Consider the following 57553-nt stretch of genomic DNA (forward strand, 5'->3'; position numbering starts at 1 on the left):
CGGGACGGGAATGGCGCAGATCGTCGACCCCGATCATGTCGCCAAGCTCGGCGCGATCCCGCCGCCGCCCTATCCGCTGCCCGATGACAGCGGTCCGCGCGCGCGCGAGACGTACCAGAACGTGCGCGTGCTGGGCGACGTCTCGACCGAGCGGTTCAACCATCTGATGGCGGCGATCAACCAATGGGTCGCGCCGCCCGCACAGGGCTGTAATTACTGCCACAATCCCGAGAACATGGCCTCGGACGAAAAGTACACCAAGGTCGTCGCGCGGCGGATGTTGCAGATGACGCGTAACATCAACGGCAAATGGTCGAGCCACGTCCAGAAGACCGGCGTCACCTGCTACACCTGCCACCGCGGCAATGCGGTGCCGACGTACAAATGGGCGATCGCCGAGGGCGTCGCGGATCCTGACACGATCGTCCGCAACAAGCACGGCCAGAACACCCCCAATGTCAGCGTCGGTTATGCCTCGCTGCCGTACGATCCGTTCCAGACCTATCTGTCGGGCAAGGCGCAGATCCGCGTCGCGGCGAGCAGCGAATATCCTTCCCCGAACCATGTCGTGTCGATCAAGGATGCCGAAAAGACCTACGGGCTGATGATGCACATGAGCACCGCGCTCGGGGTCAATTGCACCTATTGCCACAACAGCCAGTCGTTCCGCTCGTGGAGCCTCAGCCGCCCGCAGCGCGCGACCGCCTATTACGGCATCCGCATGGTCCGTGATTCGAACGAGGGGTATATCACGCCCTTGACCGCGGTCTTCCCGGCGTATCGCAAGGGGCCGCATGGCGATCCGTACAAGGTCAATTGCCAGACCTGCCACCAGGGCCAGTCCAAGCCGCTCGGGGGCTATTCGATGCTCGCGCTCAACCCGACGCTCAAGGGGCCGCCGGTGCCGACCGCGGCACCGGAGGGCGACGCGGCGGGGGCGGCGGTTCCGGCAGTGCTCGCCAACCCGCAGGCGATGACGAAGCGGCAGTGACCGATTGAGGCTGTTCGCCGCGGCAACGTGCGCGCATAGGCGCCCGAAAGGAGGCAGCGCATGGATCGCCTGAGTCTGCGCAGCCATCCGTTGCGCGCGTCATTGTCGGAAGAGATGCACGTTCGGCGGCTGCCACGCTTTGCCGCGCCGTGCCGATTGATGCAGATCGTGACGGTGCTGGGCGAGGAGGGGGCCGCCAGCGCCGGGGTCCATTTCGACGCGATCGGCGCTCGGGTGGGCATTGGCCTGACCCCTTCGGCCAAATATGCGGTTGTCGATCTGCACGGGATGAAGCTGGTGCTCGAGCGGCACACCGAGTTCGCGAGTTACACGTTCATCCGCGAAGGGGCGTTCGACCAGCCCTTCTCGCCCGACGTGTTCGATCCCGTCGCGGCGGAAATGCTCGAGGGCATGCCGGGCGACGTCATCCGCGCGACGCAGATCGCGGTCTATCCGCCCGGTACCGATCCGCCCGCGGACGATACGCTCGACACGCTGTTCGTGCCCGAGGCGCTCATCCTGTGCGACGTCAGCGACGGCAAGGCACGCGTCATGTCCGATTTCCGGCTCAACGGCGACGGGTTCGGACGCCTTTTGTTGTTCGACCAGGGGCTGCTCCGCGACGAACCCGCGCAACTCGTGCTGCGGCTGCAGGAGCTCGGCAATTACCGCAACATGGCGTTGCTCGGCTTGCCGCTCGCGCAGCGGCTGACGCCCGACGTGTCGCGGCTCGAGGCGCGGCTTGCGACGCTGACCGCGGCGGTGTCCGAACGCGTGTCGCAGGACGACAGCCTGCTCGACGAGCTGACCTATCTTTCGGCCGAGCTCGCGCGGTTGCTCGCCGAGACGCGCTACCGGATGAGCGCGACGCGCGCCTATGCGCAGCTCAGCCTCGACCGGCTCGAGACGCTCGGGATCGGGCGAATCCCGGGGTATCAGACGCTCGCCGATTTTACCGAGCGGCGGCTCACCCCGGCGGTGCGGACCTGCGACAGTTTCTCCGCGCGGCTCGCCGACCTGTCGCAGCGTGCGGCGTGGACCAGCGAGCTGCTCCGCACGCGGATCGACATCGCGCTCGCCAAGCAGAATCGCGACCTGCTCGCGTCGATGGACACGCGAACGCACCTGCAATTGCGGTTGCAGCAGACGGTCGAGGGCCTGTCGGTGGTCGCGATCAGCTATTATGCGGTCGCGCTGATCGGATACCTGGCCGCGCCGGCGCACGCGTGGAAGGAGTGGGTGATGGTTGCAGCGGTGCCGCTCGTGTTCGGGGGCGCATGGCTGTTCGCGCGACGGTTGCGGCGCGGGCTGGAGGAATAGCGGACATCCCCGTCACCCCGGCGAAGGCCGGGGCCGCCATGTTTCCGCGCGAGACCGGCGATACAGCACTCCCTCGCGCCGCCGCATCCAGGTAACCCAACGGCCGCGGCCTTCGCCGGGGTGACGATACGTTCTGGACAGACTTAGCGACCCCCGCCGCCCCCGTTCGTTTCGAGCGCAATCGAGAAACCCGGCACAACGTCCGGTGACAGGGTTCTCGACTAGGCTCGAACCGAACGGGGGGTAGAAGCCCTAACCCGCGGCCCGGCTCACGCCGCCATCGCGCGCCGTGCCAGCGCGCATTGCGACCAGATCTCCGACAGCGCGGTCACCAGCTTGTCGACATCGCCGTCCGAATGGACCGGCGACGGGGTCAGCCGCAACCGCTCGGTCCCGACCGGGACGGTGGGGTAGTTGATCGGCTGGACGTAGATGCCGTGATGCTCGAGCAGCCAGTCGCTGATCATCTTGCACTTGTGCGCATCGCCGACCATCACCGGGATGATGTGGCTCGGGTTGTCGATCGACGGGATGCCGATCGCATCGAGCCGCCGCCGGACTTGCGCCACGCGCGCCTGATGCTGCTCGCGCTCGATGCCGCTCGCCTTGAGGTGCCGGATGCTTGCGGTCGCGCCGGCGGCGAGCGCGGGCGGGAGCGCAGTGGTGAAGATGAACCCGCTCGCGAAGCTGCGGATGAAGTCGCACAGCGCGGCCGAGCCCGCGATATAGCCGCCCATTACCCCGAACGCCTTGCCCAAGGTCCCCTCGATCAGCGTGACGCGGTCCATCAGCCCCTCGCGCTCGGCCACCCCGCCGCCGCGCGCGCCGTACAGCCCGACGCCGTGGACCTCGTCGAGGTACGACATTGCGCCATGCTTCTCGCAGACATCGAGAATTTCGGCGATCGGCGCAATGTCGCCGTCCATCGAATAGACGCTTTCGAACGCGACCAGCTTGGGCCGGTCCGCCGGGATCGCGGCGAGGCGGCGGTCGAGATCCGCGGGATCATTGTGTCGGAAGCGGATGCATTCGGCGCGGCTGTGGCGGATTCCCTCGATCATCGAGGCGTGGTTGAGCTCGTCCGACAGCACCACGCAGTTCGGCAGCCGCGCCGCCAGCGTGCTCAGCGCCGCCCAGTTCGAGACATAGCCCGAGGTGAACAGCAACGCGGCTTCCTTGCCGTGCAGGTCCGCGAGCTCGGCCTCGAGCAGAACGTGCGCATGCGTCGTCCCCGAAATGTTGCGCGTGCCGCCCGCGCCCGCGCCACATGCGTCGAGCGTCTCGTGCATCGCGGCGAGCACCTTCGGGTGCTGCCCCATCCCGAGATAATCGTTCGAACACCACACCGTGACCTCGTCGACCCCGCCCTCGCCATAATGGCGTGCGCGCGGGAAGTGGCCGGCGCGGCGCTCGAGCTCGGCAAAGCTGCGATAGCGCCCGTCTTCTTTCAGCGTATCGAGCTGACCCTGAAAGAATGCCTCATAGTTCATCGCATACCCTCCCGCTTCTAGTCGTTGGCTGCGGCTTTTGCCGCTTTCGTCTTTGCCGACGCCCACTGCCACAGTCTGGCATCCCTAAGCGGCAACACAAGAAAAAGATGCTCCACCATCCCAAGGGCGGACAGCCCCGCGAGCAGCGTCGCGGTCACCGCGGCGCCGCTCTGCGCGGGTGCGGCCTCGGCGAGCGTCCAGGTCCACACCGCGAGCGCGCCCGAGCCCAGGATCGACACCGGGAGCAGCGGATTGCCGCCGCGTTTCCGGAAATAGCTCTTGAGATAGGCGAGATGCGCCGGAAACACTTCGTCGCTGAGGTTGGGCACGCCGAGATACAGGTTGAACTTGGCGCTGAGCCGAAGCCCGAACAGCAACAGGAAGGTCAGCGGCGCGGCCTGGTTGGGCTGGCCCCAGGTCAGCGCGACTAGCAGCAGCACGGTCGCCGCGAGCGCGATTTCGTGATGGATCACCGTCGCGGTCGCAAGCCTGAGCCGGGTGAGGCCGGTCGCCTCGGCCGGGCAGGGCAGGCGATTGGGTCCGGCAACGAACCCCATCAGGAACCCCATTTCGTGCCAGCCCCAGATCAGGATGGCGGCGGCGAAACCGAGATAGGCGCCGCCCCAGCCCGCATCCGCAGCACTCCACCACACCGCCCCCGTCGCGATCGCCGCAACCCCGCCCGCAAGCCTGAAGCTCGTGCGGAACGTCGCACGTGCGCGGCTGTCGAGCCACACCACCGCAGCGGTGCCGATGAACCACATCACGAGCGCGAACAGGAGCGGCGGGACGGTCACCAGGCTGGGACCAGCCGCGCCGAAGCGGGGATCGCGTTGCGCTCGACCGGGGTCAGGTACAGCCGCGCGAACGCCACCCCCGCCGCACCGATCAGCCCGATCCGTTTGATCCCGCCGACGATGCCGCCTTGCGCCCTGGCCGCGTCGATCCCGGCAGCAATCCGGCGCATCCGCTCGAGCCCGGCGCGGAACCGCGGGGAATCGGTGTCGAGTACGACCGGAAACACCTGCCGCGTGATCTGCGAGCAGACCGCAAAAACGCGGTGATCGTAGTCGGTCGGGTCGATCCCGAGCGCGGTGTGAAACGCCGGGCGATTATGGTCGCGCACGTACATCGTCGCGTAGACCGCGACGAGGAAGAAGCGGATCCACCAGACGTTGTGCCCGCGCAGCAGCTTCGGGTCGGTCCGCATCAGGATCGCGAACGCCTCGCCGTGGCGGAACTCGTCGTTGCACCATTCCTCGAACCAGTTGAAGATCGGGTGGAACCGCCATTCCGGATGCTGCGCGAGGTGCCGGAAGATCGTGATATACCGCGCATAACCGATCTTCTCCGACAGATAGGTCGCGTAGAAGATGAATTTCGGCCGGAAATAGGTGTATTTCTTGGTCCGCGTCAGGAAGCTGAGGTTCACCCCGATCCCGGCGTCCTTGAGCGTATCGTTGATGAACCCCGCATGCCGGCTCTCGTCGCGGCTCATCAGCTTGAACAGCGCCTTGATATCCGGGTTCTGCGCGCGCTTCTGGATCTCGGCGTAGAGGATGCAGCCCGAGAATTCGGCGGTGAGCGAACTCACGAGGAAATCGATGAACTCCTCGCGCAGCCCATCGGGCAGGCTTTCGATCACCCCGTCGAACGCATTGGTCCGGCGGAAATGCCGACGGTTCGGGTCGGCGACCATTTCCGCGATCAACTGGTCCCATTCCGCGCGCACCGGCGAGACATCGATCCGGTCCATCGCCGCGAAATCGGTGGTGTAGAAACGCGGCGAGAGCACGGTGTCTTCGCGTGCGATCTTGAGCGTGTCGGCGGGCGCGATCGGGGTGATGGCGTTCATGACAGTCTCCGATCGGAAAAGCTGACTTCGTACAATTCGGTCATCTCGAAATGCCCGCAGAACCTGGTCCACAACCGCTCGATCGCGCCCGCGCGCTCGACCGTCGCGATCCGGTCGAACACCGCCGAGTCGCCGAACGCGACGTGGATCGGGTCGCCATGGACTCGCACGCGGTCGCCCGGGTTGATCGCGACGCCATCCGCCAGCTCGACATGCGCGCAGAGGAATTCGTCGCTATGCTCGACCTCGATCCGGCACGGCGTGTCGAAGCTGGCGCGGCGGAACGGGGTCATCGCGTGGTCTCCGTGGCGTCGAGCAGCGCAGCGAAGGCGGCGCGGTTGGTGGTGCCGAACGCGTTGAGTTCGATCGAGCGTCCGGTCGCGGTGTCGGTCAGCGTCAGCTCGCCATCGCGCCACTGGGTGAGCGTGAAGGGCGGGCCGCCGCCGATCCCGTGCAACCGCCGCGCGCGCGCGAGGCCGCGCATCACGCCGCGGATAAAGCCGGTCTTTTGCCCCGGGACGATCTCGGACGCGGTGCGCCCGGTCCCGACGTCCTCGATCCGCACCCCGCGATCCGCTTCGTCGAGGAAGCGCAGCGTACGCGAGCGGACCGGCGCGACATGCTCGGCGCTGCGCATCAATACCGGCGAGGCGGCGGGCGGGATGTGCGCGATCCGCATCCCCGCGGTCAGCGTGAAGGCGAAGGCGACCAGCGCGCCCGCCAGGATCAGCGCGCCGCGCGGGAGATGGATGGAATGCGCGTCGGTCATGCCGCCACCGTCTGCGCATAGGCTGGCTCGGGCGCGCGTGCCGGCGCAGCGACGGGCGCCGGCTGTGCGACCGTCCCGTGCGGATGGACCGCGAGACACGCGCGCGCGATCATCGCGGCGACCTGCGCGGCCTCGGGCACCGCGCGGAGCATCGGCTCGGGGGTCGAAACCCGCCACGGCCGCGCGTGCGGCCATAAAGCAAGAAACCCGAGCTTGCGGTCGCTGCTGAGCGTCAGCGGCAGGTCGCCCGATCCATCCGCGTGCGTCGCCAGCCCGACCGTGCCGACCAGCCGCAGCGGGAGGTTGATGCATTTCGAAAACGCCACGCCGACGCGCAACACGATCCGCCGGTTGGTCAGCGTATAGAGCGTGGTGCGCGCCGAACCCCAGGCGAGCGCGTTGAGCAGCCCGACCGCGAGCAAACCCAACCCGCCGGTCAGCGCGACGCCCGAAAGGTCGCCGATCCCCGTAACCCCGCGTGCGAGCGCCGCGCCGAGCGACCACCCCGCGAGCAGGACGAAATAGCCCGTCACCAGCCGCGTATGGAATGCGGTCCGCGCAAGCACCCGCCAGTCGGGCGCGCCCTGCCACAGGATCCGCTCGTCCTTGGGCAACATCCCCGGCAGCCCCGGGATCGGTTCATGATCATGCTCGGTCACAGAAGGGGCTCCTGCCGGTCGGGGGTGGCGTAGAGGTAGCCGCCGCCGAAATAGCCGAGCACGCGATCCTCCTCGTACAGGGTGATCTGGTCGGTCGCGCCGATCCGGGGGGCATCCGCGAATTGCGCAGCGGTGACCGCGTCGCACACCACGCGGCGGCGGCCGCGCTCGACGTTGCACATCATCATCGGGACCAGCACCGCGCCGCCGGCCCCAGTGAGATCACCCGGCGCCAGATCGACCGCGAGGTAGCGGATCAGCCGGTCCGCGCGGTCGATCCACAGTTCGGACACCGTGCCCGCGACCGCGCCGTCACACCCGAGCACCGGCATGCCGCGCGGATCGGGGTCGCGCCGTTCGATCTGATAATCGAGCGCCACCCCCATCGGGACGATCCGCGGATGCCCCTCCATGTCGATATCGGGATGATTGGCGCGGTGCGCATAGGCCGCCGGCCCGATCCCGTCGACCAGCGGATTGCCGGTCGGCGCATAGGGCGCGCCAGGGAAGCGATCGGTAAAGCGCGCCGCGATCTCGAGCGGCTCGCGTCCCTTGGTCGGGGTCGTCACGGTGCCGCGCCCGAACGGCAGCCTGAACGTCTTGGGCAGCGCGGTGAGGAAGAACCCCCCCTCGGATTCGAGCCGCCCGGTAAACTCATGCTCGAGCGGATAGCCCTCGCGCCGGTCCTCGCGGCGCAGGTAGATCACGAGGCAGAGGAAGAACAGGACGAACGCGTAAAAGACCAGCAGCGCGACATCGATGCCGGGGGTGAGGGTCGGGTGCATGGTCGGTCTCCCGTTGTTCAGGCCGGAAATTCGGAAATGCCGAAGCGGTCGTTGCCGAAGGTTATGCGGGTCGGGTCGGTCGCCGGGCGGACCAGCGGGCCGAGCACGACCAGAGTCGCGAGCAGCAGCACGATCTCGAGCACGTAGACCGCGCCATAGCCGGTCGCGGTATTCGCCAGCGTCGGCCCGAGATCATGCGCGACCGCTGCCGCCGACGTCACGTCGCGCAGCACTGCGCCGATCGCGATCGCCACCCCCGCCGAGGTCGCCTGCACCGCGCCCCACGCGCCGAGCGCGAGCCCGGTGCGGCCGTCGAGCTCCTCGCGGTCCGCGATCGCCATCGCCGCGGTCAGCGTGCCGACCGAGAACAATCCGCCGCCGAACCCGATGATTGTCGCGCCGATCGCGAGCAGCGCAGTCGCATGCAACGGGGCGGCGAAGATCACGCACAGGAACGCCGCGATCCCCGCGACCCCGCCGAACCCGGCGAGCCGGTGCGGCTCCGCGCCCTTGCCGAGCGTGCGCGCGGCGAGCGCGAACCCGCTCAGCATCCCGACCGCCCACAAGGCAGTCAGCGACGTCGTCGCGCCGACCGAAAGCCCGAGGATCTGCCCGCCATACGGCTCGAGCAGCACGTCCTGCATCGCGAACGCCGCCGCACCGAGCCCGGTCGCGACGAGCAGCCGCATCGTCCGCGGGCGTGCGATGAAGATCGCCCAGACCTCGCCGAAGCGCGCGCGCGTTTCCGGCACCGCCGTTCCGCCGCGCTGCCGCGCCTCTTGCTTCCATAGCGCCGTGACGTTGAGCACCACCGTCAGCACCGCCGCGCCCTGGACGATCTGGACGAGATGCGTCGGGCTGAAATGCTCGAGCAGCCGCCCGATCACGATCGCGCTGACCATCATGCCGAGCAGCAGCATGACATAGAGCAGCGCGACGACACGCGGCCGCGTCTCCGCGGGCGCGAGGTCGGTCGCGAGCGCGAGGCCCGCGGTCTGCGTCGTGTGCATTCCCGCGCCGACCATCAGGAAGGCGAGGCCCGCACCGATCTGCCCGACGATCGCGGGGCCCTCGCCGCGCCCGGTCATCACCAGCAACGCGAACGGCAGCAACGCAAACCCGCCGAACTGGAGCAAGGTGCCGAACCAGAGATAGGGCACGCGCTTCCAGCCGAGCAGCGACTGGTGATGATCCGACTTGAACCCGATCAGCGCGCGCAGCGGCGCGAACACCAGCGGTAGCGACACCATCGCGCCGACCGCCCAGCTTGCCATGCCGAGTTCTACGATCATCACGCGGTTGAGCGTGCCGGTCAGCAGCACCGCCGCCATCCCGACCGACACCTGGAACAGCGACAGCCGCAACAACCGTGCGAGCGGCAATTCCGCGCTCGCCGCATCCGCAAACGGCAGGAAGCGCGTTCCGAGCTGGTTCCAGAACGCCCCGCTTCGCAACGTGCCCCCGCGCGGCGCGCGCGGTCGCAGCGTCGCCTTCAGCGCGGACAGGTCGCGCGTCATGGCAGCACCTCGAGCGCGTGGCTGGTGTAGAAGCTCGCCGACACCCGCCGGTCGCGCCCGATCCGCGCGGGGGGCAGCGCATTCCTGATCAGCGTGCGCAGCAGCCGGTCGCGCACCGGCAGGATCGCGGGCGAACGGTCGCTGCGCGGGAACAGCCGGCCCATGCCGAGCATCGCCAGCAGCAACGGGGTCTGCGGGGCGAAGGTGAAGACGATCGATCCGCGCGTGCGTTCGGCCAGGCGTTGCACCACGGTGACGATGTCGAACGCGGGGTAATGGATCAGCGAGTCCATCGCGACGACATGGTCGAACGTTCCGAGCGCGGGATCGAGCAGGTCGCCGACGCGCCAGTCGATCTTGAGCGTAGCTGGCGCGCGGTCGCGCGCGATCTGCACAAGGCTCCCCGCGACGTCGATCGCGACGACCTCCGCGCCGCGTTCCGCCGCCGCGACCGCGAGTGCGCCGGTGCCGCAGCCCGCGTCGAGCAGTCGAAGCCCGCTCATGTCGTGCGGGAGCCACGAGAGCAACGTGTCGCGCATCTCGGTCCGCCCCGCGCGCACCGTCGCGCGGATCCCGCTGACGGGAGCGTCCGAGGTGAGCTGCTCCCACGCCTTCGCGGCGGTGCGATCGAAATAGGTTTCGAGATTGCCGCGGAAGCGATCGTAGGTCGCGGTTGTCATCGCGCGCGCCTCCCCAAACCGTCATTCCCGCGAAGGCGGGAATCCATAAGGCGGGCGGCCCGCGACAATTTCCCCGGTTCGCCAGTATGGATCCCCGCTTCCGCGGGGATGACGGAGGAGGGGTGGGTGCCGGCTTTCCCAAGTCCGTCATTCCCGCGCAGACGGGAATCCATAAGGCGGGCGGCCCGCGGCGGTTTCCGCGGTTCGCCACTATGGATCCCCGCTTCCGCGGGGATGAAGGAGGAGGAGTGGGTGCCCGCTTTCCCAAGTCCGTCATTCCCGCGCAGGCGGAAATCCATAAGGCGGGCGGCCCGCAGCGGTTTTCGCGGTTCGCCACTATGGATCCCCGCTTCCGCGGGGATGACGAAGGAGGGGTGGGCGCACCGCAGCATCATTCGAACCCCAGGAATTCGAAGATTTCGCGATCTTTCATCGGCTGCGCGTCGAGCGGCTCGCACCCCGCCCACATCTGCGCGGCGAGCCGCTTGTACTCGAGGCACGCCGCGTCGACCTCGGGCGTCGAGTCCATCTCGAACAGCGTGCATTTCTTGAGCCGCGAGCGCCGGATCGCATCGAGATCGGGGAAATGCGCCAGCCGCTTCAACCCCGTCGCCGCGTTGAACCGGTCGATCTCGTCGGTCGCAGCGGAGCGGTTGGCGATCACCCCCGCCATCCGCACATCGTAATTCTTCGCCTTCGCCTTGATCGCCGCGACGATGCGATTCATCGCGAAGATGCTGTCGAAATCGTTCGCCGCAACCACCACCGCGCGCTCGGCATGCTGCAGCGGGGCGGCGAACCCGCCGCACACCACGTCGCCGAGCACGTCGAAGATCACCACATCGGTCTCCTCAAGCAGATGATGCTGCTTGAGCAGCTTGACCGTCTGCCCGACGACATAACCGCCGCACCCCGTGCCCGCCGGCGGCCCGCCCGCCTCGACGCACATCACGCCGTTATACCCCTCGAACATGTAATCCTCGGGCCGCAGTTCCTCGGCGTGGAATTCGACCGTCTCGAGCACGTCGATCACGGTCGGCATCAGCTTCTTGGTCAGCGTGAAGGTACTGTCGTGCTTCGGGTCGCAGCCGATCTGGAGCACGCGCTTGCCGAGCAGCGAGAACGCCGCGGAGAGGTTGGACGAGGTGGTCGACTTGCCGATCCCGCCCTTGCCATAGACCGCGAACACCTTCGCGCTGCCGATCCGGTCGTTCGGGTCGAGCCCGACCTGAAGCGAGCCTTCGCCGTCGAGGCCGCGAATGGGGGGATCAAGCAAAGCCATGCAAAATTCCTTCAAGCCGCCACCGCGACGATGCCCTCGAGACGATCCTCGAGTTCATCGCTGGCGGCATGGAGTGCGGCGAGCGTCGCCGCGTCGGGGGACCAGTAATGGCGCTCGCTCGCCTCGATCAGGCGGTTGGCGACTCGCGCGGAGGCCTTGGGGTTGAGCGCGGCGATCCGCTCGCGCATCGCCGCGTCGAGCACATAGGTTTCGCTGATCCGCTGATAGACCCAGGGGTCGACCTCGCCGGTCGTCGCCGACCAGCCCATCGTCGTGGTGACGCTGCCCTCGATCTGGCGGACGCCTTCATAGCCGTGGCGCAGCAGCCCCTCGGTCCACACCGGGTTGAGCACGCGAGTCCGTGTCTCGAGCGCCACCTGTTCCTGCAAACTGCGGACCTTGCCAGCGCCTTGCGTCTGGTCGCCGATATAGACCGGCGCGGCGGTGCCCTTGGCGCGCGTGACGGCGCGGCTGATCCCGCCGAGCGTATCGACATATTGGTCGATGCTGGTGATGCCGAGCTCTACGCTCTCGAGGTTCTGATAGGCGCAATCGACGGTCTGGAGCGCGGCTTTCAGTACCTCCGCCTGCCGCACCGGTGCGCCCTTTACCCCGTAGGCAAAGCCCTTCTGCCGCTCGAAGCTGTCGGCGAGTTCGTCGGGGTCGGTCCACGCGCCCGTGTCGATCATCAGATTGACGTTGGCGCCGTACGCGCCCTCGGCGTTGGAGAAGACGCGGAGCGCCGCGGTCTCGAGGTCGCAGCCGTGCGCGGCGGCGTGCGCGCGCGCATGGCGACGGACGAAATTCTGCGCATCCGGCTCGTCCGCCTCCGCCGCGAGCAAGGCTGCCTGCGCGAGCATCCGCGTCTGGAGCGGCAGCAGATCGCGGAACACCCCCGACAGCGTGACGACCACGTCGATCCGCGGCCGCCCAAGCTCTTCCAGCGAGACGAGTTCCGCCCCCGCGAGCCGGTTATAGCTGTCGAACCGCGGCCGCGCGCCGAGCAGCGCGAGCGCCTGCGCGATCTGCGCGCCCTCGCTCTTGAGTTTGTCGGTGCCCCACAGCACCATCGCGACCGTCTCGGGCAGATGCCCCGAATCTGCGAGGCTGCGGTCGATCAGCCGTTGCGCCTGCGCCGCGCCGTCGCGGACCGCATAGGCCGAGGGGATGCGGAACGGGTCGAACCCGTGGATGTTGCGCCCGGTCGGCAGGATCTCGGGGCTGCGCAGCAGGTCGCCGCCGGTGACCGGGTGGATGTAGCGCCCGTCGAGCGCCGCGACGATGCCGTCGATCTCGCCATTGCTAGACAGCGCGCGATCGAGCGCGGCCATGTCCTTCAGCAATGGCGTGTCGGGGGTGGCGATGCCGTCGACCAGCGCGACGATGACGTCCTGCGGCAGCTTCTCGCCGCGTGCGTCGGAGGATGCCGCGATCATCGCGATCCGCTCCTCGCGAGTCGCCGCCTCGCCCGCGACGTGGAGCCCCTGCGGGATGAGTTCGCGTTCGATTTCGTACAGTCGCGCGGCAAGGTCCGCGATCCACGCGTCCGCTCGGATATTGGAGCCGTCCGCGCCGTCTATCGTCACCTCGGGCTTGTCCCGGGGTCCACCGTCGTTCGAGTCCCCAGGCTGCGGAGATGGCTGCCCGGTGGACCCCGGCACAGGGCCGGGGTGACGGTAGGAGGGGAACCGCGCAGGCGCACCCATCAGATCCAGGTCCCCCGCCTGATCGCGGATCAGCTCCGCCAGATCGCGCGCCTCGTCGCTCCCCGGTTCCGCCACGCGCCACCGCTCGACCGACGCCTTGAGCGCGGCAAGCCCCTTGTAGACGCCTGCGTTGGTCAGCGCGGGCGTCAGATACGACACCAAAGTCGCGCCCGACCGCCGCTTCGCCAGCACGCCCTCCGACGGATTGTTCGCCGCATAGAGATAGATGTTGGGCAGATCGCCGATCAGCCGGTCGGGCCAGCAGGTCGCGCTGAGCCCGCTCTGCTTGCCCGGCATGAATTCGAGGCTCCCGTGCGTCCCGAAATGCAGCACCGCATGCGCGCGGAAATCCTCGCGCAGCCAGCGGTAGAAGGCGGCGAACGCGTGCGTCGGCGCGAACCGCCCTGCGAACAGCAGCCGCATCGGATCGCCTTCATAGCCGAGCGCGGGTTGCAGCCCGACGAAGACATTGCCGAACTGCCGCCCGAGGATCTGCACCGAGGTGCCGTCCGATTGCAGCTTGCCCGGTGCCGCCCCCCAGCTTGCCTCGATCTCGGCCAACCACGTCTCGCGCGCGACGATCGTATCCGCGCTCACCCGCGCATGGACGTTCGCCTCGGTCCCGAAGCGCGCGGCATTGCCGCCGAGGATCGCCTCGCGCACCGCATCGACATCGGCGGGCACGTCGACCCGATACCCCTCGCGCGCAAGCCGCTGCAGCGTCGCGTGGAGCGAGGCGAACACGCTGAGGAATTGCGCGGTCCCCGCAGCGCCCGCGTTGGGCGGGAAGTTGAACAGCACGATCGCGACGCGCTTCTCGGCATTCTCCGCGCGGCGCAGCGCGATCAGATTTGCAACCCGCGCGGCGAGCATCTCGGCGCGCTCGCTGCAGGTCTGCATCGCGCGGACTTCGCTCGCTGGCGGAAAGACGCACCCCCGCGTGCAGCCGGTGCACGGCGTGTCGGACCCGTCCGAGCGCCCACCGAACACCATCGGCACGGTGCCGCCGTCGAGTTCGGGGATCGCGATCATCATCGTCGATTCAAGCGGAAGCAGCCCCTGCCGGTTCGCGCCCCACGCCTGCAACGTCTGGAATTCGACCGGATGCGCGGCGATATACGGCCGGTCGAGCGTCGCCAGGATCGCCTCGGCGGCGGCGGCGTCGTTATACGCTGGCCCGCCGACCAGGCTGAACCCGGTGAGGTTGACCACGGCATCCACGGTTGAGACCCCGTCGCGCAGGAACAGCGCCTCGATCGCCGGGCGCCCGTCGAGCCCGCCCGCGAACGCTGGAATCACGTCGAGCCCGCGCGCCTCCATCGCGGCGATCACCCCGTCATAATGGCCAGCATCGTTCGCCAGCACATAGGAGCGCAGCATCAGCAGCCCGACCGTGCCCTTCGCCCCGCGACGGCGCGGAAGTTCGGTCGCGGTGGCGGCGATCCGGTCGGGCAGCGCAGGGTGATAGACGCCGACCTCGGGATAGTCGCGCGGGGCATGCGCCTTCATCGTGCCGCGCAAGCCGAGCCGCGGTCCGGCGGCGTAGCGATCGACCAGCGCGCGGACCATGTCGACGACATTGTCGTCCGACGCCGCGAGCCAATATTGCATCGTGAGGAAATAGGCGCGCACGTCCTGTGCGGTGCCGGGCACGAACTTGAGCAATTTGGGCAGCCGCCGCAGCATCGCCATCTGCTTGGCCCCGCCGCTCGCGCCGGGCTTGGGCGAGCCGCGCAGCTTCTTGATCATCGCGAGCATGCCCGAGGCGGGCTTGTCCATGCGATAGTCGCCCATCCGCGTGAGCTTGACCACATCGCCCGCCGACATCAGCCCGACCATCGCGTCGCAGGCGTCGCGTCGCGCCTGCAGCTGCGGCAGCACCGCGCGGATATGATCCTCGAGGAACAGCATCGTCACCAGCACCACGTCCCCGCGCGCGATGTCGGCGCGCGCGGCGTCGAGGCTCGCGGGGTTCTCGTCCCAGTCCGCGGCGGCGTGGAAGCCGATCGAGATGCCGGGATTCTCCCTTGCGAGCCGCACCTGCGCGCGCTGCACGGCGCCCGACAGATGGTTGTCGAGCGTGACGATCACCACGCGGACGGCGGGGTTCGCGTGCGGGGCGGGCAGGGGTGCGCTAGCGGGCATAATGCGCCTTTGCGTCATAGAGCGTGTCGAGCGTGATTGCGGCGATGCCTTGCTCCGCGGCATAGCGTTCGGTGTTGCGCCGCGCCTTGCCGCGCACGAAAAACGGGATCTTCAGCAGCTCGCGCTCGGCCTCGGGACTCCATCCCTTTTGCTCCTCCCCCGCTTCAGCGGGGGAGGGGGACCGCTCGGCTCCTTCAGCCGAGTGGTGGAGGGGGCTGGTGCTGGGCGAAACAACCGTGGTTGCTCCTCCTCCACCGTTCGCTGAATGCTCACTGTCCCCCTCCCCCGGTTCCCGGGGGAGGATCGGGGAGGCGATATGCCCCAGATGGCTCGCCCCGGCGCCATCCGAAAACTCGAAATCATCGCGGAACATCGTCAGCAGATGTTCCTCCAGCCCCATCACCAGCGGATGGACCCAGGTGTCGAACAGCACGTTCGCGCCCTCGAACCCCATTTGCGGGCTGTAGCGCGCGGGGAAATCCTGGACGTGGACCGGTGCCGAGATCACCGCGCACGGGATCCGCAGCCGCTTGGCGATGTGCCGTTCCATCTGCGTGCCGAGCACCAGCTCGGGCTGAAGCCGCGCGATCGCGTCCTCGACCTCGAGATAATCGTCGGTGATCAGCGGCTCGAGCCCGTACAGCAGCGCTGCCGTGCGGATCTCGCGGGCGAATTCGCGATTGTAGCAGCCGAGCCCGACCACCTCGAACCCGAACTCGTCGCGCGCCACCCGCGCGGCGGCGACCGCGTGCGTGGCATCGCCGAAGATGAAGACGCGCTTGCCGGTCAAATAGGTCGAGTCGACCGACCGGCTCCACCACGGCAGCCGCGACGTATCGAGCGCGGCGGCGGGGTCGACACCGGCAAGCGCAGCGACCTCGGCGATGAAGTCGCAGGTCGCACCGTGCCCGATCGGGACGGTGCGGACGGTCTTCTGGCCATAGGTCCGCTCGAGCCAGCGGCAGGCGGTGTCGGCGATTTCGGGATAGAGGCTGATGTTGAAATCGGCGTCGGGCAACCGCGCGAGATCGGCGGGCGTCGCGCCCAAAGGAGCGACGACGTTGACGCCGATCCCGAGCGTCTCGAGCAGCCGGCTGATCTCCACCACATCGTCGCGGTGGCGGAAGCCAAGCGCGGTCGGGCCGAGGATGTTGGCCGTCTTTCGCACCGTAAGGCTCCCCCCCGGCGAAGGCCGGGGCCCATTGGCGAGGGTCGATGTTGGCGCGGACGGCGCGTCGTTACCACCGTCCCGCGATTGGGCCCCGGCCTTCGCCGGGGGGGTGGCAGTAGCGCTGGCGGAAGTGCCCGAACACAGCGCCCGCACCAACTGGTAAAACGTCTCCGCCGCGCCCCAATGCTCCTTGCGCTGATAGCTCGGCAGTTCGAGCGCGATTACCGGGATCGGCAACCGCAACGCCGACGCCAGCCCCGCCGGATCGTCCTGGATCAGTTCCGCGGTGCAGGAAGCCCCCACCAGCAGCGCCTGCGGCGCGAACCGCTCGACCGCGTCGCGCACCGCGGTCTGGAACAGCGCGGCGGTGTCCTTGCCGAGATCGCGCGCCTGGAAGGTCGTGTAAGTGACCGGCGGACGCTTGCCGCGGCGCTCGATCATCGTGAACAGCAGGTCGGCATAAGTGTCGCCCTGCGGCGCGTGGAGCACGTAATGCACGCCCTCCATCGCGGTCGCGATCCGCATCGCGCCGACATGCGGCGGGCCTTCATAAGTCCAGACGGTCAGCTGCATGGCAGCCACCGATGGAGCGAAGCGAGTGCGGGCACGGCCATCATACCGTCAACACGTCGCGCCGCCGCAGCGGGCGCGCGAACAGGTCGGCGAGGTCGCCTGCCTGGTCGAAGCCGTGGATCGGCGAGAACACCAGTTCGATCGCCCATTTGGTCGTCAGCCCTTCCGCCTCGAGCGGATTTGCGAGCCCCAGCCCGCAGACGGTGAGATCGGGCCGCGCCGCGCGCACCCGGTCGAGCTGGCGGTCGACGTCCTGCCCCTCGCTGATCACCGTCCCGGCGGGGAGCAGCGCGAGTTCCTGCGCCATATGCGCACGGTGGAGATACGGCGTGCCGACTTCGAGCGGCACCATTCCGAGCTCCTGCGCGAGGAAGCGCGCAAGCGGGAGCTCCAGTTGGGAATCGGGGAGGAAGAAGATGCGCTTCCCCTCGAGCCGGTCCCGCGCATGCGCGATCGCACGCTTGGCGCGCTCGCGGCCCGGCGCGATCACCGCGCGGAAGTGCATTGCGTCCACCCCGAACGCGACCGCGGCGGCATGCAACCAGTTGCTCGTCCCCTCCGCCCCGAACGGGAACAGCGCATCGAGCCGCACCGCGCCACGGTCTTCCAGCGCGCGCGCCGTCTCCCCCAGGAACGGCTGCGCGAGCAGGAAGCGTGTGTTCGGCCCGACCGGCGGCATCGCGCCCGCGCGCCGCGCGGGAAAGCTGCGGACCGTCTCGATTCCCAGCTGCGCGAACAGCCGCAGGAACTGGTCTTCCACCACGTCAGGGAGCGCGCCGACGATCATCAGCTCGGGTGCCGCCCCCGGCGCGGTCGCGGCCAGCTCGGGCACCAGCGCGGCGAGGCAAGCATCCTCGCCCTCGGTAAAGGTCGTCTCGATCCCGCTGCCCGAATAGTTGAGCACCCGGGTTGCCCCCGCATGCTTCGCCGACAACCGTTGTGCGGCGCGCGACAGGTCGAGCTTGATCACCTCGGACGGGCACGAGCCGACGAGGAACAGCAGTTTGATGTCCGGCCGTCGCGCCAGCAACCGGTCCACCACCCGATCGAGCTCGGCATTGCAATCGACCATCCCCGCGAGGTCGCGCTCCTCGATGATCGCGGTCGCGAAACGCGGCTCGGCGAACACCATCACCCCCGCCGCCGATTGCAACAGATGCGCGCAGGTCCGCGAGCCGACGACGAGGAAGAACGCATCCTGCACCTTGCGATGCAGCCAGATGATCCCGGTCAGCCCGCAGAACACCTCGCGCTGGCCCCGCTCCCGAAGGACCGGGCCCCGCACCGGCGCGCAGTCCGGGACCGCGCGTGGCAACAGCGCGTTCATGCCGCCACCATGCGGCGGCGGGCCGACTCGGCCGCTTCCTGCAGCCGCGCGGCACGGAGTTTCAACAGGAACTGCGTCGCGTTGATCGCATAGGTCGCATAGGCCGCCAGCGCGAGCAGCATCCGGCCGCGCTCGGTCCCCAGACCGCCCACCAGCATCCCCAGATAGGCGGTATGCAGCGCGAGCACGAGGAAGCTGAAGACGTCTTCCCAGAAGAAGGCGTCCGCAAACAGCCAGCGGTCGAACACCACCTTTTCCCAGATCGAGCCGGTGACCATGATCGTGTACAGCGCGATCGTCTTGACCACGATCGAGACCGTCGCGGCGACCGCGCCCTCGCCGGTCAGCAGATAGCGGACAACCAGCACCGCGCTCACCACGAAGATCGCGAATTGCAGCGGGGCGAGCACGCCCTGGACGATGGTCCAGACGGTCGAGTCGCGCCGCAGCTTCTGCTCGGGGGTATAAAGCGGGGGCACGGCGGTTCGCCGTGTCTGCTGTTCGAGAACTGGGTTGCCTGACCACATGGTTCTGATCCGCCTCTCCCGATCGAAACTAAGGGGAGACCGGATCAAGTGTCAACAGAGTTTGACGTCCAAATAATATTACACATGCCGCAGCGCAGCGACGTTTGTCCGTTGCAAGGCCGTTACGACAGGCATACGATGCGAGTCGCCGGGCCAGTCAAAGATGGCGTGCCCGACCGTTGATTGCAGGTTAAACCAGACCGGAGGGGGTCAGGATGACTTCGCTTACCGGAATCGACCATTACTTTCGAAACAGCGGGATCTGGCCCGATCCCGATGCGATGCGCGATCAACGCGGTATCGCGCCCCTGAAAGCCAGGCGAAGCGCGATCGACGATCAGGCGCAATCGCTGAGCCGGTTGATAGAACGCGAGATCATCCCGCGTCTGCTGGTCGCGCATGCCGCTGCGCCGCAGGCGTCGGACCCGGTCGATCACGCCACGACGATCTCCGCGGCGGAAGTCGCGGCCTTTGCGCCGCTCGCGCTCCAGGTCGAGGCGGACGAGTTGCTGCAGCATGTCGAGGGGCTGGTCGCGCGCGGGGTGTCGTTCGATACGTTGCTGGTCGACCTGCTTGCGCCCGCCGCGCGGCATCTCGGGGCGTTGTGGGACGATGATCGCTGCGACTTCATCGACGTGACGATGGGGCTGTGGCGGTTGCAGGAAGTCGTCCACGAACTGTCGGGCCGCGCATCTGGAGACCATCGGGGTGACGGCAATCTCCGGCGCGCGCTGTTCGCCTCGCTCGTCGGGGACAGCCACAGCTTCGGCACGGTGGTGATCGATGAAATGTTCTGTGCGAATGGATGGTTGACCGATCGCCTCAACGAAGCGACCGGCGAGGAGCTGATGGCGCGGGTCCGCGATGAATCGTTTGATCTGCTTGGATTGACGATCGCCTGCGACTGCCATATCGCGCCCCTGCCTTCGATCGTCCGCGCCGTGCGGGCGTCATCCAGGAATCCCCGGATTTGTGTGATGGTCGGCGGGCGGGTGTTCGCCGAAAATGCGGATCTCGCCGCTGCGGTGGGTGCGGACGGGACAGCGCCCGATGCACGCGCCGCGGTTCAGGTTGCCGGGGCACTGGTCGATGCGGTGGCGCGCGAGGCGGTTTCGGCCATGACCGGTTGATCCCGACCGGGTCTCGCGGGCACGGTTGGGGCCAGGCGACACCTAGTTTCAGGAGCAAGTTGTTCGTCGATGAACGATCGTCCCAGCCTTCTTGCAACCCATGCCTTTTCCAACCCTGCCGCGGTTGCGGGCGGGCTTGCGCCTGACGTTGCCGCCGCACTGCTCGCATCGGCGGGCGATATCACGCTGGTGATCGACGCGGATGGCGTCATCCGCGACATCGCGATCACCAATGTCGATCTGGCGGCGCACGGCTTCGCCGACTGGGTCGGCCAGCGCTGGATCGACATCGCGACAGGCGAAAGCAACCCCAAGATCAAGCAGATGCTCGCCGATATCGATTGCGGCGAACCCGCCCGGTGGCGGCAGATCAATCATCCGACCGCAAGCGGCGACGTGCCGGTGCGCTATCTCGTGATGCGGCTGGGGCAGGGCGGCGCGATCGCGATCGGGCGCGACATGCGCGCGGCGGCGGCGGTCCAGCAGCGCCTGCTGCAGACGCAGCAATCGCTCGAACGCGACTATATCCGGCTGCGCCAGGCCGAGGCGCGGTATCGTCTGCTGTTCGACCTTGGCACCGAACCGGTGCTGATCATCGACGCGGCGACCCGGCGAATCCGCGAGATCAACCCGGCGGCGACGCGGCTGATCGGCGGCAAGGATGGCGCGTTCACCGACCAGCCGGTCGCGACGATCGTCGACCCGGCCGACCGCGAGGAGCTGATCGCGCATCTCGGCGCGGCGAGCGCGAGCGACGATCTGCCCGCGCTGTCGGTGCGGCTGGCGAGCGGGCATGAGGTCGCGATGTCGGCACGGCTGTTCCGCCAGGGGCGCGCCGCGTTGCTGCTGGTCCGCCTGCTCCCGAGCGCGCCGGTGCGCGAGACCGGCGGCTTTGATGCGCCGATCGGGGACGTGATCGAACACATGCCCGATGCGTTCGTGCTGGTCGACGGCGCGCTCGATATCCTGTTCGCCAATGCCGCCTTCGTCGAGCTGTCGGGGGTAGCCTCGGTCGCGCGTGTGGTGGGCGCGCCGCTCGCGACGTGGCTCGGGCGGCCGGGGATCGACCTCGAACTGATCCTGGGCCAGTTGCGCGAGCATGGCGCGGTGCGCAACGTCGCCACGATCCTGCGCGGCGCCGCGGGAAGTCCCGAGGAAATCGAGATTTCGGGCGTGGTTGCGCCGCACGGCGGTTCACAATGTTACGGGTTCACGATCCGCAGCGTCGCCCGCCGGCTGCGCAGCGTACCGACTGCCGAGCGCGACATGCCGCGTTCGGTCGAGCAACTGACCGAACTGGTCGGGCGGATGGCGCTCAAGGATATCGTGCGCGAATCGACCGACCTGATCGAACGGCTCTGCATCGAGGCGGCGCTCGCCTATACGTCGGACAATCGCGCGTCGGCGGCGGAGATTCTCGGGATCAGCCGGCAGAGCCTGTATTCGAAGCTCCACCGGCACGGACTGGGGAACCTCGTTTCGGACGACAACTGACAGCCGTGAGTGTCAATTCCGTTTGACGGTTGGCCATGTCCATAATAGCGTATGGACATGGCACGCGCGACGACTCATCCGCTGGCATCCATTCCCGTCCCGCGGCTGCGTGACGTTGCGGAACTCCTCAAGCCGATCACGTGGTTCCCGCCGATCTGGGCGTTCCTGTGCGGCGTCGTATCGTCGGGCATTCCCGTGGCGAGCCGCTGGCCGTTTCTGATCGCAGGCGTATTGCTGGTCGGGCCGCTGGTGTGCGGGACGAGTCAGGCGGTCAACGACTGGTTCGACCGGCACGTCGATGCGATCAACGAACCCGGCCGCCCGATCCCGTCGGGGCGGATCGGCGGACATTGGGGATTGTGGATCGCGATGTTCGGGACCGTGCTGGCGCTTGGTGTCGCAACGGTGACGGGGGTCTGGGTGCTGGTCGCGACCGCGGTCGGCCTCGTCTTCGCCTGGGCCTATAGCGCGCCGCCGTTCCGCCTCAAGATCAGCGGGATCTGGGGGCCGGGCGCGGTCGCGTTGACCTATGAAGGGCTGACCTGGTTTACCGGCGCGAGCGTAATGGCGGGCGCCTTGCCGCCGGGGCGCGTGCTCGCGATCCTCGCGCTCTACAGCGCGGGCGCGTTCGGGATCATGACGCTCAACGACTTCAAGGCGGTCGCCGGAGACCGCGCGATGGGGATCCGCTCGCTCCCGGCGACGCTCGGGGTCGGTCCCGCCGCGCGGATCGCCTGCGTGGTGATGGCGGTTCCACAGGTCGTCGTCGTCGGGTTGCTCGCGACCTGGGGGCATGCACTGGTCGCGGGTCTGGTCGCGGCGTTGCTCCTAGGGCAGCTCGCGCTGATGCCGCGGCTGCTGCGCGATCCGCTGCGGCAGACCCCGTGGTACAATGCGACGGGGACGAGCCTGTATGTGCTCGGCATGCTCGCCTCGGCCTTCGGGCTCGGCAGGGTGCTGGGGCTATGAACCGCGCGCCGGTCGACGAACCACTGGGCTGGCTCGGGATCGTCCGGCTCGGGCTGGTGCAAAGCGCGATCGGAGCGATCGTGATGCTGGCGACGTCGCTGCTCAACCGCGTGATGGTGGTCGAATATGCGCTTCCCGCCGCTGTGCCGGCGGGGCTGGTCGCATGGCATTATGCGGTCCAGCTCTCGCGCCCGGCATGGGGACACGGTTCGGACCGCGGCAACCGCCGGACTCCGTGGATCATCGGCGGGATGGCGCTGCTGGCGGGTGGCGCGTTGGCGGCGACCTGGGCGCTCGGCATCATCGCGGGGGGCAGCGTGTGGGGCTATGCGCTGGCGGTCGTCGCCTTCGCGGCGATCGGTGCCGGAGTCGGTGCGGCGGGGACGTCGCTGCTCGCGTTGCTCGCCACGCGAGTCGCGCCGGCGCGCCGAGCGGCGGCGGCGGCGGTGACGTGGATCATGATGGTGTTCGGCATCGCAGTGTCGGCGGCGGTGGCGGGCGCGCTGGTCGACCCGTTCTCGTTCGTCCGGCTGGTCGCGGTCGTCGCGGGGGTGGCGGGGGTGGCGTTCCTCGTCGCAACGCTCGGGATCTGGGGAATCGAGCGGGGCGCGGCGGCACCGGTGGATCGCGCGCGCGCGCCGGCTCCGCAGTTTCGCGTCGCGCTGGGCGCGATCTGGGCGGACCGCGACATGCGCCGGTTCACGGTGTTCGTCTTTCTGTCGATGCTGGCCTATTCGATGCAGGATCTCATCCTCGAGCCGTTTACCGGTCTGCGCTTCGGGCTGACGCCGGGCCAATCGACGCAGGTGTCGAGCGTCCAGCATGGTGGCGTGTTGCTGGGGATGATCCTGGCCGGGCTTGCGGGCAGTGCGTTCGGGGCGCAGTCCGCCACCGGGCTGCGTCACTGGATCTTCGGTGGATGCGTCGGCTCGGCGGTCGCGCTGGCCGGGCTTGCGCTCGCGGCGCTGGTCGGGCCGGGCTGGCCGGTGCTGGCGAACATCTTCGCGCTCGGTTTCGCCAATGGCATCTTCGCGGTCTCGGCAATCGGCGCGATGATGGCGCTTGCCGGGGGCGGGACCGGTGCGGCCCCGGGCGCGGACGCCGGGTTGCGAATGGGGGTGTGGGGCGCCGCGCAGGCGATCGCGTTCGGGCTGGGCGGGCTCGGCGGCGCGGTCGCGGTCGACGGCATGCGCGGCGCGACGGGGTCGGTACCCGAGAGCTTCATGCTCGTCTTTGCGCTGGAGGCGCTGCTGTTCCTCTGCGCCGCCGCACTGGCGCTGCGCGCGCAACCGCAGGCGGAACATTTTGGTCGGGAGGTCACGCTATGACTGCTGCTTTCGATTGCATCGTCGTCGGTGGAGGGCCGTCCGGCGCGACCGCCGCGACCGATCTCGCGCGCGCCGGGCACAGCGTCCTGCTGCTCGACCGGTCCGGACGGATCAAGCCGTGCGGCGGCGCGATTCCCCCGCGCGCGATCGCGGACTTCGCGATTCCCGATCATCTGCTGGTCGGCAAGGCGACGATGGCGCGAATGGTCGCGCCCTCCGCCAAGGCGGTCGACATGCCGGTCGGCGACGGGTTCGTCGGGCTGGTCGACCGCGAGACGTTCGACGAATGGCTCCGCGCGCGCGCCGCGCTGGCGGGGGCGGAACGGCGGACGGGGACGTTCGAACGGATCGAGCGCGATGCAGCGGGGACTGCGGTGGTGGTCTATCGCAGCGACCGCGGTGGCCCCGAACAGCGCGTGACCGCGCGCGCGGTGATCGGCGCGGACGGCGCGCGCTCGGGCGTTGCGCGGAGCGAACTCAAGGGCGCGGACAAGATGCGCTATGTCTTCGCTTATCACGAGATCATTGCCTCGCCCCCCGAGGGCGGCGCCGATTTCGATCGCGCGCGCTGCGACGTCTTCTATCAGGGCAAACACTCCCCCGATTTCTACGCCTGGGTGTTTCCACATGGCGACACCGCGAGCATCGGCGTGGGCAGCGCGCGCAAGGGGCTCGCGTTGCGGGATTCGGTCGCCGCGCTGCGCGCGCAGACCGGGCTCGACGGCTGCGCGACGATCCGCCGCGAAGGCGCGCCGATCCCGCTCAAGCCGCTCAAGCGGTGGGACAATGGCCGCGACGTAGTGGTCGCGGGCGACGCCGCCGGAGTCGTTGCGCCGGCCTCGGGCGAGGGGATCTATTACGCGATGACAGGGGGGCGCCATGCCGCCGAGGCGGTTGCCGCCTTCCTCGTGACGGGCAAGGCGTCCGCGCTCGGGCTGGCGCGCAAGCGCTTCCTGCGCGCGCACGGGCGCGTATTCTGGATCCTCGGGATCATGCAATATTTCTGGTATTCGAGCGACAAGCGGCGCGAACGCTTCGTCAAGATCTGCGAGGATCCCGACGTCCAGCGGCTGACGTGGGACGCGTATATGAACAAGCGGCTGGTCCGCGCCAAGCCGATCGCGCATGTCCGCATCTTCCTCAAGGATCTGCGGCATCTGTTCGGGATGGCCCCGGCATGAAGATGCGCGCGCCCGTGCTCCACCGGTCGTGGGGGTTGCCGATCGCGATGGCGGCGGTCGCGGCAATCGGGGTTACCGCGATGGGGTCGACGATCACCACCTTCGATCCCTGGTATCGCGGTCTCGCCCAGCCGGATTGGGCGCTGTCCGAATCGCGCTACGGTCTGGCGTGGACCGCGATCTACCTGGTCACCGCGCTGGCCGCGGTGACGGGGTGGCGCGCGATGCCCGACCAGTCGGGCGCGGAATGGATGGTCGGGCTGTTCGCGCTCAACGGCTTCCTCAACATCGTGTGGAGCCTGATGGTCTTCCGGTTCCACCGCCCGGACTGGGCCGCGCTGGCGGCGATAGGCTGGTGGGTCGCGATCGCGTTGTGGATCGTGGTGGTGTGGCCGCGCTCGACGATCGCGGGGTGGCTGTTGCTCCCCTATCTCGCCTGGGTGACCTATGCGGGCTATCTGACGATGATGATCGTTCGCCTCAACGGACCGTTCGGCTGACGACGATCCCGACCTGGCTGTTCGCGCAGGGGCATGCGGTCGACCTGATCCTTGCGGTGCTGCTGCTGGAATTCGCCATTCTGACACGACGCAGCGGCTGGTCCACACGCGATGCGGCGCTGCGCTTGCTCCCGGGCGCGTTGATGATGCTGGCGTTGCGCGCTGCGCTGACGGGGGCGGTGTGGTGGTGGATCGCGCTTGCCCTGGCCGCGTCATTCCCCGCGCATCTCGCCGATCTTATGCGCAAGGGTCCCGGGCGGGCGAAATAGGTCTCCCGTTCGTTTCGATCCGTGTCGAGAGGCCGGCACGGCGCCGGTTGCTCGACAGCGGATGATCCGAACGGGAGAAGGACCGATCCGGCGATGAACGCGGGCGGCGACGACGCAAAATGCTGCGAAGCGCCGCCCGTCGTCGCCTTACGAATTGGCCTTGAGATAGGCGATGACGTCGGCGCGTTTCTGCGGGTCGGTCGGCCAGCCGGCGAAGCTCATCTTGGTGCCGGGCACGACTCGCTGCGGGTTTTCGAGATATTGGAACAGCTTTTCCTCGCTCCAGGTGATCCCGCTGTTCTTGTTCGCGGCGGAATAGCTGTAGCCCGCAATGCTCCCCGCTGCGCGACCGACGACCGCGTGGAGCGATGGCCCGATCTTGTTCACGCCGGCCTCGATCGCGTGGCAGGTCTTGCAGGTGATGAAGTCCGCTTCGCCCTTCTTGGCGTCCCCGGTGAAGGCGGCGAATTTCACGCCCGCGACCGTGTCGACATTGTCGGCGGCGACCTTGGCAGCGGCCGGTGCGCTGGCTGGGGCAGCGGCGGCGGTGTCCGTTGCGTTGCTGGCGGTGGTGGTCGTCGTCGTCGTGCTGCTGGTTTCGGTTTCGGCTTTCTTCCCACACGCGGTCAGCATCAAGGCGCTGCAGGCGAGGGCAAGGCCCACCCGCCCAAAAGACATCGTCGATCGTGCTTTCATGTTCCTGCTCCTGTTGGTCCGTTCCGGCTTCTCCCAGGTCGATATCTCACACGATCGAAGCACGGCTGTCCAGAATTATTGACAGCGCGCGGTGTGCTTTAAACCGCCACGTCGCCCTGAATCGGCGGATGCGGCGCATAGTCCGACACGTCGAAATCCTCGATACGATAGCCGTCGATCGAGTCGGGCTTGCGAAGCAGCCTGAGCGTAGGGAAGGCGGCGGGAGCGCGCGCGATCTGTTCGCGGACCTGTGCCTGATGGTTCAGATAGACATGGACGTCGCCGCCCACCCACACGAGCTCGCCCGGCGTCAGTCCGGCCTGCTGCGCGAGCATCACGAGGAGCGCGGCACCGCCGGTAAAATTGAACGGCGCCCCCAGGAAGAGGTCGCATGACCGCTGGAAGATCAGGCAGTTGAGCTCGTTACGGCTGTTGACGTGAAACTGGTAGACCATGTGGCAGGGCGGCAGTGCCATCTGGTCGAGCTCGCCGACGTTCCACGCATGAAACAGCATCCGGCGGCTGGACGGGTTCGTCTTCAACGTCTCGACGAGTGTCGCGATCTGGTCGTGCTCGGTCCCCGACGAATCGACCCAGCGCCGCCACTGCTTGCCGTAGACCGGGCCGAGATCCCCCCACGCCTGCGCGAACGCATCGTCTTCGAGAACGCGCGTCTCGAATTCGGCCTGCGAAAGATCGGCGCCCGTCTCGCGTTGATAGCGGGCGTGCGGCCAGTCGCTCCAGATATGGACGTTCTCGCGCAACAGGTCACGGATGTTGGTCTTGCCGGTCAGGAACCACAGCATCTCCTTGACCGCGGTCTTCCAGTACACCCGCTTGGTGGTGAGGATCGGCACCTGCCCGCCGCTGAGGTCGAACCGCAAAAGCTCGCCGAACAGCGATTTGGTGCCGACTCCGGTCCGGTCCATCCGCGGATCGCCCTTGTCGAGGACGCGCGCGAGCAGATCGAGATACTGATGTTCCGAGCGTGCCATGCCATTCCTCCACCGCGTCGCGAGAGGGGCTAATGGCGAAACACGCGGGCAGCGGCAACGCCGTTTCGGATGCAGCTCGGCTGGGTTGCCGCCCGCGGATGCGCGACCGGTGGCAATGGCCCGTATCCCGCCGTCTTTTCCGAGGTCGTCCGAAGCCAGCGCCCTCGAATCGATCGGGCTGCACTTCGCATCGATCGCCGATGCCGCGCAGGAGGTTGCAATCTTTGCCTATCTTGATCCGGAATGGAGGGTTCTCGGGGTGCGGTGCGTGTCGAGCGGGGCGGTCGATGCGCTGACGGTATCGCTGCGCGACGTGGTGGCGGACGTGATCGCGTTCGATGCGGTGGCGGTCGCGATGGCGCACAACCATCCAAGCGGCGATCCGACGCCAAGCCGCGCGGATTATGCGCTCACCCGGCGGATCGCGCGGACGCTCGAGGCGATCGGGGTGCGGCTGGTCGAGCATGTCGTGCTCGCGCGCGAACGGCGCGACAGTTTCCGCGCACGCGGGCTGCTATAGCGCGGTCAGGAGATCCGGCACGGCTTGATCGCGCCCGGCTCGGGGCGCGGGCCCTGCGGGCGGAAGGTCGCGAGATAGCCGCCCGCCGAGGGCATGTCGTACGTGCCGACCTGGACATAACCGACCGCGGCGAACTCGCACTTGAGCAACGCCGGCGGGGTGCCGTGGTTCTGCGTCGCGCGGTCGGCATCGACCACGACGACCAGCCCGTCGGGGCGCAGCGACGGGCGCATCTGCCACAGGAATTCGTAGGGCTGCTCGATCTCATGGTACATGTGGACCATCACCACGCGGTCGAAACTCGCGTCGGGCAGCTTGGGATCGTTGGGCGCGCCGAGCCGCACGCTCACCGACTCGAGCCGCTCGCGTGCGACGCGCAGGGCGAGCGTATCGCGGACCGCGGGGATGATGTCCTCCGCCAGCACGCGGCCGTCCTTGCCGACGCGTGCGGCGAGGCGGATCGTATAATACCCTTCGCCCGCGCCGATGTCGGCGACGGTCATCCCGCGCCTGATCCCGGCCTTGGCCATGACTTCGCCCGCTTCGTTGAGCCGGTCGCGTTCTTCCTCGGTCGACCAGCGCGACGAGACGACGGGGGCGACCGGGCGATCGGGGGCGGGGAAGGGGCCGGCTTTTTCAGTCCGGTCGGGGACTCGCGCGGGGCCGCCGTCGCACGCGGAGACGAGCAGGAACGCGGTCAGCGTGACGCGGCGGATCGATCTGCGACCGCGAACCACCCCGGCGAAGGCCGGGGTCCAAGCGCGCAACGCGCGATAGTCGTGCGCGGCGCGTCCCTGTTTCGGCCATCGCCATTGGGCCCCGGCCTTCGCCGGGGAGGCACTGACCGGGATAGCCGTTTGCTCGTCCCCCACTATTCGACGTCCTCGACCTCGACCGTCTCGCCCGTCACGCGTTGCGACAGCGCCGCCGCCATGAACGCATCGAGATCGCCGTCGAGCACGTCGGACGGGCTCGACGAGGTGACGCCGGTGCGCAGGTCCTTCACCATCTGATACGGCTGCAGCACGTACGAGCGGATCTGGTGGCCCCAGCCGATGTCGGTCTTGCCCGCATTCTCGGCATTGGCCGCGGCTTCGCGGATCGCGAGCTCGCGTTCGTAGAGACGCGCGCGGAGCTGGTTGTACGCCTCGGCCTTGTTCTTGTGCTGCGACCGCTGGTTCTGGCACTGGACGACGATCCCGGTCGGGATGTGCGTGATGCGCACCGCCGAATCGGTCGTGTTGATGTGCTGCCCGCCCGCGCCCGACGCACGGTAGGTGTCGATCCGCAGGTCGCTCTCGTTATACTCGACCTCGATATTGTCATCGACGACCGGATAGACCCACACGCTCGCGAACGAGGTGTGGCGGCGCGCGGCGCTGTCATACGGGCTGATGCGGACGAGGCGATGCACGCCGCTCTCGGTCTTGGCATAGCCGTAGGCGTTCTCGCCCTTGAGCAGCAGCGTCGCGGACTTGATTCCGGCCTGTTCGCCCGAATGCTGGTCGATCAGCTCGACCTTCAACCCGTGGCGTTCGCCCCAGCGCGAATACATCCGGCTGAGCATCCCCGCCCAGTCCTGGCTCTCGGTCCCGCCCGCGCCGGCGTTGACCTCGATATACGTGTCGTTGCCGTCGGCTTCGCCCGCGAGCAGCGCCTTGACCTTGTCGGTGTCCGCCCGGCGCGCGAGATCGGCGAGCGCGGCAACGCCCTCGCTCTCCATCTCGGTATCGCCCTCGGCTTCGGCCATTTCGATCAGCTCTGCGGTATCGTTGAGTTCGCTCTCGATCGCCCGCGTCGCGGTGATCGCCTCATCGAGACGACGCCGTTCGCGCATAACCGCCTGCGCGGCCTTGGGGTCGTTCCACAAGGCCTGGTCCTCGACGCGCGCGTTGAGCTCGTCGAGCCGACGCAACGCGCGGTCCCAGTCGAGGAAGCGGCGGAGCAGCGCGAGCGCGTCCTTGATCGAATCGATATGAGCCTGCGCTTCAGCGCGCATGAGGAAACCTTCCAGAAAACATCGTTTCGTCGTTCCCGCGGGGGGCGGGAACCCATCATCTCGCCAAGTATCTTCGACCTGCGGGGGTATGGATCCCCGCCTGCACGGGGATGACGTATATGGGGCGGGGGTGGTGCTAGTAAATACCACCCTGTCTTTGCAAGAAATCGCTGTCGCGGCGCGTGTCCTTCTGCGTCTCGGCCGCAGCCCGCGCCCGGTCGGCAGCCGCAGCGGCGGCGGCAGGGTCCGGCACGGTCGCGTCGCGATGGATCACGCGGCGCGGTTCGCTCTCGGGCTTGAACGCTTCCCAGATGACGGGCGCCTTGGGGTCGTCGGTCGGCCATGCGCCGAACACCGGACGCCCGCTGCCACGATCGATCCGCACCATCCGGATCCCGGCGGGCGCGCGGAACGGGATCTTGGGGAAACCTTCATACGCCTTGACCGCAAACGCCTTGAAGATCGGCGCGGCGACGGTGCCGCCTTGCGCCGCCCCACCGAGCGAATGCGGCTGGTCGTAGCCGATGTACAAACCGCCGATCATCTGCGGCGTGCCGCCGATGAACCACACGTCGGTCGGGCCCGAATTGGTCCCGGTCTTGCCGAACATCGGCCGGTCGAGATCGCGCAGCACGGTCGCGGTGCCGCGCTGGATCACGCCCTCGGCGATGTGGATCATCTGGTACGCGCTCATCGCGCTGACGATCTGTTTTCCGCGGACGACCGGGCGCGGCATCGCCTTGCCGTTCCAGTCGGGCGCGTTGCAGCGGTCGCATGCGCGCCAGTTCTCGGGCCAGATCACCTTGCCGTGCCGGTCCTGGACGAAGTCGACCAGCGACGCGGGATGCGACTGCCCCTGGTTGGCGAGGATCGCATAAGCGTTGACCATCCGCGACACCGTCGTCTCGCCCGCGCCGAGCGCATAGGAAAGGTAAGGCGGATATTTGCCGACGCCGATCCGGTCCATCAGCGATACGATCCGCGGCATGCCGGTGGTCGCGGCGGTGCGGACCGTCATCAGGTTGCGCGACTGCTCGACGCCCCAGCGCATCGTGTGCGGCCCCGCACCGCGCATGTTGCCGAAGTTGCGGAAGCACTTCTGCCCGAGCCGCGCGCCCTGATAAACGCAGAACGGCCCGTCGACGATGATCGAGGCAGGCGTCATCCCGCCCTCGAGCGCGGCGGCATAGACGATCGGCTTGATCGTCGAGCCCGGCTGGCGCTGCGCCTGCGTCGCGCGGTTGAACGCCTGGAGCCGCGAGTCGAACCCGCCCTGCATCGCGAGCACGCGGCCCGTCTGCGGCTCCTCGACGACGAACGCGCCCGAGATCTTGGGGACCGAGCGCAACGCGAAACTGCCGCCTTCGGGCGCGACCGCGATGATGTCGCCGACCTTGAGCGCACCGTAAGCCGTGCCACCCCCGCCGCGAACCGGTGTCTGCGCGGCGGAGCGTGGCATCGCGCCGGTCTCGCCAGTGGCGAAGCCGAGCGTCGCGCCGCCGGTGTCGAGACCGATCACGATCGCGGCGCGCCAGTCGTCGTAATCCAGCCCGATATTCTTGTTGAGGAACGCCGCCTGCCACGCATCGCCGTCGATCTTGGCATGCCCGAGCGGGCCGGACCAGCCGCGCCCGCGGTCGAACCGGAGCAGGCCCTCGCGCAGCGCGGTCTGCGCATAATCCTGCATCTTGGGGTCGAGCGACGTGCGCACCCACAGGCCGCCCGCATAGACGCTGTACGGCCCGGTCATCGCATCCTCGCCGAACTTGTCCATCAGCTGGCGGCGGACCGCCTCGACGAAATAGCCCGCGCCCGCGGTCTCGCGCTTGGGAGTCTGGCGCGGGACGGTGCCGAGCGGTTCGGCCATCGCGCTGTCGTGCTGAGCCTGGGTAATGAACCCGTTCTTGAGCATCTCGCGCAGCACATAGGCGCGGCGGTCGATCGCGCGCTGCGTGTGGCGGACCGGGTCGTAGTTGGACGGGCCCTTGGGCAGGATCGCCAAGTACGCCATCTGCGCGAGGTCGAGCTGATTGAGGTCCTTGCCGAAATAGGCGTAGCTCGCCGCCGCGACGCCGAACGCGTTCCGCCCGAGCGCGATCTGGTTGAGGTACAGCTCGAGGATCTGCTTCTTGGTCAGCGTGCCCTCGATCCGGTAGGCGAGGATCGCTTCCTTGATCTTGCGGCTGTAATTGGGCGCATTGCCAATCAGCAGGTTCTTGGCGACCTGCTGCGTGATCGTCGACGCGCCCGCCGGGCGGCGCCCGGTACGGATGTTGGTGACCGCGGCATTGACGACCCCGAGATAGTCGACCCCGTGATGCTCGAAGAACGACTTGTCCTCCGCGGCAAGGAACGCGCGGACCAGCATCGGGGGATATTCGTCGTAGCTCAGCTCGACCCGGCGTTCGCGCGCATAGGTATAGACCGGAGTGCCATCGACCCCGCGGACGTTGGTCGGCAGCGGCGGCTCATAGGTGCGCAGCTTGTCGACCGAGGGCAGGTCGGAGGCGAAGACGTACCAGCCGATCCCCCCCAGGACCGCGCCGAGCAGCGCCAGCACCGCGAGCGTCTTGACCCACCAGCGGCCCCATGTGCGGCGCAGGACGCCTGCGGAGCCACCGTCTTCCCGACGAATACGGAATGTCACGGTGGAGTCGGGCTCGGCCATAAGCGACGAGGCTCTAGCAACTTTCGCGAGGGTTGCCAGCCGCCTTTGCCGCACGCGCGCGTTCCCCGCGGCTTACCGGGTCGCCATCCGCCGCGCGAAATGCACCTCGACCGCGCGTTCGACGCTTTGCGCGATGCGGCGACGGCCGTCGTCGCTATCGATGAACGCGGCGTCGACCGGGTTAGAGATATAGCCCGTCTCGAACAGGACCGAGGGCATGTCGGGTGCCTTGAGCACCATCAGCGACGCCATGCGGTGAAAGTTGGGCTTGAGCGGCACGAGCTCGCGCGCCTCGCGGCCGAGCAGCCGCGCGAACCCGGCGGAGGCGTTCATCGTCTCGCGCTGGGTAAGGTCGATCAGGATCGAGGAGATGTCGGCATTGGTCGCGGCGAGATTGACGCCGGCGATAACGTCCGCCTTGTTCTCGCGCGCCGCGAGCCGGGCGGACTCCTTGTCCGAGGCGACTTCGGACAGCGTGTAGACCGACGCGCCGGTGGCGGACCCGGCGCCGACGCTGTCGCAATGGATCGAAATGAACAGGTCGCCGCCGAGCCGCCGCGCGATGCCATAGCGCTCACGGAGGATCAGGAAGCGGTCGTCCTCGCGGGTCAAGGCGACACGGACGCGCCCGCCGCGGACGAGTTCGTCGCGGATCGCCTGGGCGATCCTGAGCGTCACGTCCTTCTCGCGCCGCCCGTCGACCGGCGAGATCGCGCCGGGGTCGACCCCGCCATGCCCTGCATCGATCACGACCAGCGGACGCCGCGCATCCTCGCCGTAGATTCGCGGCAACCGCCCGCGCCGGGGCGCCGGGGGGACGGGGACCGCGAGCGTATAGCGGCGCGCGTGGGGTGGATCAGACTGCGCGACCTTCGCCTGCTCTCCGCGCGCGACACGGTCGAACGGTGCAGCTCCGACCGGCGCGGATAGCATGCAGGCACCGACCGACAGCGCGACGGGCAGAAAAGCACTGCGGCTCTCGGAACGGTCCCGAGTCCGGCGATCGGCGTCGCGGTCTTCCGGCCAGAGCAACAGCTTGGGGTTGCACGGCAATGCGGCGAGAAACCTCCTCAAACCCGACAGCACGCGCACCTTTCCCCTGATCGTCCAATCCTCTGCGTCACCCATAGCGCAAGAAGGTTACCATGTCCTGTCGTCATGGAATTGCCGGATCCGCTTCCGAAACGTGCCGGTTGCTGCGCACGCGGGTCGGTGCTAGGCAACAACAAGCATCTGTTCGTTATCCAGGTTATGGAGGCGACAGGTCCACTCGGCCGCCCCGGCGTTCCTGGGCGCGGCCTATCCAGGTTGACGTTCGCATGAAGCATGAATCCCGTTTCTCGTTTCCCCCGGTTCCGACCGGCGGGAACGCGACTGCGCGGGATGCCCAGGGCCGGAAGGCCGGGCGTGCAGGGCGAGCAGAGGCATTTTTTGCAACCCACCGCGCGAGCGAACAAGGCGGCGTGACCGCCCCTCGCTCCGCGTACCTTTATTTCGCGCGGCCAGCGCCATGGCGCAGCCGGCCGCGCGTCCGGAGACAATTACATGACCACGCGTATGCTGATCGACGCACGGCACCGGGAAGAGACCCGCGTTGCTGTCGTCAAGGGAAACCGGATCGAAGAGTTTGATTTCGAATCCGCTGAGCGCAAGCAGCTCAAGGGAAATATCTATCTGGCCAAGGTGACGCGCGTCGAGCCGTCGCTCCAGGCCGCGTTCATCGATTACGGCGGCAACCGCCACGGCTTCCTCGCTTTCAGCGAAATCCACCCCGATTACTATCAGATCCCCAAGGAAGATCGCGACGCGCTCCTGCGCGAAGAGGCCGAGCACGCCGCTGAAGAAGCTGCGTTGCGCGCCCAGCAGGACGCCGAGGACGATCTCGAGGGCGACGACGAGGGGTTCGAGTCCGACGAGGAAGCGATCGAGCGCTACGACGACGATGGCGGGCATGAGTCGGACGAGAATATCCCCGACCGTGAAGTCGCGTCCGAGGGCGAGAACCCCGGCGAGGGCCGTGGCCGTCGCCGCCGCAAGCGCTCGGCATCGGACGATGCCGCAGACGATCTGCGCGAGCGTCGCACCAACCTGCGCCATCGCTACAAGATCCAGGACGTCATCCGCCGTCGGCAGGTTCTGCTCGTCCAGGTCGTAAAGGAAGAACGCGGCAACAAGGGCGCCGCACTGACCAGCTATCTGTCGCTGGCGGGGCGCTATTGCGTGCTGATGCCTAACACGTCGCATGGCGGCGGGATCAGCCGCAAGATTTCGAACGCGGGCGATCGCAAGCGCTTGAAGTCGATCATGGCGGACATGAAGCTGCCGCCGTCGATGGGCTGCATCGTGCGGACCGCTGGCCTCCAGCGCACGCGGCAGGAAATCAAGCGCGACTTCGATTATCTCGCCCGGCTGTGGGACGGGATCCGCGAGACGACGCTGTCGTCCTCCGCGCCCGCGCTCGTTTACGGCGACAGCGACCTGATGAAGCGCGCGATCCGCGACATCTACAATCGCGAGATCGACGAGGTCATCGTCGAGGGCACCGAAGGCTATCAGCACGCCAAGGATTTCATGCGGCTGCTGATGCCGAGCCATGCGCGCAAGGTGAAGCATTACAGCGACCCCGTGCCGCTGTTCCAGCGCGCGGGCGTCGAGGAGCAGCTTTCCGCAATGTATCACCCGGTGGTCCAGCTCAAGTCGGGCGGCTATCTGGTCATCAACCCGACCGAGGCTTTGGTGTCGATCGACATCAACTCGGGCCGCTCGACCCGCGAGCATTCGATCGAGCAGACCGCGACCGCGACCAACCTCGAGGCTGCCGCCGAAATCGCGCGCCAGTTGCGGCTGCGCGACATGGCGGGTCTCGTCGTGATCGACTTCATCGACATGGATAACGGCTCGAACGTCCGCAAGGTCGAGAAGGCGATGAAGGAAGCGCTCAAGAACGATCGCGCGCGGATCCAGATCGGCCGCATTTCGTCGTTCGGGCTGATGGAAATGAGCCGCCAGCGGCTCCGCACCGGCGTGCTCGAGGCATCGACCCGGCCGTGCCCGCATTGCGAAGGTTCGGGCTTCGTCCGCACCGCCTCGTCGTCGGGCCTCTCGGCACTGCGTCTGCTCGAGGACGAAGCCGCGCAGGGTCGCGGATCGCAGTTGCTGCTGCGCGCGAGCCAGGAAGCGGCGTTCTACCTGCTCAACCGCAAGCGGGGCGAACTCGCGGAGATCGAAGAGCGTTACGGCGTGATGATCGAAGTCTCGCCCGACGGCGAGCAGGAAGGCGCGCGCATGTCGGTCGAGGTCTCCGGACCGCCGCCCGCCTACACGCCGCGCTTCGACGCGCCGATCGAGGAAATCGAGGAAGATTTCATCGAGGAGGAAGAGGAAGAGATCGAGGACGCGATCGGGGAAGAGGATGAGCCCAAGGCCGTCCGCGAGCCGCGCGAGCGTCCGGAACGCGCCGAGCGTGCGGGCGATGATGACAGCGGCTCGCGCCGTCGTCGCCGCCGTCGCGGGCGTCGCGGTCGCAACCGTCCCGAGGGTGAAGGCGAGGTCGAGGGTTCGTCCGAGGGCGAGATCGACGGCGAAATGCTGGCGGACACCGACGAGGAGCGCGGCGACGGGGTGGCGGAAGCGTCCGATGTCGCAGAGTTGCTCGGTGCCGACGTCGCGATTGAGTCCGATGGCGACGATAGCGCAGCGAGCGCCGAAGGCGATGCGGCAGCGGGCGAGGGCGGCAAGCGCCGCCGCGGTCGTCGCGGTCGTCGTGGTGGTCGTCGCGCCGAGGGCGAACAGACCTCTGCCGATCAGGCCGGTGTCGATCAGGCTGGCATCGCGCCGTCCACGGACGACGCAGTCGGCGAAGCACAGCCGGTCGAGCCGGTTGCGGACCTGCCCGCAGTCGACGTCGAGACGATGGTCGCGCTGACCGAGGCGGAAGCCCCGGCCGACGCCGCGGTCGAGGAGGAGGCCCCCAAGAAGGGGCGTCGTCGCCCGAAGGCGCGCAAGCCCGAGACCGCCGCCAAGCCGGCGGCCAAGGCTGCCGTCGTCGAAGCGCCGGTCGCCGAGACCCCGGTGGTCGAGGCCCCCGCCGTCGACGCGGAGGCAGACGCCAAGCCCAAGCGCCGTCGCACCAAGAAGCCTGCGGTCGCCGAGGCTCCTGCGGAAGCGGCCGTCGAAGCTCCGGTCGCGCCGGTTGCCGAGGAAGCGCCCGCCAAGCCCAAGCGCACGCGTCGCCCCAAGGCGAAGGCCGATGGTGCGGCCGAGGCGCCGGTTGCGGACAGCAGCCCGGCCATCGCGCCGGTCGCAGCGGTCGAACCGGCCCCGGCGATCGCGCCTGCCCCGGCAGCCGAGCCCGCGGCCGAACCCGTCAGCGAGCGCGAGGCCCCGGCCCCCGCGCCGACCGCGATCGATCCCGATCCGGGCGAGGCGGGCACCCCGCGCCGCGGCTGGTGGCAGCGCACCTTCGGCGCGTAACCCCGATCCGCGTCCCCTGGCATGTCGCCGGGGGACGCGGGTTCCTCAAGACCGATCAGCGGCCACACGCCGCTCTCCGACCGATGCAGCATCGCTGCCCCGCGCCGATGCGGCCAGTCCGCCCGACATCGCGCACCAACCACCCCTCATAATCCGGCGTCAGACGCCGCTTCGTTTCGCACGGAGCAATCTCGACATTTGAGAGTTTCAGCCCCGCAACGACCCGAGTCGGTGCTCGGTTCACCGTGTCGGTCTTCGTCAGATAAAGGATCAAACAATCGCTATCGAACGGCAGCGCATCGAAAACGGAGGACTGATCGTCTTCCTCGTGCTGATCACCATCGGACTGGGTCTGGTCGTCACCACCTTCATGGGCGCGCTCCTCTGGTCGACGCTGGCTGCGATCCTGTTCCAGCCGTTGTTCCAGCGGCTGCTTGCGCACTGGCCCGGGCGGCGCAACCGCGCCGCGCTGGTCACGTTGCTGGTGATCACGGTTGCGGTGATCATCCCCGCGCTGATCGTGGGCAGCATGGTCGTCGATCAGGCCGCCGGCGTGTACGGCCAGTTCCGATCGGGGCAGATCAATGTCGCGTCGTATTTCGAGCAGGTCCACGACGCCTTGCCGCAACGGCTCCAGCAGCTGCTCGACAATAGCGGTTTCGGCAGCTTCGAGCGGGCGCAGGCGCAACTTTCCGAGGCGATCAGCAACAGCGCGAGCATGCTGGCGCGGCGCGCGTTTTCGATCGGCGCGAATGCCGCGGCGTTCGTGCTGGCGTTCGGCGTCGGTCTCTACGTCACGTTCTTCCTGCTGCGCGACGGCGCGCGGCTTGGTCCGGCGGTGGTCGGCGCGCTGCCGCTCGAACACCGCGTGGCGACGCGCCTGGCGAACAAGTTCGTGACGGTCGCGCGCGCGACGATCAAGGGGTCGGTCGTCGTGGCGTTGGTTCAGGGGGCGCTCGGCGCGGTCACCTTCTGGATCGTCGGGCTGCCGGCGGCCTTGCTGTGGGGCGTGCTGATGGCGATCGCGGCGTTGCTGCCCGCGATCGGTCCCGCGATCATCTGGGGGCCGGTCGCGATCTACCTGTTCGCGACCGGGGCGATCTGGCAGGCGGGCGTGGTCATTGCGTCGGGCGTGCTGGTGATCGGCCTCGCCGACAACATCCTGAGACCGATGCTGGTCGGGCGCGACACCGGCATCCCGGACTGGCTCGTGCTGGTGACGACGCTGGGCGGGATCGAACTGGTCGGCTTGAGCGGGATCGTCGTCGGTCCGATCGTCGGCGCGCTGTTCCTGACCGGATGGGGCATCCTCACCGAAAAGCGGCTGGGGACACGCGCTGCCGAGGAGTCGGCGAGGTCGCCATCGCAGGCTGATCCCGGACCCTGAGGTTGGGTGGATCGCCGCGGGGCTTCGGTACGCAATCCCCCGGTCTTCACCCGCCATTCAGCCGCGCCCGTCCATCGCCGCCATGGTTGCCCGCCCGCGCAAACTCGGGGATAGGAGAAGCATGAAGCGGTACATCGCGGGACTCGCGGCCTCCCTCCTGCTCGTGGCGCAACCCGCGGTCGCGCAATCGATCCTGCGCGATGCCGAGACCGAGGCGATGTTCAACGACATGTCGCTGCCGCTGATCAAGGCGGCGGGCCTGTCGCCCGCGGCGGTCAAAGTCGTCCTCATCAACGACGATTCGATCAACGCCTTCACCGCGGGCGGGCAGACGATCTATGTCCATTCGGGGCTGATCCAGGCCGCCGACAATGCCAACCAGGTCCAGGGCGTGATCGCGCACGAGCTCGGCCACGTCGCCGACGGGCATGTCGTGCTGATGGACGGCGGTGCGCGCCCCGCGATGGGAATCTCGATCCTGAGCATGGTGCTTGGCGTCGCGGCGATCGCGGCGGGCGCGCCCGAGGCGGGGGCAGGCATCCTGTCGGCGGGCACCAGCGCCGCGCAGGGCAAGTTCCTCGCCTACACCCGCGTCCAGGAATCGACCGCGGATGCGACGGGTGCCAAGTTCCTGCGCGAGTCCGGCGTTTCGGGGAAGGGCATGCTGACCTTCTTCAAGAAGCTGCAGAACGAGGAATATGCCTATGGGCTCAACAACATCGACCCGTTCGCGCAAAGCCATCCGCTGTCCGGCGAGCGCATCGCCAACCTGACCGCCGACGTCCAGGCCTCGCCTGCCTACAACACCAGGCCCGACCCCGGCCTCGAGGAGCGGTTCAAGCGGGTCAAGGCCAAGCTGATGGGCTATGTCGCCGACCCCAAGGCGACGCTCAACACCTATCCCGAGCAGGATCAGAGCGTCTACGCGCATTATGCGCGGGCCTATGCATGGCACAAATCAGGCTATCCCGAAAAGGCGGATGCCGAGGCGACCGCGCTGATCAAGGCCGCCCCGCACGACCCGTATTTCCTCGAGATCCAGGGGCAGATCCTGCTCGAGGCGGGCAAGCCGGTCGCGGCGCTGGCACCGCTGCGCGAGGCGACCGACCTGTCGCGCAACAGCCCGCTGATCGCGACCACCTTCGGCCACGCGCTGATCGCGACCGAGGACAAGGCGAATTACCCCGAGGCGATCAAGGTTTTGCGCCAGTCGGTCGCGCGCGACGACGACAACCCCTTCGCCTGGTATCAGCTCGGCACGGTCTATGAGGCGTCGGGCGATCAGACCCGTGCGCTGCTCGCGACCGCCGAGCAGGCGAGCCTGACCGGCGACCAGCGAACCGCCGCCTATAGTGCGCGCGGCGCGATGCAGGGCTTGCCGCCCAATTCGACCGACTGGATCCGCGCGCAGGACATTGCGTTGGCCGCCCAGAACGAAATGTCCGACAACCCCAAGAAATATAAGAAAAGACGCTGATGCGCCCTTATGCAGGTTCCTTCGCGGTGGCGTTCGTCGCCGCCATTCTCGGCGCGGCGCTGTTCTGGGCGGCCGAACGGCTGATCCCCGCGAGCGCTCCGGACGCGGCGCGGACCGAACAGGTCGTCCACGATTACCTGCTCGCGCACCCCGAGATCATCCCGCAGGCGATGGACGCGCTGCGCGACCGCGCGCACGCCGACGTGATTTCGGCGAACCGCGACGCGATCCTCAAGCCGTTCGGCAGCGCGTGGCAGGGGAGTGCCAACCCCGACGTCACGCTGGTCGAATATTACGACTATAATTGCGGCTATTGCCGCGCCAGCCTGCCGACGATCGCGGCGCTGCTCAAGAGCGACCCGAAGCTCCGCATCGTGTTCCGCGAATTCCCCGTGTTGAGCGATGCGAGTGTCGATGCCGCGCGGATGAGCCTCGCAGCGGCGCAGCAGGGCAAGTTCAAGCCGTTCCACGACGCGCTCTACGCGGCGGGCCCGGTGTCGGGCGCGACGATTGCGGCGTCGGCACGGACGGCGGGCGTCGACCTCGCCAAGGCGGCTGCGTTCACCCCGCAGGCCGAGGCCGAGATCGCGTCCAACATGGGTGTTGCGCGGCAATTGGGGCTGACCGGCACGCCGAGCTGGGTGATCGGTAACACCGTCGTATCTTCGGCGCTGACGCTCGACGCCCTGCAGAAGGCGGTCGCGGCGGCGCGCGCGGCGAAATAACGCCGGACCGGCCGTCCGCCGGTGGGGACGGTGGGCGTGAACCGGAGGCGGCGTGCGGCGTTGGGGGACCATCCTCCAGTGCGAGACGCCTCATGCCCACCGACCGCCCGAAAATCATCTGCCACATGACGTCCTCGCTCGACGGTGGCCTACACCCGAGCCGCTATACGACGAGCCCTGACGGAACCTCCAAGGACTGGACCGCGCTCTACGAGCAGCTCCACGACGACATGGATGCGGACGGCTGGATCGTCGGCCGCGTGACGATGGCGGAAATGGCGAAGGGCGACCCTGCGACCGCACCTGCGGACGCAACGGTCGAACGCCCGGTCCACATCGCGAACACGGCCGCGCAAAGCTACGCGGTGACGGTCGATCGTTCGGCGAAGCTGCATTTCGGCGCGGGCGACGTCGGCGGCGATCATGTCGTCGTGCTGCTGGGCGGGGACGTTAGCGACGCGCATCTGGCCGAACTCGCGGCAAGCGGGGTTTCCTATGTCGTATCCGGCGGGGCCGAGATCGCTCTTCCCGCCGCGCTCGCTACGCTGAAGCGCGCTTTCGGGATCGAGACGCTGCTCCTCGAAGGCGGGGGCGGGATCAACGGGACGTTCCTTGCCGCGGGGCTGGTCGACGAACTGAGCGTCGTGGTGACACCCGCGCTCGACGGCGGTGCCGGGGCGGAAAGCATCGTCAAGTTCGATGACGGGCTGAAGGGCAAGGTTACGCTCTCGCTGACCGGCTGCGAGCGACTGGCGCATGGCGTCGTCCACCTCCGCTACGCGGTAACGGCGGCCTGAACGGTCCCTATCCGTACACCTCCCCGGCGCAGGCCGGGGCCCAAGAGCTATGGTGGAGGTAACGGAGCGCAGCCGCCCGCACTCTTCTGTTCCGCTCCTGGGCCCCGGCCTTCGCCGGGGAAACAGGTTGCGACGGCGGCGGCTGGACGACCCCCCAACCTTGTTGCCACGCAACGCCAACCCTATCTCCCGGTTCAGGAAACGGGGGCTTGATGGACAGCATACTTTCGGTCGCGGGGGTCTCGAAGACCTACGCATCAGGCCAGCACGCGCTCCAGCCGATCGATCTGTCGATCAACCGCGGCGAGATCTTCGCGCTGCTTGGCCCAAACGGCGCGGGCAAGACCACGCTCATCTCGATCATCTGCGGGATCGTCACCCCCACCACCGGCAGCGTAACGGTGCTCGGCCATGACGCGCTCACCGACTTCGGCAGCGCACGCCGCGCGATCGGGCTGGTGCCACAGGAACTGTCGGTCGACATGTTCGAGACCGTGATCGCCACCGTCCGCTTCAGCCGCCGCCTGTTCGGGCGCGGGGCGAACGAGGCGCATCTCGAACAGGTGCTGCGTGACCTTTCCTTGTGGGACAAGCGCGACGCCAAGATCATGACGCTGTCGGGCGGGATGAAGCGCCGCGTGCTGATCGCCAAGGCGCTCGCGCACGAACCCGACATCCTGTTCCTCGACGAACCGACCGCCGGGGTGGACGTCGCGCTGCGGCGGGACATGTGGAAGCTCGTCCACCGGCTCCGCGAGAAGGGCACGACGATCATCCTGACGACGCATTACATCGAGGAGGCCGAGGAAATGGCCGACCGGGTCGGCGTCATCAACAAGGGGCAGCTGATCCTGGTCGAGGGCAAGGCCGAGCTGATGAAGAAGCTCGGCAAGCGCCAGATGTTGATCTCATTGCAGGAACCGCTGTCCACGCTCCCCGCCGCGCTGTCCGACTGGGACGTCGCGCTCGAGAACGACGACCGGACGCTGCGCTACGTCTTCGATGCGCAGGCCGAGCATACCGGCATTCCCTCGCTGTTGCGGAAGCTCGGCGAACTGGGGATCGGGTTCAAGGATCTCGAGACCTCGAAATCGAGCCTTGAGGATATTTTCGTCGACCTGGTCGAGAAGAAGGACGCGGCATGAGCGGCACCGACAAAGCCCCCGCGATCAATTTCAACGGGATCTGGGCGATCTACCGGTTCGAGATGGCGCGCGCGCTGCGCACCCTGTGGCAGAGCCTCGTCACCCCGGTCATCACCACCTCGCTCTATTTCGTCGTGTTCGGCGGCGCGATCGGGTCGCGGATCAGCACGGTCGGCGGGGTCGGGTACGGCAGCTTCATCGTGCCGGGCCTCATCATGCTGTCGCTGCTGACGCAGAGCATCGCCAATGCCTCGATCGGCATCTATTTCCCCAAGTTCACCGGCACGATGTTCGAGCTGCTTTCCGCGCCGGTGTCGGCGATGGAGATGGTGGTAGGCTATGTCGGTGCAGCCGCAACCAAGTCAATGGTGATCGGGCTGATCATCCTCGCGACCGCGGCGCTGTTCGTGCCGCTCGAGATCGTCCACCCGCTCGCGATGATCGCGTTCCTGATCCTGACCAGCGTGACCTTCAGCCTGTTCGGCTTCATCATCGGGATCTGGGCGAAGGGGTTCGAGCAGCTCAACTTCATCCCCGCGCTGTTGATCACCCCGCTGACCTTCCTCGGCGGCGCGTTCTATTCGATCGACATGCTGCCGCAGCCGTGGCGGACGGTCAGCCTGTTCAACCCGGTGGTCTATCTGGTGAGCGGGTTCCGCTGGGCGTTCTTCGACAGGGGCGACGTGTCGGTCGGGCTGAGCCTTGGCGTGACCGCGCTGTTCCTGGTCGCGTGCCTCGGCGTCGTGGGGTGGATCTTCCGGAGCGGGTGGCGGCTTAAGAACTGAGGCGTCGGTTCGCGACCAACGCCTAGCCGATGCGCCCGACCCTTGTTCCTAGCCCCCGTTTCGATAGAGCCCCCGCCATGCCCCCCGATCCCCTTCCCGCGTTCGATCCCGCCCGTTTCAGCCGTCTTGGTGTCGGCGGGCACGGCGGGTTGCTGGGCCTCAGCTATCACGCGCACGGCCCCGACTGGTGCGAGCTGCAGCTCCCCTATCGTGACGATCTCGTCGGCGATCCCGACAGCGGCGTGCTCGCGTCGGGGCCGATCCTGACGATGATGGACATGGCGACCAGCCTCGCGGTGTGGACCCGGCTCGGGACGTTCCGCCCGCACGCGACGCTTGATCTCCGGATCGATTACCTGCGCCCCGCGACGCCGGGCAAGACCGTGATCGGCCGCGGCGAATGCTATCGCATCACGCGCTCGATCTCGTTCGTGCGCGGCCAGGCGCATGACGGCGACCCGGCCGATCCGCTCGCGCATGTCGCGGGCACCTTCATGTTCACGGACGCCGCCTGATGCTCCCGCCTTATGCCCAGACGCTCGGGATCGAGGTTGCTGCGGGCGACGATCCGATCCTGCTGACGATGCCGTTCGAACAGGCGCTGACCGGGCGACCCGGCTGGCTCCACGGCGGCGCGATCGGCGGGTTGCTCGAGATGGCGGCGATCGTCGCGGTGCGGCAGGCGCTCGCCGAGGATGGCGGCGGGCAGATCAAGCCGATCAACGTCACGGTCGATTACATGCGCGGCGGGCGCGACAAGCCGACCTTCGCGCGCGGGACGGTGACGCGGCTCGGCGGCAGGGTCGCCAATGTCGAGGCGATCGCGTGGCAGGACGACCCCGCCAAGCCTATCGCGGCGGCGCGGATGAACTACCTGATCGCGCGGGGATGATGCCGCGCGGTCCGCTTCCCCTCGTGATTGCGGTGGTGGTGCTGCTCGCGGGGTGTTCGTCGGACGACAAGGAAGCGCGCCGCCGTGCCGCCGGTCCCGCGCCGACGGTGAAATCCTACGCACGGGTCGCCAGCGCAGCCGCCGGGGCGCGGATCTTCACGCGCTGTTCCGCGTGCCATTCGGTCGGGCAGGGCGCGCCCGATCTAGGCGGGCCGAACCTGCACGGGGTGATCGGCGCGGAAATCGGCCAGAATCGCCCGCGCTTTGCCTATACCGCCGCGCTGCAGCAGGTCGGCGGCAGATGGACTCGCGCACGGCTGGACGCGTGGCTCGCCGATCCGCAGCGCTTTGCGCCCGGGACCGCGATGGCGTTCCCGGGGCTGGCCGATCCGCTCGATCGCGCGGACGTGATTGCCTATCTGGAAACGCAGCGGTGACCGGGATCGGAACTGATCAGGGACCGGCTTCCGTTCGCTTCGAGCGAAGTCGAGAAGCCGCAACAGGCGCTGTGCCAGGTTTCTCGACTACGCTCGAAACGAACGGGTAAAAGCGGCGGCGTATCCGGGCGCGCGACCCGGCCTCCGCTACAGCGAGCGTCCGATCAGCTCCTTCATGATCTCGTTCGTCCCCCCGAAGATCCGCGTCACGCGCGCGGCGCGCCATGCCCGTGCGATCGGATATTCGTTCATATAGCCAGCGCCGCCGTGAAGCTGGAGGCAGGCGTCCATCACTTCCCATTGCAGATCGGTGTGCCACAGTTTGGCGGCGGCGCCCTCCTCGTTGGTCAGCTCGCCCTTCAGATGCCGCGTGATCGCCCAGTCGAGATGCGCCCAGCCGACCTGCAGCTTCGCCTTGAGATCCGCGAGCACGAAGCGGGTGTTCTGGAAATCGAACACCATCCCCGCGAAGGCCTTGCGCGTCTTGGTGAATTCGACCGTCTCGTCGAACGCCTTCTGCGCCGACGCATGGACCGACACCGCGATCGAGAGGCGTTCCTGCGGCAGCTGGCTCATCAGATAGATGAAACCCTTGCCCTCCTCGCCGAGGCAATTGGTCATCGGGACGCGGACATCCTCGAAGAACAGCTCGGAGGTGTCGGCGGCATCCTGCCCGATCTTGTCGAGCTTGCGGCCCTTGCTGAACCCCTCGCGGTCGCTTTCGACCAGAATGATCGACATGCCCTTCCACGCGGGCTTGGCATCGGGATCGGTCTTGGCGACGACCAGCGTCAGGTCGGTGTTCTGGCCGTTGGTGATGTAGGTCTTGGAGCCGTTGATGACATAGTGGTTGCCATCCTTCTTCGCGGTCGTGCGGATCGCCTGGAGGTCGGATCCGGTGCCGGGTTCGGTCATCGCGATCGCGGTGATCACCTCGCCCGAGACGAGCTTGGGCAGCCACTGCGCCTTTTGCTCCTCGGACCCGTAAGTCTCGAGATAGCCGCAGACGATGTCCGACTGGAGCGAGAAGCCCGCGGGCACCCCGTTATACGCCATCTCCTCATCGACGATCGCATTATAGCCGAAGTCGAGCCCGAGGCCGCCATACGCCTCGGGTACGGTCGGGCAGAGCATTCCGATCTCGCCCGCCTTGCGCCAGAAATCCTTGGGAACGAGCCGTTCCTCCTCCCAGCGGTTGACGTGGGGGACGCCTTCCTTCTGCAGGAAGCTCCGCACCGTCTGGCGGAACGCCTCGTGATCTTCGGTATACGCAAAGCGGCCAGCGACGGAGTCGAGCGTCATCAGATCAGTCCTCTCTTGCAACCTTCTTTTGACGAGATGTGCGGGGGGATGACGCGAACGTCAATCACTATCGCGACAGCCCGCGCTCGACACGCCCGGGCAGGGGGGTATGCTAGGTCAAAATCGCAGGAGAGTTCATGAAACTGGCAAGCCTCAAGTCCGGCCGCGACGGCACCCTCGTCGTCGTGTCGAACGATCTCGCGTGGTATGCTGACGCCAGCCACATCGCCCCCACGCTGCAGGCGGCGCTGGATGACTGGGACCGGCTCGCCCCCGATCTCGCGAATCTCAGCACCGATCTGGAGCATGAGATGATCCCGATGCGGCGCTTCCACGAACATGCCGCCGCCGCGCCGCTGCCACGTGCGTATCAGTGGGCCGACGGCTCGGCCTATGTGAACCACGTCGCCTTGGTGCGTCAGGCGCGCGCGGCGGAGATGCCCGACAGCTTCTGGCATGATCCGCTGATGTATCAGGGCGGGTCCGACGGGTTCCTCGGCCCGCGCGACGCGATCCCGCTCGCGGACGAGAGCTGGGGCTGCGATTTCGAAGGCGAGGTCGTCGTGGTGACGGGCGACGTGCCGCAGAGCGCAACGCGAGAAGAGGCACTGGCGGCGGTACGGCTGGTCGGGCTGACCAACGACGTGTCGCTGCGCAACCTGATCCCAGGCGAGCTCGCCAAGGGCTTCGGTTTCTTCCAGTCCAAGCCAGCGAGCGCTTTCTCGCCGGTGTTCGTCACGCCGGAGTCGCTTGGTGACTCGTGGCAGGACGGCAAGCTCCACCGCACGCTGATGATCGACCTCAACGGCCAGCCGTTCGGGCGCGTCGCGGCGGGCGAGGACATGACCTTCGATTTCGGCACGTTGATCGCGCATGCCGCGAAGACGCGCGCCTTGGGCGCGGGGACGATCGTCGGGTCGGGGACCGTTTCCAACCGCGATTCGGATGGCGGACCGGGCAAGCCGATCGCAGCGGGCGGCGTCGGTTATGCGTGCCTTGCCGAGGTGCGAACGGTCGAGACGATCCTCGAGGGGGGCGCGAAGACGCCGTTCCTTAAGGCGGGCGATACCGTGCGGATCTGGGCGGAGGACGACAAGAGGCACCCGATCTTCGGGGTGATCGAGCAGACGGTGGGGTGAGGTAGCGCGCGCGGCCTTCTTTGTGCGTACCACCCCGGTTGGACAGCACCACCCCGGCGAAGGCCGGGGCCCAATCGCGCAGGCTGCTGCATCCTGCGTGGCGCTTAGCGACGATCGTCCCGCATTGGGCCCCGGCCTTCGCCGGGCTGGTCGAGCGCGGTATGGTTGGGATGCCGAAAGCGACGGAACGCCACGGAAATTGCGCCACCCGGCGCAGACCCCCTCGCCAAGCCCCGCGAAATTTTATAACAACGCCGCGCATAGAACGAATCTGCCCGCTGGCCGTCGGCCGGAGAGGCGTCCGCTTGGAGAGTATATGGCACGCGACCCGGTCCCGGCCCATCTGAAGAAGAACCTGCCTCCGCTGTCGCTCTATGTGCCCGAACCCAAGTTCCGGCCCGGCGACGCGGTCGACTTCACGCAGGTTCCGATTCCCGCAGCGGGCGAAACCCGCCGCCCCGACATTGGCGATACGGCGCAGAGCTTTACCGATCTCGCGTATCAGCTGGTCCGCGTGCTCGACGAGGATGGCCAGGCGGTCGGCCCGTGGAACCCGCGGCTGTCCCCGGATACATTGCGCGCGATGCTGCGCAGCATGGCGCAGGTCCGTGCGTTCGACGAACGCATGTTCCGCGCGCAGCGGCAGGGCAAGACGAGCTTCTACATGAAGTGCACCGGCGAGGAAGCGGTCGCGGTCGCCGCGGCCTATGCGCTCGATTACGAGGACATGTGCTTCCCGTCCTATCGCCAGCAGGGCCTGCTCATCGCGCGCAACTGGTCGATGGTCGACATGATGAACCAGATCTATTCGAACAGCGCGGATCGGTTGCAGGGCAAGCAGTTGCCGATCATGTATTCGGTCAAGGAAGCCGGCTTCTTCTCGATCTCGGGCAATCTAACCACGCAATATCCGCAAGCAGTCGGCTGGGCGATGGCGAGCGCCGCCAAGGGCGACACGCGGATCGCGGCGACATGGTGTGGCGAGGGATCGACCGCCGAGGGCGATTTCCACTCGGCGTGCACCTTCGCGAGCGTCTACCGCGCGCCGGTGATCTTCAACGTCGTCAACAACCAGTGGGCGATCTCGTCCTTCTCTGGGTTCGCGGGTGCGGAATCGACGACGTTTGCGGCGCGCGCGGTCGGCTACGGGATCGCAGGGCTCCGCGTCGACGGGAATGACGCGCTCGCGGTCTATGCCGCGACCGCCTGGGCGGCGGAGCGCGCGCGGACCAATCAGGGGCCGACGCTGATCGAGCATTTCACCTATCGCGCCGAAGGCCATTCGACTTCGGACGATCCCGGCCAGTATCGCTCGGCGGGCGAGCCGACCGCATGGCCGCTCGGCGACCCGATCGCGCGGTTGAAGGCGCATCTCATCGCGCTCGGCGAATGGGACGAGGAGCGCCACGCGGCGCAGGACAAGGAACTCGCCGAAATGGTCAAGGCCGCGCAGAAGCAGGCCGAGACCAACGGCGTGCTCGGCCACGGCCTGCACCAGCCGCTCGACTCGCTGTTCGACGGCGTGTTCGAGGAGATGCCGTGGCATCTGAAGGAACAGCAGGCGCAAATGATCGCCGAGGAAACCGCCAGCGGCCGCCCGTGGGCGCGCAAGTGATGGGCACGCATCCTAGCGGCGCAGCCAGCATATCCTTCCTCTTCCTTCGCGTCTTAGCGTCTTTGCGTGATCAAGATTTTCTCACGCAAAGCCGCAAAGCCGCAAAGAAGGTTTTTAGAGCCGCAGTCGCGGCGGGTGCAGCAGCATGACCGATTCGACTCGCATGAACATGATCCAGGCGATCAACTCCGCCATGGACGTGATGATGGACCGCGATCCCGACATCGTCGTGATGGGCGAGGACGTCGGCTATTTCGGCGGCGTGTTCCGCGCGACCGCCGGGCTCCAGAGCAAATACGGAAAGACCCGCGTGTTCGACACGCCGATCACCGAATGCGGGATCATCGGCGTCGCGGTCGGCATGGGCGCGTACGGCCTGCGCCCGGTGCCCGAAATCCAGTTCGCGGATTACATCTACCCCGCGCTCGACCAGTTGGTCAGCGAGGCGGCACGGCTCCGCTATCGCTCGGCCGGGGAATTCACCGCGCCGATCACGGTGCGCTCGCCGTTCGGCGGCGGCATCTTCGGCGGGCAGACGCACAGCCAGAGCCCCGAGGGAATCTTCACGCACATTTCGGGCGTGAAGACAGTGATCCCCTCGACCCCCTATGACGCCAAGGGCCTGCTGATCGCGGCGATCGAGGACAATGATCCGACGATCTTCTTCGAACCCAAGCGAATCTACAACGGCCCGTTCGACGGCCATTGGGACAAGCCGACGCAGAACTGGTCGCAGCATCCCGCGGGCGAGGTGCCGACCGGCTATTACAAGATCGAGCTCGGCAAGGCGAAGGTCGTGCGGCCCGGCGAAGCGCTGACGATCCTCGCGTACGGCACGATGGTCCACGTCGCGCTCGCGGTGATCGCGGAAGCCGGGGTCGACGCCGAGGTGATCGACCTGCGCACGTTGGTGCCGCTCGACATCGAGACGATCGCGGCATCGGTGGAGAAGACCGGGCGCTGCATGATCATCCACGAGGCGACGCGGACCAGCGGGTTCGGCGCGGAACTGTCGGCGCAGGTGCAGGAGCGCTGCTTCTATCACCTCGAAGCGCCGATCGAGCGCGTCACCGGGTTCGACACGCCCTATCCGCACAGCCTTGAATGGGCGTATTTCCCGGGTCCGGTCCGGATCGGCGAAGCGCTCAAGAAGATTATGAAGGACGCATGACGTGGCCTTTGCCCCACCCGTTCGTGTCGAGCGAAGTCGAGACACCTGCGCGGCCCCAGTTTCTCGACTTCGCTCGAAACGAACGGATCTAGTGTAATGGCACGCTTTACCTTCAAGCTCCCCGACATCGGCGAAGGCATTTCCGAGGCGGAGATCGTCGCCTGGCACGTAAAGGTCGGCGAACGCGTCGAGGAGGACCAGCAGGTCGCCGACATGATGACCGACAAGGCGACGGTCGAGATGGAATCGCCGGTTTCGGGCGTGGTGGTCGAACTGGCGGGCGAAGTCGGCGATCAGGTGTCGATCGGCGCGGCGCTGGTGGTAATCGAGACCGATGCCGACGTGTCGGCGGAGGAAGCGCCTGCGTTGCGGAGCGACGAACCGGCGGAGCTCAAGGCAGCGCCGCCGAGCGCGGAGCAGGTCGAAGTCGCGCAACAATATGAGGCGGAGAATCCCGGGGTGGAGGAGGTCGTTCCTTCACCCTCTCCAGCTTCTTCTTCCCCGGCGGAGGCCGGGGCCCAGTCGAGGCCGGCTGGTAACGAAGCGCCGTCCTCACCAACCTCGACCTCCGCGACTGGGCCCCGGCCTTCGCCGGGGAAGGAAGAAGAGAAGAAGAGCGTTCTCGCGTCCCCCGCCGTCCGCGCGCGCGCGGCCGACCTAGGCGTCGACCTCTCGCAGATCAAGGCAGAGGGCGACCGCATCCGCCACAGCGATCTCGACGCATTCCTCCGCTACGGCAGCGGCCAGGGCTACCACGCCCCGCACGCCTCGAACGCGCGCGCGGACGAGGCGATCAAGGTCATCGGCATGCGCCGCCGCATCGCCGAGAACATGGCCGCGTCGAAGCGCGCGATCCCGCATTTCACCTATGTCGACGAAATCGACGTCACCGCGCTGGAAGCAATGCGCGCCGACCTCAACGCAAACCGCGGCGGCCGCCCCAAGCTGACGCTGCTCCCGCTGCTGATCGTCGCGATCTGCAAGACGATCCCCGCCTTCCCGATGCTCAACGCGCGCTATGACGACGAGGTGGGCGTGGTCACGCGGCACGGCAGCGTGCACTTAGGCATGGCGACGCAGACCGACGCGGGCCTCACCGTCCCCGTCATCCGCGACGCGCAGGACCGCAACGTCTGGCAGCTCGCGACCGAGATCGTCCGCCTTGCGGAGGCGGCACGCGCGAACAAGCTCGCGTCCAGCGAGATGGGCGGCGGCACGCTGACCGTCACCTCGCTCGGCCCGCTCGGCGGGATCGCGACGACGCCGGTCATCAACCGCCCCGAAGTCGCGATCATCGGGCCGAACAAGATCGTCGAACGGCCCATATTTGTCGGCGATGAGATCGTGCGGGCGAAGCTGATGAACCTGTCGATCAGCTGCGATCACCGAGTGGTCGACGGCTGGGATGCCGCGAGCTTCGTCCAGGCGCTGCGCAAGTATCTGGAAACGCCGGTCCTGCTTTTCGCGAACTGACCGACGGGGGCGGGGCAGGCGCAGGCGCGCCTTGCCCTCGCCAAACTCCGTCATCCCCGCGGAGGCGAGAAGGACGGCGGTAGGGGAGGAAGGCCTACTCCCCCCGCGTCTTCTGCAACGACCCCGCCATCGATCGCGCCACCCCGCGCGGCGTGAAGCGGATCGCGCCCGCCATCACGCTGTTGAGCAGCCCCGAAACCGCGACCGCGCGGTTCGCCGCCAGCGCGCGCAGCCCGTCGCGGACCACCACGTCGGGCTCGGTCGCGAAACGCTTGAACAGCTCGCTGTCCCCCATGTCCGCGACCTCGGCGAATTCGGTCCGCGTCGGCCCGGGGCACAGGGCCGACACGCGCACGCCGCCCGCCTTCACTTCCTCGTGCAGCCCTTCCGAAAAGCTCAGCACGAACGCCTTGGTCGCATAATAGACGCTCATCCACGGCCCCGGCTGGAAGGCCGCGGTCGAGGCGACGTTGAGGATCGCGCCGTCGCGCCGCTGGAGCATCCCCGGCAGCACCGCATGGCACAATTCCACCAGCGCGCGGCAGTTGAGGTCGATCATCCGTGCCTGCATCGCGCCATCGAGCTCGGCGAACGCGCCGCGCGCGCCGTAGCCCGCGTTGTTGATCAGCGTGGTGACCGCCAGCCCGCGCCGCGCGACTTCGGCGATCAGCGCGGCGGGCGCGCCCGGCGCGGCGAGATCGCTCGCGACGACGTCGGCGGCGACCTGATGCTCGACCCGGATCCGCTGCGCGAGTGCCTCGAGCCGGTCGGTACGACGCGCCACCAGAATGACGTTCTCCCCCGTCGCCGCCACGGCGAGCGCGAAGCGTTCGCCAAGGCCGGCGGACGCGCCGGTGATCAACGTCGTGCCGTGCGCCATGCGATTTCCCCCGATGTGTCCGCGCATGGTAGAGCGCGCGCCGGGTGCGGGCAATCGTCCCACCGGCACGGAGACAGACGATGAAGCGCGAGGTTCGGTTCCCCAATGCGGAAGGCGTGATGCTGGCGGGATCGCTCGAGCGCCCGCCGGGGCGGGTGCGCGCGGTCGCGCTGTTCGCGCATTGCTTCACCTGCACCGCGCAGAGCCATGCCGCGCGCCGCGTCAGCCTCGCGCTCGCCGAACAGGGGATCGCGACGCTGCGGTTCGATTTCACCGGGCTGGGCGCGAGCGAGGGCGCGTTCGCCGACAGCCACTTCAGCGCGAACGTCGCGGACCTCGTTGCGGCGGCGGATTTCCTTGCGGGCGACATCGGCGCGCCCGACATTCTGATCGGCCATTCGCTCGGCGGCGCGGCGGTGATCGCGGCGGCGGAGCATATCCCGGCGGCGCGCGCGGTGGTGACGATCGCCGCACCGTTCGATCCGCGCCACGTGCTGCATCTCATCAAGGGGGCGGACGACCTCGCCGACGAACCGCGCGAGGTGTCGATCGGCGGGCGTCCGTTCCGGATCGGGCGCGAATTCCTCGCCTCGGTCGAGGGACAGGACCAGGCGAACCGGCTCGCGCACCTCAAGCGCGCGCTGCTCGTGCTGCATTCGGCGACCGACGCGACCGTCGGGGTCGAGAATGCGCGCGCGATCTTCGAGGCGGCGAAACACCCCAAGAGCTTCGTCGCGCTGGATGGCGCGGACCATCTGCTGACCGATCCCGCGCAGGCGAGCTACGCCGCGCAGCTCATCGCCGCCTGGGTCCAGCCGTTCCTCGGCGCGGCGATGCCGGTGGGGGAGGTGCCCGAGGGGCATGTCCGCGTGAGCTCGACCGAGGCGAAATTCGTCCAGATCGTCGAATCGGCGGGGCACAGCTTCCTTGCGGACGAGCCGCTCAGGATGGGCGGGAGCGATCTCGGGCCGACGCCCTACGACCTGCTGCTCGCCGCGCTCGGCACGTGCACCGCGATGACGCTCCGGCTGGTCGCGGCGAACGAGGGGATCCCGCTCGATGGTGTCGCGGTGACGTTGCACCACCGTCGCCATCATGCCGATGATTGCGCCGCGGCGGCGGGCGGGCGGCCGCAGATCGAGGTGCTCGAGCGGGTGGTGACGCTGCAAGGCGCGCTGACCAACGCACAGCGCGCACGGATGCTGGTGATCGCGGACAAATGTCCGGTCCATCGCACGCTCGCAGGCGACCCGCGGATCGAGACGCGACTGGCGGAGTGAGGGTAACCTTAGCCGGGATGTAGCGACCATGCGCGGCGATACATCGAGACCGTCAGAGGGAGTGCTTTCCCCAAGCAGATCCCGCTACACGATCTCGAACAACCCCGCCGCGCCCATTCCACCCGCGGTGCACATCGACACCACGACCCAGCGCACCCCGCGCTTGCGTCCCTCGATCAGCGCATGGCCGACGAGCCGCGACCCGGTCATCCCGAACGGATGCCCGATCGCGATCGCGCCGCCGTTGACGTTATACTTTTCCGGGTCGATCCCGAGCGTGTCGCGGCAGTAGAGGCATTGCGACGCGAACGCCTCGTTGAGCTCCCACAACCCGATATCCGCCACGCTCAGCCCCGCGCGCGCGAGCAGCTTGGGGATCGCGAAGACCGGGCCGATCCCCATCTCGTCGGGCGCACACCCCGCCGCCTGGAACCCGCGGTACAGCCCGAGCACGTCGCGCCCCTCCGCCTTGGCGGTGGCGTGATCCATCACGATCTGCGCCGATGCGCCGTCCGAGAGCTGGCTCGCATTGCCCGCGGTGATCGTCTCGCCCGGGCCCGTGAATTCGCCGCCCGGCCACACCGTCTTGAGTCCGGACAGCCCCTCCAGCGTCGTGCCGGGGCGAATGCCCTCGTCCTGCGCGAGCGTGACGGTCTCGCTCCCGGTGCGGGTGCCCGCCTTGTCGAACAGCGCCTTCTCGACCGTGATCGGCGCGATCTCCTCGACGAACGCGCCCGTCTCGAGCCCGCGCGCGGCGCGCTGCTGGCTCTGCGCCCCATAGGCGTCCTGCGCGGCGCGGGTGATGCCGTAGCGTTGCGCGACGATCTCGGCGGTCTCGATCATCGGGATATAGGCGGCTGGCTCGCGCTCGGTGACCGAGCTGTTGACGAAACGCGGCGCATCCTTGGTGACGGTCAGGCTCACCGATTCCATCCCGCCCGCGAGCGCGACGTCGATCTCGTCGCACAGGATCGACCGCGCGGCGAGCGCGATCGCGGTCAGTCCCGAGCCGCATTTGCGATCGAGCGTGAAAGCGGGGACGGTCTGCGGCAGTCCCGCGGCGAAGGTCGCCATCCGCCCCGCGTTGCCGCCCTGGCTGCCCCATTGGTTGCCGACACCCCAGAAGATCTCGTCGATCCGCGCGGGGTCGATTCCGGCACGCTCGACCGCGGCGTTCATCACGTGGGCGGCCAGCACCGGCGCCTCGGTCACGTTGAACGCACCGCGATACGCCTTGCCGATCGGCGTCCGGGCGGTGGAAACGATCGCGGCTTCACGCATGACGGGGGACCTTTCGAGGATCGGGTATGGTCGGGTTGTAGAGGGGGATCGCTGGCGACGTAAAGCCTTTGCGTTCGTTTGGGGGGCGTTTTGGCGGCGGCGGTCTGCAGGGCGGGGGCAGGGGCGGGGGGCGGCGTTTTCCTACCGAGCGTCACCCTGAACTTGTTTCAGGGTCCACCGCGCCCCGAGTCCGGTCCGTGCCTGTCTCGCGGTGGATGCTGAAACGAGTTCAGCATGACGGCGGTGGGATGGTGCAGGTGCAGAAGGGCGCGGGCGCTAGGAAGCCACGCACCGGGTTCTGTTTGCCGCGCACTGGCCCTATGGCAGCCCACATGACCTCTTCCCAAACCTATGATGCCATCATCCTCGGCGCCGGCGCCGCCGGGCTGATGACCGCCGCGATCGCGGGCCAGCGCGGGCGGCGCGTGCTGCTGATCGACCATGCCGACCAGATCGGCAAAAAGATCCTGATCTCGGGTGGCGGGCGGTGCAACTTCACGAACGTCAACACCGCGCCCGACCGCTACATCTCCGCCAACCGGCATTTCGCCAAGTCCGCGCTGGGGCGCTACACCGCCGCCGATTTCATCGCGCTGGTCGATCGCCACGGGATCGCGTGGCACGAGAAGACGCTCGGGCAATTGTTCTGCGACGGTTCGGCCAAGCAGATCGTCGCGATGCTCCAGGACGAATGCGATGCGGCGCGGGACGGGGGCGCGGTCGAGATCGCGCTCGGCGGCGCGGTGCGGGACGTCGAGCATGCCGACGGCCAGTATCGCGTCAGTGTCAGCGCACGCACGGCGACCGCGCCTGCGCTGGTGATCGCCACCGGCGGCCCGTCGATCCCGCAGATGGGCGCGACCGGCTTCGCTTATGATCTCGGCCGCCGCTTCGGGATGAAAATCGTCGAACCGCGCCCCGCGCTCGTGCCGCTCACGCTCGGCGGCGAGGAAACGCTGTTCCGCTCGCTCTCGGGAGTCGCCGCCGAAGTGGTCGCCAAGGTCGGCAAGACGCACTTCCGCGAGGCGGCCTTGTTCACGCACAAGGGGCTGAGCGGCCCGGCGATCCTGCAGGTGTCGTCTTATTGGCGGCACGGCGAGCCGGTCGGGATCGACTTCCTCCCCGCGTTGAAGCCCGGCTGGCTGGTCGCGGCGAAGCATGCGCGCCCGCGCGTGTCGCTGGCGTCGGCCTTGTCGAACCATTTGCCCGGGCGGCTGGCGGAGACGCTCGCCGACCGGCTCGGGGTCGAGGGCGAGATGGGCGCATCGACCGACAAGGCGATCGACGCGGCCGCGCGACAACTCGCGGACTGGCGCTTCACGCCGAATGGCACCGAGGGGTTCGCCAAGGCCGAGGTGACGGCGGGGGGGATTTCCACGACGGAGCTGTCCTCGCAGACGATGGAGTCGCGCAAGGTGCCGGGGCTGTATGCGATCGGCGAGGCCGTCGACGTGACCGGGTGGCTTGGCGGGTATAATTTCCAGTGGGCGTGGGCGAGCGGTTGGGCGGCGGGGATGGCGGTCTAGGCCTGGCGCTCCCGCGCGGCGCGCCCGCCAAAATGTTTGCTCCCGACACCTGAATGTGTATGATGCGCACGATGAAAAGCGCCGATCTCATTCGTGAGTTAAAATCGGCGGGATGGATGCTCGATCGCGTGCGTGGATCGCACCACGTGTTCACCCATCCGGATCGCGGCGGCCATATCGTCGTACCGCACCTCAAGAAGGATCTGGGGGCGGGACTGGTCGCGGCGATCCGCAAGCAGGCGAAGATCTGAGGAGGCTCCCGTGCGCTACCCCATCGCGATCGAACCCGGCACCGAAACCACCGCATTCGGCGTGGTCGTGCCAGACCTCCCCGGCTGTTTCTCCGCCGGGGATACGTTGGACGAGGCGCTGCGTGGGGCCGAAGAAGCCGCTGCCGCCTGGATCGACGCGGCCCTCGATTCCGGCAGCGGCGTACCCCTGGCGCGAAGCCTAGATACGGTGCGGCTTGACCCGGCCTTTGCCGGATGGGGTTTCGGCGTGATCACCCTCGACCCGGCGCTGTTCGAGGACACGATCGAGCGCGTCAACGTAACCCTGCCGCGACGCGTGCTGAAGCGGCTCGATGCGATGGCGCGGGCGGCGGGAGTAAGCCGGTCGAGCTACATCGCGCAGATGACGCTCGACCCTTCGCAATGGGATGCGGAACGCGCGGCTTAGTCGTTTTCCACACCCCCCGTGCATTTTCCGCACACCCGTGCTAGGGGCCTGATTTGGCGCGCGCCCCCGCCGCCCCCATATTCGGAATACCATGCCCTTTACACACCTCCCCACGCTTCTTGCCGAAGCGCTCTCCGCCCGTGGCTATGCCGCGCCGACCCCCGTCCAGGCCTCGGTTATCGAACCGCAGGCGGAAGGCCGCGATCTGATCGTGTCCGCGCAGACCGGGTCGGGCAAGACCGTCGCCTTCGGCCTCGCGATCGCCCCGCAATTGCTGACCGAGGAGGAAGGTCGCCTCCCGCCGCCGCGCGCGCCGCTGGCGCTCGCGATCGCGCCGACGCGCGAACTCGCGCTCCAGGTCAGCCGCGAGCTCGAATGGCTCTACGCCAAGGCCGGCGCGCGCATCTCGACCTGCGTCGGCGGCATGGATGCCAGTCGTGAGCGTCGTTCGCTCAGCCACGGCGCGCATATCGTTGTCGGCACGCCGGGCCGTCTGCGCGATCATATCGAGCGCGGCGCGCTCGACCTGTCCAACATCAAGGCG

Annotated in this window: 52 protein-coding genes (2 of these 52 running past the window's edge); 29 read left to right on the forward strand and 23 right to left on the reverse strand. The window is 67.9% G+C overall.

Annotated features, from left to right (window positions below; all coding sequences use genetic code 11):
* Both pufC and RH91_RS08725 read left to right on the forward strand, forming a co-directional pair.
* Positions 1-991, forward strand: partial view of a photosynthetic reaction center cytochrome PufC gene (gene pufC / locus RH91_RS08720; protein ID WP_010162302.1) — the 3' portion only. 107 nt of this gene lie to the left of the window's left edge; 991 of the gene's 1098 nt are visible here — the last part of the coding sequence; its start codon lies beyond the left edge, outside the window; its stop codon occupies positions 989-991.
* 60 nt (positions 992-1051) lie between these two features.
* Positions 1052-2311, forward strand: a complete 1260-nt coding sequence (locus RH91_RS08725; RefSeq protein WP_010162303.1) for a DUF3422 family protein — start codon at positions 1052-1054, stop codon at positions 2309-2311.
* A gap of 269 nt (positions 2312-2580) precedes the next feature.
* On the opposite strand, the gene hemA is transcribed toward RH91_RS08725, so the two are convergent.
* The 14 genes from hemA to bchF form a co-directional block, all read right to left on the reverse strand.
* On the reverse strand, positions 2581-3801 hold the full coding sequence (gene hemA, locus RH91_RS08730) for a 5-aminolevulinate synthase (protein WP_010162304.1): 1221 nt from the start codon (positions 3799-3801) through the stop codon (positions 2581-2583).
* A 17-nt stretch (positions 3802-3818) separates the two neighbouring features.
* Positions 3819-4598 (reverse strand): putative photosynthetic complex assembly protein PuhE, encoded by a 780-nt coding sequence (puhE, locus tag RH91_RS08735; RefSeq protein WP_010162305.1) that lies wholly within the window; start codon positions 4596-4598, stop codon positions 3819-3821.
* A complete protein-coding gene (gene acsF / locus RH91_RS08740; RefSeq protein WP_010162306.1) occupies positions 4595-5656 on the reverse strand; it encodes a magnesium-protoporphyrin IX monomethyl ester (oxidative) cyclase in 1062 nt (353 codons plus the stop codon). Before acsF ends, puhE begins: the two co-directional genes overlap by 4 nt.
* A complete protein-coding gene (locus RH91_RS08745; RefSeq protein ID WP_010162307.1) occupies positions 5653-5949 on the reverse strand; it encodes a hypothetical protein in 297 nt (98 codons plus the stop codon). Before RH91_RS08745 ends, acsF begins: the two co-directional genes overlap by 4 nt.
* Entirely contained in the window at positions 5946-6425 is a 480-nt protein-coding gene (puhC, locus tag RH91_RS08750; protein WP_010162308.1) for a photosynthetic complex assembly protein PuhC, read from the reverse strand. The genes RH91_RS08745 and puhC overlap by 4 nt, the downstream gene beginning before the upstream one ends.
* Positions 6422-7084, reverse strand: coding sequence for a photosynthetic complex putative assembly protein PuhB (gene puhB / locus RH91_RS08755; protein WP_010162309.1), 663 nt, complete (start codon positions 7082-7084; stop codon positions 6422-6424). The genes puhC and puhB overlap by 4 nt, the downstream gene beginning before the upstream one ends.
* A complete protein-coding gene (puhA, locus tag RH91_RS08760; protein WP_010162311.1) occupies positions 7081-7869 on the reverse strand; it encodes a photosynthetic reaction center subunit H in 789 nt (262 codons plus the stop codon). The genes puhB and puhA overlap by 4 nt, the downstream gene beginning before the upstream one ends.
* 17 nt (positions 7870-7886) lie before the next feature.
* Entirely contained in the window at positions 7887-9386 is a 1500-nt protein-coding gene (locus RH91_RS08765; protein ID WP_010162312.1) for a BCD family MFS transporter, read from the reverse strand.
* Entirely contained in the window at positions 9383-10066 is a 684-nt protein-coding gene (gene bchM / locus RH91_RS08770) for a magnesium protoporphyrin IX methyltransferase (protein WP_010162313.1), read from the reverse strand. Before bchM ends, RH91_RS08765 begins: the two co-directional genes overlap by 4 nt.
* A 391-nt stretch (positions 10067-10457) precedes the next feature.
* Entirely contained in the window at positions 10458-11348 is an 891-nt protein-coding gene (bchL, locus tag RH91_RS08775; protein WP_010162315.1) for a ferredoxin:protochlorophyllide reductase (ATP-dependent) iron-sulfur ATP-binding protein, read from the reverse strand.
* Positions 11349-11359: 11 nt separating this feature from the next.
* A complete protein-coding gene (locus tag RH91_RS08780) occupies positions 11360-15199 on the reverse strand; it encodes a magnesium chelatase subunit H (RefSeq protein WP_010162316.1) in 3840 nt (1279 codons plus the stop codon).
* Entirely contained in the window at positions 15189-16943 is a 1755-nt protein-coding gene (gene bchB, locus RH91_RS08785) for a ferredoxin:protochlorophyllide reductase (ATP-dependent) subunit B (protein ID WP_010162317.1), read from the reverse strand. The genes RH91_RS08780 and bchB overlap by 11 nt, the downstream gene beginning before the upstream one ends.
* A gap of 40 nt (positions 16944-16983) precedes the next feature.
* Complete coding sequence (locus RH91_RS08790; RefSeq protein WP_010162318.1) at positions 16984-18270, reverse strand: ferredoxin:protochlorophyllide reductase (ATP-dependent) subunit N; 1287 nt, start codon at positions 18268-18270, stop codon at positions 16984-16986.
* Positions 18267-18797, reverse strand: a complete 531-nt coding sequence (gene bchF, locus RH91_RS08795; protein ID WP_010162319.1) for a 2-vinyl bacteriochlorophyllide hydratase — start codon at positions 18795-18797, stop codon at positions 18267-18269. Before bchF ends, RH91_RS08790 begins: the two co-directional genes overlap by 4 nt.
* Before the next feature lie 215 nt (positions 18798-19012).
* On the opposite strand from bchF, the gene RH91_RS08800 reads away from it, so the two are divergent.
* From RH91_RS08800 to RH91_RS08830, 7 genes are all read left to right on the forward strand, one after another.
* The gene (locus RH91_RS08800; RefSeq protein WP_010162320.1) at positions 19013-19927 is read left to right on the forward strand and encodes a cobalamin B12-binding domain-containing protein; all 915 of its coding nucleotides are present in this window, start codon (positions 19013-19015) and stop codon (positions 19925-19927) included.
* Between the two features lie 69 nt (positions 19928-19996).
* Entirely contained in the window at positions 19997-21421 is a 1425-nt protein-coding gene (gene ppsR, locus RH91_RS08805; RefSeq protein WP_010162321.1) for a transcriptional regulator PpsR, read from the forward strand.
* A gap of 51 nt (positions 21422-21472) precedes the next feature.
* Positions 21473-22390 (forward strand): chlorophyll synthase ChlG, encoded by a 918-nt coding sequence (gene chlG / locus RH91_RS08810; protein WP_010162323.1) that lies wholly within the window; start codon positions 21473-21475, stop codon positions 22388-22390.
* Positions 22387-23718: a BCD family MFS transporter gene (locus RH91_RS08815; RefSeq protein ID WP_010162324.1), complete on the forward strand. Its 1332-nt coding sequence runs from the start codon at positions 22387-22389 to the stop codon at positions 23716-23718. Before chlG ends, RH91_RS08815 begins: the two co-directional genes overlap by 4 nt.
* On the forward strand, positions 23715-24899 hold the full coding sequence (locus RH91_RS08820; RefSeq protein ID WP_010162325.1) for a geranylgeranyl diphosphate reductase: 1185 nt from the start codon (positions 23715-23717) through the stop codon (positions 24897-24899). Before RH91_RS08815 ends, RH91_RS08820 begins: the two co-directional genes overlap by 4 nt.
* Positions 24896-25399, forward strand: coding sequence for a TspO/MBR family protein (locus tag RH91_RS08825; protein WP_010162326.1), 504 nt, complete (start codon positions 24896-24898; stop codon positions 25397-25399). The genes RH91_RS08820 and RH91_RS08825 overlap by 4 nt, the downstream gene beginning before the upstream one ends.
* A gap of 56 nt (positions 25400-25455) precedes the next feature.
* Positions 25456-25668, forward strand: coding sequence for a hypothetical protein (locus RH91_RS08830; protein WP_010162327.1), 213 nt, complete (start codon positions 25456-25458; stop codon positions 25666-25668).
* 147 nt (positions 25669-25815) lie between these two features.
* On the opposite strand, the gene RH91_RS08835 is transcribed toward RH91_RS08830, so the two are convergent.
* Together RH91_RS08835 and RH91_RS08840 are read right to left on the reverse strand one after the other, a co-directional pair.
* Positions 25816-26364, reverse strand: coding sequence for a c-type cytochrome (locus tag RH91_RS08835; RefSeq protein WP_232283445.1), 549 nt, complete (start codon positions 26362-26364; stop codon positions 25816-25818).
* A 98-nt stretch (positions 26365-26462) separates the two neighbouring features.
* A complete protein-coding gene (locus tag RH91_RS08840; protein ID WP_010162329.1) occupies positions 26463-27359 on the reverse strand; it encodes a thymidylate synthase in 897 nt (298 codons plus the stop codon).
* A gap of 115 nt (positions 27360-27474) precedes the next feature.
* On the opposite strand from RH91_RS08840, the gene RH91_RS08845 reads away from it, so the two are divergent.
* Positions 27475-27879, forward strand: coding sequence for a JAB domain-containing protein (locus RH91_RS08845; RefSeq protein ID WP_010162330.1), 405 nt, complete (start codon positions 27475-27477; stop codon positions 27877-27879).
* A gap of 5 nt (positions 27880-27884) precedes the next feature.
* Here RH91_RS08845 and RH91_RS08850 read toward each other — a convergent pair whose 3' ends face one another.
* From RH91_RS08850 to RH91_RS08865, 4 genes are all read right to left on the reverse strand, one after another.
* Entirely contained in the window at positions 27885-28616 is a 732-nt protein-coding gene (locus RH91_RS08850; RefSeq protein WP_051116681.1) for a methyltransferase domain-containing protein, read from the reverse strand.
* Between the two features lie 134 nt (positions 28617-28750).
* Positions 28751-29878, reverse strand: a complete 1128-nt coding sequence (gene prfB / locus RH91_RS08855; protein WP_029623721.1) for a peptide chain release factor 2 — start codon at positions 29876-29878, stop codon at positions 28751-28753.
* 136 nt (positions 29879-30014) lie between these two features.
* A complete protein-coding gene (locus tag RH91_RS08860) occupies positions 30015-32546 on the reverse strand; it encodes a penicillin-binding protein 1A (protein ID WP_010162333.1) in 2532 nt (843 codons plus the stop codon).
* A 72-nt stretch (positions 32547-32618) separates the two neighbouring features.
* A complete protein-coding gene (locus RH91_RS08865; RefSeq protein ID WP_010162334.1) occupies positions 32619-33599 on the reverse strand; it encodes an N-acetylmuramoyl-L-alanine amidase family protein in 981 nt (326 codons plus the stop codon).
* 492 nt (positions 33600-34091) lie between these two features.
* Between RH91_RS08865 and RH91_RS08870 the strand changes: the two genes are divergently transcribed.
* The 10 genes from RH91_RS08870 to RH91_RS08915 all read left to right on the forward strand — a co-directional run bounded on the left by RH91_RS08870 (position 34092) and on the right by RH91_RS08915 (position 44664).
* Positions 34092-37019, forward strand: a complete 2928-nt coding sequence (locus RH91_RS08870; RefSeq protein ID WP_029623722.1) for a ribonuclease E/G — start codon at positions 34092-34094, stop codon at positions 37017-37019.
* 328 nt (positions 37020-37347) lie between these two features.
* The gene (locus RH91_RS08875; protein ID WP_010162337.1) at positions 37348-38406 is read left to right on the forward strand and encodes an AI-2E family transporter; all 1059 of its coding nucleotides are present in this window, start codon (positions 37348-37350) and stop codon (positions 38404-38406) included.
* Positions 38407-38527: 121 nt separating this feature from the next.
* The gene (locus RH91_RS08880) at positions 38528-39883 is read left to right on the forward strand and encodes a M48 family metalloprotease (protein WP_010162338.1); all 1356 of its coding nucleotides are present in this window, start codon (positions 38528-38530) and stop codon (positions 39881-39883) included.
* Positions 39883-40608 carry a DsbA family protein gene (locus tag RH91_RS08885; RefSeq protein WP_010162339.1) on the forward strand — a complete coding sequence of 242 codons (726 nt, stop codon included), beginning with the start codon at positions 39883-39885 and terminating at the stop codon, positions 40606-40608. Before RH91_RS08880 ends, RH91_RS08885 begins: the two co-directional genes overlap by 1 nt.
* 92 nt (positions 40609-40700) lie before the next feature.
* A complete protein-coding gene (locus tag RH91_RS08890; RefSeq protein ID WP_010162340.1) occupies positions 40701-41405 on the forward strand; it encodes a RibD family protein in 705 nt (234 codons plus the stop codon).
* A 212-nt stretch (positions 41406-41617) separates the two neighbouring features.
* Positions 41618-42550, forward strand: a complete 933-nt coding sequence (locus RH91_RS08895) for an ABC transporter ATP-binding protein (RefSeq protein ID WP_010162341.1) — start codon at positions 41618-41620, stop codon at positions 42548-42550.
* Complete coding sequence (locus tag RH91_RS08900) at positions 42547-43335, forward strand: ABC transporter permease (protein WP_010162342.1); 789 nt, start codon at positions 42547-42549, stop codon at positions 43333-43335. The genes RH91_RS08895 and RH91_RS08900 overlap by 4 nt, the downstream gene beginning before the upstream one ends.
* 77 nt (positions 43336-43412) lie before the next feature.
* Positions 43413-43850, forward strand: coding sequence for a PaaI family thioesterase (locus tag RH91_RS08905; protein WP_010162344.1), 438 nt, complete (start codon positions 43413-43415; stop codon positions 43848-43850).
* On the forward strand, positions 43850-44227 hold the full coding sequence (locus RH91_RS08910; RefSeq protein WP_010162345.1) for a PaaI family thioesterase: 378 nt from the start codon (positions 43850-43852) through the stop codon (positions 44225-44227). Before RH91_RS08905 ends, RH91_RS08910 begins: the two co-directional genes overlap by 1 nt.
* A complete protein-coding gene (locus tag RH91_RS08915; RefSeq protein ID WP_010162346.1) occupies positions 44224-44664 on the forward strand; it encodes a c-type cytochrome in 441 nt (146 codons plus the stop codon). Before RH91_RS08910 ends, RH91_RS08915 begins: the two co-directional genes overlap by 4 nt.
* A 147-nt stretch (positions 44665-44811) precedes the next feature.
* Here the strand turns inward: RH91_RS08915 and RH91_RS08920 are convergent, their stop codons facing one another.
* Complete coding sequence (locus RH91_RS08920) at positions 44812-45966, reverse strand: acyl-CoA dehydrogenase family protein (RefSeq protein WP_010162347.1); 1155 nt, start codon at positions 45964-45966, stop codon at positions 44812-44814.
* 137 nt (positions 45967-46103) lie between these two features.
* Between RH91_RS08920 and RH91_RS08925 the strand changes: the two genes are divergently transcribed.
* From RH91_RS08925 to RH91_RS08940, 4 genes are all read left to right on the forward strand, one after another.
* Positions 46104-47105 (forward strand): fumarylacetoacetate hydrolase family protein, encoded by a 1002-nt coding sequence (locus RH91_RS08925; protein ID WP_010162348.1) that lies wholly within the window; start codon positions 46104-46106, stop codon positions 47103-47105.
* A 316-nt stretch (positions 47106-47421) separates the two neighbouring features.
* Positions 47422-48720 (forward strand): 3-methyl-2-oxobutanoate dehydrogenase (2-methylpropanoyl-transferring) subunit alpha, encoded by a 1299-nt coding sequence (locus tag RH91_RS08930; RefSeq protein WP_010162349.1) that lies wholly within the window; start codon positions 47422-47424, stop codon positions 48718-48720.
* Positions 48721-48883: 163 nt separating this feature from the next.
* Positions 48884-49891, forward strand: a complete 1008-nt coding sequence (locus RH91_RS08935) for an alpha-ketoacid dehydrogenase subunit beta (RefSeq protein WP_010162350.1) — start codon at positions 48884-48886, stop codon at positions 49889-49891.
* A 96-nt stretch (positions 49892-49987) separates the two neighbouring features.
* Positions 49988-51364: a dihydrolipoamide acetyltransferase family protein gene (locus tag RH91_RS08940; protein WP_010162352.1), complete on the forward strand. Its 1377-nt coding sequence runs from the start codon at positions 49988-49990 to the stop codon at positions 51362-51364.
* 94 nt (positions 51365-51458) lie between these two features.
* On the opposite strand, the gene RH91_RS08945 is transcribed toward RH91_RS08940, so the two are convergent.
* Complete coding sequence (locus RH91_RS08945; protein ID WP_010162353.1) at positions 51459-52244, reverse strand: SDR family NAD(P)-dependent oxidoreductase; 786 nt, start codon at positions 52242-52244, stop codon at positions 51459-51461.
* 80 nt (positions 52245-52324) lie between these two features.
* Here RH91_RS08945 and RH91_RS08950 point away from each other — a divergent pair, with 80 nt between their 5' ends.
* Positions 52325-53524, forward strand: a complete 1200-nt coding sequence (locus RH91_RS08950; RefSeq protein WP_010162354.1) for a bifunctional alpha/beta hydrolase/OsmC family protein — start codon at positions 52325-52327, stop codon at positions 53522-53524.
* An 84-nt stretch (positions 53525-53608) separates the two neighbouring features.
* On the opposite strand, the gene RH91_RS08955 is transcribed toward RH91_RS08950, so the two are convergent.
* Positions 53609-54805 carry an acetyl-CoA C-acyltransferase gene (locus RH91_RS08955; protein WP_010162355.1) on the reverse strand — a complete coding sequence of 399 codons (1197 nt, stop codon included), beginning with the start codon at positions 54803-54805 and terminating at the stop codon, positions 53609-53611.
* A gap of 332 nt (positions 54806-55137) precedes the next feature.
* On the opposite strand from RH91_RS08955, the gene RH91_RS08960 reads away from it, so the two are divergent.
* The 4 genes from RH91_RS08960 to RH91_RS08975 form a co-directional block, all read left to right on the forward strand.
* On the forward strand, positions 55138-56331 hold the full coding sequence (locus tag RH91_RS08960) for an NAD(P)/FAD-dependent oxidoreductase (protein ID WP_010162356.1): 1194 nt from the start codon (positions 55138-55140) through the stop codon (positions 56329-56331).
* A 71-nt stretch (positions 56332-56402) separates the two neighbouring features.
* Positions 56403-56582, forward strand: a complete 180-nt coding sequence (locus tag RH91_RS08965) for a type II toxin-antitoxin system HicA family toxin (RefSeq protein WP_029623725.1) — start codon at positions 56403-56405, stop codon at positions 56580-56582.
* 10 nt (positions 56583-56592) lie between these two features.
* On the forward strand, positions 56593-57009 hold the full coding sequence (locus RH91_RS08970) for a type II toxin-antitoxin system HicB family antitoxin (protein WP_010162358.1): 417 nt from the start codon (positions 56593-56595) through the stop codon (positions 57007-57009).
* 91 nt (positions 57010-57100) lie between these two features.
* On the forward strand, positions 57101-57553 hold the beginning of the coding sequence (locus RH91_RS08975) for a DEAD/DEAH box helicase (RefSeq protein ID WP_010162359.1). It continues 1281 nt past the right edge of the window; only the first 453 of its 1734 coding nucleotides appear in the window; its start codon is at positions 57101-57103; its stop codon lies off the right edge, out of view.

Source organism: Sphingomonas sp. PAMC 26617 (assembly GCF_000242835.1).
Lineage (GTDB): Bacteria > Pseudomonadota > Alphaproteobacteria > Sphingomonadales > Sphingomonadaceae > Sphingomonas.

Coding starts and splice junctions, on each gene's coding strand:
- RH91_RS08725 (WP_010162303.1), top strand. CDS start 1,052: ATGGATCGCCTGAGTCTGCGCAGCCATCCGTTGCGCGCGTCATTGTCG.
- RH91_RS08955 (WP_010162355.1), bottom strand. CDS start 54,805: ATGCGTGAAGCCGCGATCGTTTCCACCGCCCGGACGCCGATCGGCAAG.
- chlG (WP_010162323.1), top strand. CDS start 21,473: ATGGACATGGCACGCGCGACGACTCATCCGCTGGCATCCATTCCCGTC.
- RH91_RS08900 (WP_010162342.1), top strand. CDS start 42,547: ATGAGCGGCACCGACAAAGCCCCCGCGATCAATTTCAACGGGATCTGG.
- RH91_RS08895 (WP_010162341.1), top strand. CDS start 41,618: ATGGACAGCATACTTTCGGTCGCGGGGGTCTCGAAGACCTACGCATCA.
- puhC (WP_010162308.1), bottom strand. CDS start 6,425: ATGACCGACGCGCATTCCATCCATCTCCCGCGCGGCGCGCTGATCCTG.
- RH91_RS08935 (WP_010162350.1), top strand. CDS start 48,884: ATGAACATGATCCAGGCGATCAACTCCGCCATGGACGTGATGATGGAC.
- RH91_RS08930 (WP_010162349.1), top strand. CDS start 47,422: ATGGCACGCGACCCGGTCCCGGCCCATCTGAAGAAGAACCTGCCTCCG.
- RH91_RS08880 (WP_010162338.1), top strand. CDS start 38,528: ATGAAGCGGTACATCGCGGGACTCGCGGCCTCCCTCCTGCTCGTGGCG.
- RH91_RS08835 (WP_232283445.1), bottom strand. CDS start 26,364: ATGAAAGCACGATCGACGATGTCTTTTGGGCGGGTGGGCCTTGCCCTC.
- RH91_RS08780 (WP_010162316.1), bottom strand. CDS start 15,199: ATGCCCGCTAGCGCACCCCTGCCCGCCCCGCACGCGAACCCCGCCGTC.
- RH91_RS08915 (WP_010162346.1), top strand. CDS start 44,224: ATGATGCCGCGCGGTCCGCTTCCCCTCGTGATTGCGGTGGTGGTGCTG.
- bchL (WP_010162315.1), bottom strand. CDS start 11,348: ATGGCTTTGCTTGATCCCCCCATTCGCGGCCTCGACGGCGAAGGCTCG.
- RH91_RS08820 (WP_010162325.1), top strand. CDS start 23,715: ATGACTGCTGCTTTCGATTGCATCGTCGTCGGTGGAGGGCCGTCCGGC.
- RH91_RS08910 (WP_010162345.1), top strand. CDS start 43,850: ATGCTCCCGCCTTATGCCCAGACGCTCGGGATCGAGGTTGCTGCGGGC.
- RH91_RS08925 (WP_010162348.1), top strand. CDS start 46,104: ATGAAACTGGCAAGCCTCAAGTCCGGCCGCGACGGCACCCTCGTCGTC.
- RH91_RS08815 (WP_010162324.1), top strand. CDS start 22,387: ATGAACCGCGCGCCGGTCGACGAACCACTGGGCTGGCTCGGGATCGTC.
- RH91_RS08860 (WP_010162333.1), bottom strand. CDS start 32,546: ATGGCCGAGCCCGACTCCACCGTGACATTCCGTATTCGTCGGGAAGAC.
- RH91_RS08965 (WP_029623725.1), top strand. CDS start 56,403: ATGAAAAGCGCCGATCTCATTCGTGAGTTAAAATCGGCGGGATGGATG.
- RH91_RS08765 (WP_010162312.1), bottom strand. CDS start 9,386: ATGACGCGCGACCTGTCCGCGCTGAAGGCGACGCTGCGACCGCGCGCG.
- RH91_RS08885 (WP_010162339.1), top strand. CDS start 39,883: ATGCGCCCTTATGCAGGTTCCTTCGCGGTGGCGTTCGTCGCCGCCATT.
- hemA (WP_010162304.1), bottom strand. CDS start 3,801: ATGAACTATGAGGCATTCTTTCAGGGTCAGCTCGATACGCTGAAAGAA.
- RH91_RS08790 (WP_010162318.1), bottom strand. CDS start 18,270: ATGAACGCGCTGTTGCCACGCGCGGTCCCGGACTGCGCGCCGGTGCGG.
- bchB (WP_010162317.1), bottom strand. CDS start 16,943: ATGCAGCTGACCGTCTGGACTTATGAAGGCCCGCCGCATGTCGGCGCG.
- acsF (WP_010162306.1), bottom strand. CDS start 5,656: ATGAACGCCATCACCCCGATCGCGCCCGCCGACACGCTCAAGATCGCA.
- RH91_RS08945 (WP_010162353.1), bottom strand. CDS start 52,244: ATGGCGCACGGCACGACGTTGATCACCGGCGCGTCCGCCGGCCTTGGC.
- RH91_RS08745 (WP_010162307.1), bottom strand. CDS start 5,949: ATGACCCCGTTCCGCCGCGCCAGCTTCGACACGCCGTGCCGGATCGAG.
- ppsR (WP_010162321.1), top strand. CDS start 19,997: ATGAACGATCGTCCCAGCCTTCTTGCAACCCATGCCTTTTCCAACCCT.
- puhA (WP_010162311.1), bottom strand. CDS start 7,869: ATGCACCCGACCCTCACCCCCGGCATCGATGTCGCGCTGCTGGTCTTT.
- RH91_RS08870 (WP_029623722.1), top strand. CDS start 34,092: ATGACCACGCGTATGCTGATCGACGCACGGCACCGGGAAGAGACCCGC.
- RH91_RS08905 (WP_010162344.1), top strand. CDS start 43,413: ATGCCCCCCGATCCCCTTCCCGCGTTCGATCCCGCCCGTTTCAGCCGT.
- RH91_RS08800 (WP_010162320.1), top strand. CDS start 19,013: ATGACTTCGCTTACCGGAATCGACCATTACTTTCGAAACAGCGGGATC.
- RH91_RS08825 (WP_010162326.1), top strand. CDS start 24,896: ATGAAGATGCGCGCGCCCGTGCTCCACCGGTCGTGGGGGTTGCCGATC.
- RH91_RS08950 (WP_010162354.1), top strand. CDS start 52,325: ATGAAGCGCGAGGTTCGGTTCCCCAATGCGGAAGGCGTGATGCTGGCG.
- prfB (WP_029623721.1), bottom strand. CDS start 29,878: ATGCGCGCTGAAGCGCAGGCTCATATCGATTCGATCAAGGACGCGCTC.
- bchM (WP_010162313.1), bottom strand. CDS start 10,066: ATGACAACCGCGACCTACGATCGCTTCCGCGGCAATCTCGAAACCTAT.
- RH91_RS08920 (WP_010162347.1), bottom strand. CDS start 45,966: ATGACGCTCGACTCCGTCGCTGGCCGCTTTGCGTATACCGAAGATCAC.
- RH91_RS08940 (WP_010162352.1), top strand. CDS start 49,988: ATGGCACGCTTTACCTTCAAGCTCCCCGACATCGGCGAAGGCATTTCC.
- RH91_RS08845 (WP_010162330.1), top strand. CDS start 27,475: ATGGCCCGTATCCCGCCGTCTTTTCCGAGGTCGTCCGAAGCCAGCGCC.
- RH91_RS08840 (WP_010162329.1), bottom strand. CDS start 27,359: ATGGCACGCTCGGAACATCAGTATCTCGATCTGCTCGCGCGCGTCCTC.
- RH91_RS08890 (WP_010162340.1), top strand. CDS start 40,701: ATGCCCACCGACCGCCCGAAAATCATCTGCCACATGACGTCCTCGCTC.
- bchF (WP_010162319.1), bottom strand. CDS start 18,797: ATGTGGTCAGGCAACCCAGTTCTCGAACAGCAGACACGGCGAACCGCC.
- RH91_RS08960 (WP_010162356.1), top strand. CDS start 55,138: ATGACCTCTTCCCAAACCTATGATGCCATCATCCTCGGCGCCGGCGCC.